Source organism: Streptomyces sp. NPDC058619 (genome assembly GCF_042717785.1).
Taxonomy (GTDB): domain Bacteria; phylum Actinomycetota; class Actinomycetes; order Streptomycetales; family Streptomycetaceae; genus Streptomyces.
In genome coordinates, this window is sequence record NZ_JBHXQN010000014.1 from 1 (window position 1) to 54975 (window position 54975).

At 73.3% G+C, this 54975-nt stretch carries 51 protein-coding genes and 4 pseudogenes; 28 read left to right on the top strand and 27 right to left on the bottom strand.

Going from position 1 to position 54975, the window contains the following annotated elements; genetic code table 11:
- The first annotated feature begins 195 nt into the window (after nucleotides 1–195).
- On the top strand, nucleotides 196–504 hold the full coding sequence (locus ACFWTC_RS16095) for an SCO5918 family protein (protein ID WP_351273901.1): 309 nt from the start codon (nucleotides 196–198) through the stop codon (nucleotides 502–504).
- Between the two features lie 25 nt (nucleotides 505–529).
- Nucleotides 530–910 carry a hypothetical protein gene (locus ACFWTC_RS16100; RefSeq protein ID WP_383931060.1) on the top strand — a complete coding sequence of 127 codons (381 nt, stop codon included), beginning with the start codon at nucleotides 530–532 and terminating at the stop codon, nucleotides 908–910.
- A 64-nt stretch (nucleotides 911–974) separates the two neighbouring features.
- On the opposite strand, the gene ACFWTC_RS16105 is transcribed toward ACFWTC_RS16100, so the two are convergent.
- Nucleotides 975–2069, bottom strand: coding sequence for an alpha/beta hydrolase family protein (locus ACFWTC_RS16105; protein WP_384027668.1), 1095 nt, complete (start codon nucleotides 2067–2069; stop codon nucleotides 975–977).
- Between the two features lie 53 nt (nucleotides 2070–2122).
- On the opposite strand from ACFWTC_RS16105, the gene ACFWTC_RS16110 reads away from it, so the two are divergent.
- From ACFWTC_RS16110 to ACFWTC_RS16120, 3 genes and pseudogenes are all read left to right on the top strand, one after another.
- A complete protein-coding gene (locus ACFWTC_RS16110) occupies nucleotides 2123–2722 on the top strand; it encodes a GNAT family N-acetyltransferase (protein ID WP_383931066.1) in 600 nt (199 codons plus the stop codon).
- 107 nt (nucleotides 2723–2829) lie between these two features.
- On the top strand, nucleotides 2830–3864 hold the full coding sequence (locus ACFWTC_RS16115; RefSeq protein ID WP_384027674.1) for a PaaX family transcriptional regulator C-terminal domain-containing protein: 1035 nt from the start codon (nucleotides 2830–2832) through the stop codon (nucleotides 3862–3864).
- Between the two features lie 27 nt (nucleotides 3865–3891).
- Nucleotides 3892–4773 (top strand): annotated as a pseudogene (locus ACFWTC_RS16120) (SigB/SigF/SigG family RNA polymerase sigma factor); the annotation flags it as partial.
- Between the two features lie 145 nt (nucleotides 4774–4918).
- On the opposite strand, the gene ACFWTC_RS16125 reads toward ACFWTC_RS16120, so the two are convergent.
- Nucleotides 4919–5380 (bottom strand): ATP-binding protein, encoded by a 462-nt coding sequence (locus ACFWTC_RS16125; RefSeq protein ID WP_383931069.1) that lies wholly within the window; start codon nucleotides 5378–5380, stop codon nucleotides 4919–4921.
- 128 nt (nucleotides 5381–5508) lie between these two features.
- Here ACFWTC_RS16125 and ACFWTC_RS16130 point away from each other — a divergent pair, with 128 nt between their 5' ends.
- The 7 genes and pseudogenes from ACFWTC_RS16130 to ACFWTC_RS16160 all read left to right on the top strand — a co-directional run bounded on the left by ACFWTC_RS16130 (nucleotide 5509) and on the right by ACFWTC_RS16160 (nucleotide 10046).
- Nucleotides 5509–5685 carry an SDR family NAD(P)-dependent oxidoreductase gene (locus ACFWTC_RS16130; RefSeq protein ID WP_383931071.1) on the top strand — a complete coding sequence of 59 codons (177 nt, stop codon included), beginning with the start codon at nucleotides 5509–5511 and terminating at the stop codon, nucleotides 5683–5685.
- A 294-nt stretch (nucleotides 5686–5979) separates the two neighbouring features.
- A complete protein-coding gene (locus ACFWTC_RS16135) occupies nucleotides 5980–7329 on the top strand; it encodes an aspartate aminotransferase family protein (protein WP_384027666.1) in 1350 nt (449 codons plus the stop codon).
- A gap of 266 nt (nucleotides 7330–7595) precedes the next feature.
- Nucleotides 7596–8513 carry a factor-independent urate hydroxylase gene (gene pucL, locus ACFWTC_RS16140; RefSeq protein ID WP_383931076.1) on the top strand — a complete coding sequence of 306 codons (918 nt, stop codon included), beginning with the start codon at nucleotides 7596–7598 and terminating at the stop codon, nucleotides 8511–8513.
- A 143-nt stretch (nucleotides 8514–8656) separates the two neighbouring features.
- Nucleotides 8657–8809 (top strand): annotated as a pseudogene (locus ACFWTC_RS16145) (CbtB-domain containing protein); the annotation flags it as partial.
- Nucleotides 8810–8959: 150 nt separating this feature from the next.
- Nucleotides 8960–9196 (top strand): hypothetical protein, encoded by a 237-nt coding sequence (locus ACFWTC_RS16150; RefSeq protein ID WP_383931079.1) that lies wholly within the window; start codon nucleotides 8960–8962, stop codon nucleotides 9194–9196.
- A gap of 258 nt (nucleotides 9197–9454) precedes the next feature.
- Complete coding sequence (locus ACFWTC_RS16155; protein ID WP_383931082.1) at nucleotides 9455–9820, top strand: hypothetical protein; 366 nt, start codon at nucleotides 9455–9457, stop codon at nucleotides 9818–9820.
- A 55-nt stretch (nucleotides 9821–9875) separates the two neighbouring features.
- On the top strand, nucleotides 9876–10046 hold the full coding sequence (locus ACFWTC_RS16160; RefSeq protein WP_383931085.1) for a hypothetical protein: 171 nt from the start codon (nucleotides 9876–9878) through the stop codon (nucleotides 10044–10046).
- Between the two features lie 259 nt (nucleotides 10047–10305).
- Here ACFWTC_RS16160 and ACFWTC_RS16165 read toward each other — a convergent pair.
- The 5 genes and pseudogenes from ACFWTC_RS16165 to ACFWTC_RS16185 form a co-directional block, all read right to left on the bottom strand.
- Nucleotides 10306–10919, bottom strand: a pseudogene (locus ACFWTC_RS16165) (ABC transporter permease); the annotation flags it as partial.
- Nucleotides 10919–11542 (bottom strand): annotated as a pseudogene (locus ACFWTC_RS16170) (ATP-binding cassette domain-containing protein); the annotation flags it as partial. The pseudogenes ACFWTC_RS16165 and ACFWTC_RS16170, both read right to left, overlap by 1 nt.
- Nucleotides 11539–11949: a hypothetical protein gene (locus tag ACFWTC_RS16175; RefSeq protein ID WP_383931088.1), complete on the bottom strand. Its 411-nt coding sequence runs from the start codon at nucleotides 11947–11949 to the stop codon at nucleotides 11539–11541. The gene ACFWTC_RS16175 and the pseudogene ACFWTC_RS16170, both read right to left, overlap by 4 nt.
- A 68-nt stretch (nucleotides 11950–12017) precedes the next feature.
- A complete protein-coding gene (locus ACFWTC_RS16180; protein ID WP_383931090.1) occupies nucleotides 12018–12416 on the bottom strand; it encodes a RidA family protein in 399 nt (132 codons plus the stop codon).
- A 62-nt stretch (nucleotides 12417–12478) separates the two neighbouring features.
- Nucleotides 12479–13006 carry an RrF2 family transcriptional regulator gene (locus tag ACFWTC_RS16185; RefSeq protein WP_383931113.1) on the bottom strand — a complete coding sequence of 176 codons (528 nt, stop codon included), beginning with the start codon at nucleotides 13004–13006 and terminating at the stop codon, nucleotides 12479–12481.
- A 123-nt stretch (nucleotides 13007–13129) separates the two neighbouring features.
- On the opposite strand from ACFWTC_RS16185, the gene ACFWTC_RS16190 reads away from it, so the two are divergent.
- The 4 genes from ACFWTC_RS16190 (at nucleotide 13130) to ACFWTC_RS16205 (ending at nucleotide 18082) form a co-directional block, all read left to right on the top strand.
- Nucleotides 13130–13957: a hypothetical protein gene (locus ACFWTC_RS16190; RefSeq protein ID WP_383931093.1), complete on the top strand. Its 828-nt coding sequence runs from the start codon at nucleotides 13130–13132 to the stop codon at nucleotides 13955–13957.
- 87 nt (nucleotides 13958–14044) lie between these two features.
- Entirely contained in the window at nucleotides 14045–16033 is a 1989-nt protein-coding gene (locus tag ACFWTC_RS16195) for an FUSC family protein (protein WP_384027664.1), read from the top strand.
- Nucleotides 16034–16130: 97 nt separating this feature from the next.
- Complete coding sequence (locus ACFWTC_RS16200; protein WP_383931098.1) at nucleotides 16131–16835, top strand: hypothetical protein; 705 nt, start codon at nucleotides 16131–16133, stop codon at nucleotides 16833–16835.
- The gene (locus ACFWTC_RS16205; RefSeq protein WP_383931101.1) at nucleotides 16823–18082 is read left to right on the top strand and encodes a sensor histidine kinase; all 1260 of its coding nucleotides are present in this window, start codon (nucleotides 16823–16825) and stop codon (nucleotides 18080–18082) included. Before ACFWTC_RS16200 ends, ACFWTC_RS16205 begins: the two co-directional genes overlap by 13 nt.
- 69 nt (nucleotides 18083–18151) lie before the next feature.
- Here the strand turns inward: ACFWTC_RS16205 and ACFWTC_RS16210 are convergent, their stop codons facing one another.
- Nucleotides 18152–20239 carry a PhoX family protein gene (locus tag ACFWTC_RS16210; RefSeq protein ID WP_384027662.1) on the bottom strand — a complete coding sequence of 696 codons (2088 nt, stop codon included), beginning with the start codon at nucleotides 20237–20239 and terminating at the stop codon, nucleotides 18152–18154.
- A 294-nt stretch (nucleotides 20240–20533) separates the two neighbouring features.
- On the opposite strand from ACFWTC_RS16210, the gene ACFWTC_RS16215 reads away from it, so the two are divergent.
- Nucleotides 20534–22267 (top strand): VWA domain-containing protein, encoded by a 1734-nt coding sequence (locus tag ACFWTC_RS16215; protein ID WP_384027660.1) that lies wholly within the window; start codon nucleotides 20534–20536, stop codon nucleotides 22265–22267.
- Nucleotides 22268–22389: 122 nt separating this feature from the next.
- Here ACFWTC_RS16215 and aspS read toward each other — a convergent pair whose 3' ends face one another.
- The gene (gene aspS / locus ACFWTC_RS16220; protein ID WP_384027658.1) at nucleotides 22390–24216 is read right to left on the bottom strand and encodes an aspartate--tRNA ligase; all 1827 of its coding nucleotides are present in this window, start codon (nucleotides 24214–24216) and stop codon (nucleotides 22390–22392) included.
- 137 nt (nucleotides 24217–24353) lie between these two features.
- Here aspS and ACFWTC_RS16225 point away from each other — a divergent pair, with 137 nt between their 5' ends.
- Nucleotides 24354–26567, top strand: a complete 2214-nt coding sequence (locus tag ACFWTC_RS16225; protein ID WP_383929767.1) for a SpoIIE family protein phosphatase — start codon at nucleotides 24354–24356, stop codon at nucleotides 26565–26567.
- A gap of 148 nt (nucleotides 26568–26715) precedes the next feature.
- Here ACFWTC_RS16225 and ACFWTC_RS16230 read toward each other — a convergent pair whose 3' ends face one another.
- Nucleotides 26716–27675, bottom strand: coding sequence for a pirin family protein (locus tag ACFWTC_RS16230; protein WP_383929760.1), 960 nt, complete (start codon nucleotides 27673–27675; stop codon nucleotides 26716–26718).
- Nucleotides 27676–27830: 155 nt separating this feature from the next.
- On the opposite strand from ACFWTC_RS16230, the gene ACFWTC_RS16235 reads away from it, so the two are divergent.
- Nucleotides 27831–28292, top strand: coding sequence for a hypothetical protein (locus tag ACFWTC_RS16235; RefSeq protein WP_383929757.1), 462 nt, complete (start codon nucleotides 27831–27833; stop codon nucleotides 28290–28292).
- A gap of 65 nt (nucleotides 28293–28357) precedes the next feature.
- On the opposite strand, the gene ACFWTC_RS16240 is transcribed toward ACFWTC_RS16235, so the two are convergent.
- The 4 genes from ACFWTC_RS16240 to ACFWTC_RS16255 all read right to left on the bottom strand — a co-directional run bounded on the left by ACFWTC_RS16240 (nucleotide 28358) and on the right by ACFWTC_RS16255 (nucleotide 31437).
- Entirely contained in the window at nucleotides 28358–28723 is a 366-nt protein-coding gene (locus ACFWTC_RS16240) for a hypothetical protein (protein ID WP_383929755.1), read from the bottom strand.
- A 114-nt stretch (nucleotides 28724–28837) separates the two neighbouring features.
- Entirely contained in the window at nucleotides 28838–29797 is a 960-nt protein-coding gene (locus ACFWTC_RS16245) for a helix-turn-helix domain-containing protein (RefSeq protein ID WP_384074220.1), read from the bottom strand.
- 31 nt (nucleotides 29798–29828) lie between these two features.
- A complete protein-coding gene (locus ACFWTC_RS16250; protein WP_351273972.1) occupies nucleotides 29829–30290 on the bottom strand; it encodes an SseB family protein in 462 nt (153 codons plus the stop codon).
- Nucleotides 30291–30504: 214 nt separating this feature from the next.
- On the bottom strand, nucleotides 30505–31437 hold the full coding sequence (locus tag ACFWTC_RS16255; RefSeq protein WP_384074223.1) for a Scr1 family TA system antitoxin-like transcriptional regulator: 933 nt from the start codon (nucleotides 31435–31437) through the stop codon (nucleotides 30505–30507).
- A gap of 56 nt (nucleotides 31438–31493) precedes the next feature.
- Between ACFWTC_RS16255 and ACFWTC_RS16260 the strand changes: the two genes are divergently transcribed.
- The 5 genes from ACFWTC_RS16260 to ACFWTC_RS16280 all read left to right on the top strand — a co-directional run bounded on the left by ACFWTC_RS16260 (nucleotide 31494) and on the right by ACFWTC_RS16280 (nucleotide 36453).
- The gene (locus ACFWTC_RS16260) at nucleotides 31494–31709 is read left to right on the top strand and encodes a hypothetical protein (RefSeq protein WP_383929747.1); all 216 of its coding nucleotides are present in this window, start codon (nucleotides 31494–31496) and stop codon (nucleotides 31707–31709) included.
- A complete protein-coding gene (locus tag ACFWTC_RS16265; RefSeq protein WP_383929745.1) occupies nucleotides 31706–32074 on the top strand; it encodes an ATP-binding protein in 369 nt (122 codons plus the stop codon). Before ACFWTC_RS16260 ends, ACFWTC_RS16265 begins: the two co-directional genes overlap by 4 nt.
- A 237-nt stretch (nucleotides 32075–32311) precedes the next feature.
- The gene (locus ACFWTC_RS16270; protein ID WP_383929764.1) at nucleotides 32312–34138 is read left to right on the top strand and encodes an acyl-CoA dehydrogenase; all 1827 of its coding nucleotides are present in this window, start codon (nucleotides 32312–32314) and stop codon (nucleotides 34136–34138) included.
- A 182-nt stretch (nucleotides 34139–34320) separates the two neighbouring features.
- Nucleotides 34321–35058, top strand: coding sequence for a hypothetical protein (locus ACFWTC_RS16275; protein ID WP_383929742.1), 738 nt, complete (start codon nucleotides 34321–34323; stop codon nucleotides 35056–35058).
- Nucleotides 35059–35160: 102 nt separating this feature from the next.
- On the top strand, nucleotides 35161–36453 hold the full coding sequence (locus tag ACFWTC_RS16280) for a M18 family aminopeptidase (RefSeq protein WP_383929740.1): 1293 nt from the start codon (nucleotides 35161–35163) through the stop codon (nucleotides 36451–36453).
- Between the two features lie 115 nt (nucleotides 36454–36568).
- Here ACFWTC_RS16280 and ACFWTC_RS16285 read toward each other — a convergent pair whose 3' ends face one another.
- The gene (locus ACFWTC_RS16285) at nucleotides 36569–38437 is read right to left on the bottom strand and encodes an NHL domain-containing thioredoxin family protein (protein ID WP_383929737.1); all 1869 of its coding nucleotides are present in this window, start codon (nucleotides 38435–38437) and stop codon (nucleotides 36569–36571) included.
- A gap of 134 nt (nucleotides 38438–38571) precedes the next feature.
- On the opposite strand from ACFWTC_RS16285, the gene ACFWTC_RS16290 reads away from it, so the two are divergent.
- A complete protein-coding gene (locus ACFWTC_RS16290; protein WP_384027656.1) occupies nucleotides 38572–39126 on the top strand; it encodes a Uma2 family endonuclease in 555 nt (184 codons plus the stop codon).
- 17 nt (nucleotides 39127–39143) lie between these two features.
- Here ACFWTC_RS16290 and ACFWTC_RS16295 read toward each other — a convergent pair whose 3' ends face one another.
- The gene (locus ACFWTC_RS16295; protein ID WP_383929732.1) at nucleotides 39144–39665 is read right to left on the bottom strand and encodes a DUF4240 domain-containing protein; all 522 of its coding nucleotides are present in this window, start codon (nucleotides 39663–39665) and stop codon (nucleotides 39144–39146) included.
- Nucleotides 39666–39714: 49 nt separating this feature from the next.
- A complete protein-coding gene (locus tag ACFWTC_RS16300) occupies nucleotides 39715–40515 on the bottom strand; it encodes a hypothetical protein (protein WP_383929729.1) in 801 nt (266 codons plus the stop codon).
- A gap of 32 nt (nucleotides 40516–40547) precedes the next feature.
- Here ACFWTC_RS16300 and ACFWTC_RS16305 point away from each other — a divergent pair, with 32 nt between their 5' ends.
- Nucleotides 40548–41045, top strand: a complete 498-nt coding sequence (locus ACFWTC_RS16305; protein WP_383929726.1) for an LURP-one-related/scramblase family protein — start codon at nucleotides 40548–40550, stop codon at nucleotides 41043–41045.
- A 144-nt stretch (nucleotides 41046–41189) separates the two neighbouring features.
- Here ACFWTC_RS16305 and ACFWTC_RS16310 read toward each other — a convergent pair whose 3' ends face one another.
- Nucleotides 41190–41969: a carbon-nitrogen family hydrolase gene (locus ACFWTC_RS16310; protein ID WP_384027654.1), complete on the bottom strand. Its 780-nt coding sequence runs from the start codon at nucleotides 41967–41969 to the stop codon at nucleotides 41190–41192.
- Nucleotides 41970–42119: 150 nt separating this feature from the next.
- Here ACFWTC_RS16310 and ACFWTC_RS16315 point away from each other — a divergent pair, with 150 nt between their 5' ends.
- Entirely contained in the window at nucleotides 42120–42944 is an 825-nt protein-coding gene (locus tag ACFWTC_RS16315; protein WP_383929720.1) for a maleylpyruvate isomerase family mycothiol-dependent enzyme, read from the top strand.
- A 46-nt stretch (nucleotides 42945–42990) separates the two neighbouring features.
- Here ACFWTC_RS16315 and ACFWTC_RS16320 read toward each other — a convergent pair whose 3' ends face one another.
- Together ACFWTC_RS16320 and ACFWTC_RS16325 are read right to left on the bottom strand one after the other, a co-directional pair.
- Complete coding sequence (locus tag ACFWTC_RS16320) at nucleotides 42991–44343, bottom strand: nitrate/nitrite transporter (RefSeq protein WP_383929717.1); 1353 nt, start codon at nucleotides 44341–44343, stop codon at nucleotides 42991–42993.
- Nucleotides 44344–44354: 11 nt separating this feature from the next.
- Complete coding sequence (locus tag ACFWTC_RS16325) at nucleotides 44355–45005, bottom strand: GntR family transcriptional regulator (protein ID WP_383929714.1); 651 nt, start codon at nucleotides 45003–45005, stop codon at nucleotides 44355–44357.
- Nucleotides 45006–45219: 214 nt separating this feature from the next.
- On the opposite strand from ACFWTC_RS16325, the gene ACFWTC_RS16330 reads away from it, so the two are divergent.
- The gene (locus tag ACFWTC_RS16330) at nucleotides 45220–46410 is read left to right on the top strand and encodes a DUF418 domain-containing protein (RefSeq protein WP_383929711.1); all 1191 of its coding nucleotides are present in this window, start codon (nucleotides 45220–45222) and stop codon (nucleotides 46408–46410) included.
- Here ACFWTC_RS16330 and ACFWTC_RS16335 read toward each other — a convergent pair.
- From ACFWTC_RS16335 to pdhA, 7 genes are all read right to left on the bottom strand, one after another.
- Nucleotides 46394–46717: a hypothetical protein gene (locus ACFWTC_RS16335; RefSeq protein ID WP_383929708.1), complete on the bottom strand. Its 324-nt coding sequence runs from the start codon at nucleotides 46715–46717 to the stop codon at nucleotides 46394–46396. The genes ACFWTC_RS16330 and ACFWTC_RS16335 overlap by 17 nt on opposite strands.
- Nucleotides 46718–46735: 18 nt before the next feature.
- A complete protein-coding gene (locus ACFWTC_RS16340) occupies nucleotides 46736–48619 on the bottom strand; it encodes a C1 family peptidase (RefSeq protein WP_383929705.1) in 1884 nt (627 codons plus the stop codon).
- Nucleotides 48620–49005: 386 nt separating this feature from the next.
- Nucleotides 49006–49770: a hypothetical protein gene (locus ACFWTC_RS16345; RefSeq protein WP_383929702.1), complete on the bottom strand. Its 765-nt coding sequence runs from the start codon at nucleotides 49768–49770 to the stop codon at nucleotides 49006–49008.
- 85 nt (nucleotides 49771–49855) lie between these two features.
- Nucleotides 49856–50809: a GNAT family N-acetyltransferase gene (locus ACFWTC_RS16350; protein ID WP_384027652.1), complete on the bottom strand. Its 954-nt coding sequence runs from the start codon at nucleotides 50807–50809 to the stop codon at nucleotides 49856–49858.
- Nucleotides 50810–51046: 237 nt separating this feature from the next.
- Entirely contained in the window at nucleotides 51047–52453 is a 1407-nt protein-coding gene (locus tag ACFWTC_RS16355; RefSeq protein WP_383916080.1) for a dihydrolipoamide acetyltransferase family protein, read from the bottom strand.
- 31 nt (nucleotides 52454–52484) lie between these two features.
- A complete protein-coding gene (locus ACFWTC_RS16360) occupies nucleotides 52485–53465 on the bottom strand; it encodes an alpha-ketoacid dehydrogenase subunit beta (protein WP_267725136.1) in 981 nt (326 codons plus the stop codon).
- Between the two features lie 5 nt (nucleotides 53466–53470).
- Nucleotides 53471–54679, bottom strand: coding sequence for a pyruvate dehydrogenase (acetyl-transferring) E1 component subunit alpha (pdhA, locus tag ACFWTC_RS16365; RefSeq protein ID WP_383916067.1), 1209 nt, complete (start codon nucleotides 54677–54679; stop codon nucleotides 53471–53473).
- Between the last annotated feature and the right edge of the window lie 296 nt (nucleotides 54680–54975).

The following is a 54975-nucleotide window of genomic DNA, read 5'->3' on the forward strand; positions in this document are numbered from 1 at the left end:
CTCCGGGATCCCGGTCACCATCACCAACCCCGCCTCCGACCGCCCCAAGCGCAGCACCGCCTCCACCCGCGGACGCCGCAGCCGCCCCGCACAGGAGCGCCGGCGCGCGCACGGCATGGCCGCCTGACCGGGCTGCGCCCGCCCTCCGCTTCCGCTCCGTCGTTCCCGCGTACCCCATCCAGTCTGTGAGGCATCATGCGCTTCGTCATCGCCCGATACCCCTTCGACCTCGAGAAGAGCGAGGTCGAGCAGTCGATGAAGGGCATCAAGCCCGAGCCCGTCACGGGAGCGTCCGTGATCATCGGCCGCCGGTCCTACCCGGTCAAGCAGGTCGGTGAGGTCATCACCCGTCAGGACCGCCGCGACTTCACGGCCGCCGAGGTGACGCGGGCCCTGGCCCGCCTCGGCTTCACCTGCCGCGACATCGCCGCGCCGGTCCCGGCGCCCGCGCTCACCCCGCTCCAGGAGGCCTCGGCGCTCCTCGGCTCCTCGACCGGCGTCTGAGAGCCCCTTGCTAGAGTCCGTGCCCATGTCGATCCCTGATGACCTGCTCGTCGATATCGCCACCATGGTCGAGTCGGAGCAAACCAATCAGATGTCCCTCACCGTCGTGGTGAACGGCGCCGTCATCACCGGCCGCCTCGCACCCGAGGGCGTCTGGCGTCAGCGCGTGGCGGAGGTCCTGCGCGACTCCGACCAACTGGGCCCGTTCGCGGACATCTTCAAGTCACCCGATCCGGCCGGCCCACCCGGGCCGGCCGCCGGGGCGGCCCCGTCCCACCTGCACTTCCACGTGGCGCGCATCCTCCAGGGCACCCTGGGCATCCCCGAGACGGGCGGGATGTACCGGATCGCGCTGAGGGACGTCGGCGCCTGGACGGTCGGGGATTTCAGCTACTCCGACAAGTGACGAGAGAAACGCCCCCGGATCTGTTCCGGGGGCGTTTCGTCGTTTACGCGCCGCCCCGCCGCCCCTACCGCTGCTCCTCCAGGAAGCGCCGCTGGTCGTCGAGGAGGCCGGGCGGGAACAGGGCGCGGGGCGCGAACACCGCCGTCAGCGCCAGCCGCCACGGGGAGCCCTCGACCGGCGTGCGGACCAGGGCGTGCGTGGCCCCCGGATAGCGGCGCGCGGTCAGCGTTCCGGGCGCGAGCAGGCCGCGGTAGACGGCCTCGGTCTCGGCGCCGTCCACGTTCAGGTCGTCGGCGCCCGAGATCAGCAGCACCGGCACGGGCGGCATCGCCCGCAGGTCGGCGGTGGCGTCCGCGGTGTGGTTCCGGCTGATGAACGCCCAGCGCTCCGCGGTGAGTTGCGGGTCGGCGTCGGGGCTCGCGCGGTACTCCCCGTACGCCGCCCCGCGCCGCAGGAGCGCGAGCGTGTCCTCCCGGGTACGCAGGGCGCGCGCCGTGCGCTCGGCGTCGGCGCCCCCGGCGCGCAGTCCGGCGCGCAGGTGGTACTCCCCCTGGCGGTGCCAGTTCACGGCGGTGCCGACCGCGATGACGAAGCGCACGCCGGGCGCCGGGGCCCGCGCCACCACCTTGGGCATCACCCACCCGGCCTGGCTGGCGCCCCACAGGCCGATCCGGGCGGGGTCGACCTCCGGGCGGGTGCGGGCCGCCCAGGCGATGGCGTCGAGGGTCTCGCCGGCCCGGTCGTCCATGCTCTGGCCGAGCCAGCCGGCGGGCTTGTCCAGGGACAGCGAGGCGTACCCGGCCCGTGCGAAGGCCTCCCAGTACGGCCGGTAGAACCCCTCGTGGGTGGCGTCGACCTCGCCGTCGCCGTGCACGAGGACGACGAGCGGGAAGGGGCCGGGGCCGCGGCCGGCGGGGGTGGCGAGCACGCCCCGCAGGTCGTTCCCGCCGGCCCGGACGGTGACGCGCTCCTCGCGCAGGCCGTAGTCGTGCTGCCACAGGACGACGCCGGTCAGGAGGACCGCGACGGCGAGGAGGGCGGCGGCGGTGCGGAACAGGGCGGTGCGGAGCCTGCCGCGGGACGGGCGGGGGCCGCTGCCGTCGAGCGGGCCCGGGGTGGTGCGGGGTGGGCGGAGCCGGATCATGAGAAGCCCTCTCATTCGTTCACTAAAAGAACGATCGTAGCGGCAATGAACGTATTATGCTGGCCCGCATGACGACGGATAAGAACATGGAGGCCCGGCGCGGGGTGCCCGAGGGCACCGGCGAGCGCGTCGCCGAGCTGTACTGGGAGGCCTTCGGCGGCAAGCTCGGCGCCGCCCTGGGCCCCGCCGACGCCGGGCGGCGCTTCATCGCCGGGCACCTGCACGCCGACCGGGCGGTGAGCGCGCTGTCCGGCGGGCACCTGGTGGGCGTCGCCGGCTACCACCTCGCGGGCCGCGGCCTGGTCGGCGGTGACGCCGCCGCGGTCAGGGCCGCGTACGGGCAGGTCAGAGGGGTCTGGCGGGTGCTCCTGCTGGCGCTGCTGGAGCGCACCCCGGCCCGCGGCGAGCTCCTCATGGACGGCATCGCCGTCGACCCGGCCGAGCGCGGCCGGGGCATCGGCGGGCTTCTGCTGCGGGAGATCGAGGCGGTGGCCGTGGAGCAGGGGTGCCGGCGGATCCGGCTCGACGTGGTCGCGGAGAACCCCCGGGCGCGGGCACTGTACGAGCGGCACGGGTTCCGCGCGGTCGCGGTGCGCCGCACCCCGTGGCTGCGGGACGTCCTCGGGTTCGGGGCCGTGACGACGATGCACAAGGAGGTGGCGCGGTGAGCGGGACGACGGCGGGCACGGGACCGGCGGCGGCCGGTAGGGGTGGGGCCGGTACGGGTGCGGCCGGTGCGACGGGGCCGGTGCCGGCCGGTGGCGTGCCGACCCGGATGGTCGTACACGCGCTGGTCCGGGAGGACGGGACGGTCGACGGCGGCGAGCTGTACGAGGTGGCCGGCCTGCTCGGGATGACCGACCAGCAGGTGCGGCTGTGCGTGAAGCGGCTGGAGGCGGAGGGACGGTTCGCCGTCGAGGGACGCGGGCGGCGGGCCGTGCTGCGGATGACGGCGGCGGCCGGGGCGGGACCCGGGCTGCCGTCCGTGCCGGAGGTGGAGTTCGTACGGCACGCGTACCGCCAGGACCGCGGGCTGGAGCCGTGGGACGGCACCTGGCACGCCTTCGCCTTCGCCGTACCGGAATCCGCCCGGGCCGCCCGGGACTCCCTGCGGGACGCCCTGACCGGGCTGGGGGCCGCGCCGGTGCAGGGCGGGCTGTACGTCACCCCGAACGCGATCGGCCCGTACGTCCGCGGCCACGCGGCGGAGCTGGGCCTTCCGGAGGCGCTGACCTGCCTGACCACCCGCGACCTGGAGGTGGGCGGCACCGCGGACCCGGTGGCCGTCGCCGCCCGGCTGTGGCCCCTGCCCGGGATCGCGGCCCGCTACGAGCCGCTGCTGCGGCTGTCGGCGGCCCCGGAAGGCCCGGGACGCGCCGGAGGCACGGCGGGCCCGGGAGGGCCCGGAGGACCCGCGCAACCGGCCCCCGCGGGCACCGGGGCCGCCGGAGTACGGCCGGGCGGCGAGCGGTCGCACGACAACGGCACGGACGGGTACCGGGCGGACGGGGATCCGGGGGACGGGCATCGGGCGGACGGTGACCGGGAAGACGGTGGCCGGGCCGACGGTGGCCGGGCGGACCGGGATCGGGCCGGCGGGGCCGCGGCGCTGGCGCGCGCCGTCGCCCTCGCCGCGGCGTTCTCCGCCGCGATGCTCCCCGACCCGCTGCTCCCGCCGGAGCTGCTCCCGCAGCCGTGGCCGGGAGCCGTGGCACGGGCCGCCGCGGCCCGGGCGTGGGACCGGCTGCGGGTGGACGCCCCGGCCGGAGGGCCCCGGCTGTTCCGCCTGTACGCCGAGGCCGCGGGGTGACCCGGGCCGGTCACGGGTAGGGTATGGGTGGGTTCAAGCGGGTATATCCCCTGGGACAGCGCGACGACGCGCCCCGGGCGCCCCCGGGTCACACCGTCGGAGGAGCGCAGCGCCATGCACCGAACAGAACTCACAGACGTCGCCACCCACGAGGCCCGGTCCCTGTCCGTGGCCCTGTTCCAGCGGCTCGCGGGGCTGCAGGAGGGCAGTACGGAGTTCTCGTACGTCCGCAACACCCTCGTGGAGCTCAACCTGAGTCTCGTGAAGTACGCCGCCCGCCGGTTCCGCGGTCGCAGCGAGCCGATGGACGACATCGTCCAGGTCGGCACGATCGGCCTGATCAAGGCGATCAACCGGTTCGACCCGGAGCGCGGCGTGGAGTTCACCTCGTTCGCGATGCCCACGATCAGCGGTGAGATCAAGCGGTTCTTCAGGGACACGAGCTGGGCCGTCAAGGTGCCCCGCCGCCTCCAGGAGCTGCGGATCGACACCGCCAAGGCACACGACGCGCTGGAGCAGGACCTCGGGCGCGAGCCGACCGACGTCGAGCTCGCCGCGCAGCTGCACGTGACGGCCGAGGAGCTCGTGGAGGGACGGAAGGCGGCGCACGCCTACTCCGCGCGCTCGCTGGACGCGCCGGTGCAGGACGACGGCGACCGCGACGCCTACGCCGGCCGGCCCTCCCTCGGCGAGGAGGACGGGGCGTACGACCGGATCGAGTGCCTGGAATCCCTCAAGCCGATCCTGGCAGGCCTCCCGGAACGCGAGCGGACCCTGCTCGCGCTGCGGTTCGGGCAGGAGCTGACGCAGTCCGAGATCGGCGAACGGCTGGGCCTGTCGCAGATGCACGTGTCCCGGCTGCTGAACCGGACCCTGACGCGGCTGCGCACCGGCCTCCTCACCGACGAGGCCGACGAAGCCGGCGAGGCGCCCGGGGACCCGGACCACCGGCCCGCCCGGGACCACGGCTCAGCCCGGGACCACGGCTCAGCCCGGGACCACGACTCCGCAGAGGCGGCGGGCAGGACCGCTGTCCGGGCCGCCGGCCCCGCCGCTACGCCCGGGTCCCCCGCGCAGGAATCTCCAGCCAGACCGTCTTGCCGGGCTGCCCGTCCGCGAACGGCTGCGCACCCCAGTTCCGTACGAGCCGTTCCACCACGATCAGTCCGTGCCCTCCCGGCAGCGACCGGTCGCCGGGCAGCCGCCGGCGGGGAACCTCGGGATTGTCGTCACTGACCTCGATGCGCAGCCGCTCGGCGTTGTGCCGCAGCACCAGCTCGCGCGGGCCGCCGGCGTGCAGGCAGGCGTTGGTCACCACCTCGGACACCAGGAGCAGCACGTCCTCCGCTGATTCCGCGCCGCCCGGCCAGGCCCAGTCGTCCAGCGCCCTGCGGGTGAAGTCACGGCAGCGGCTCACCACCCCGGCCGTGGCGCCGCCCAGAACCAGCCTCCGCGTCTGCTCGGCCACCGGTCCTCCTGTCTCCGCGCCCGTTCCGGCCGCACCTACCCCCGCCACAGTCGGCCAATCCCGAACCCCTGCGCCACTACATCCTCCACAGTTTCACATCTCGGAAAACAAATTCCGGAATGTGGCAATTTACGATCCGTATGGTCGATAGGATCAAGAACTCCCGGAGGAATGCAATGGCCGAGAGTCGCGTCGCCCTGATCACCGGCTCCTCCTCGGGCGTCGGAGCGGCCGTCGCGCGCCGGCTGAGCGCCGAGGGCATCCGCGTCGTCATCGACTCGGCCCGCAGCGAAACGCCGGAGAAGCCCTGGCAGCGGAGCTGCCGGGGGCTGTCTACGTACAGGGTGGCGTAGCCGGCGCGGCGGACGCGCGGCGGGTCGTGCAAAGCGCCGCCGACGCCTACGGACGGCTCGACATCCTGGGTCGACAATGCGGGGGTGACGCGGTTCATCCCGCTGGACGACCTGGAGGCAGCCGACGCCGGCGTCTGGCGGGGAGATCTTCGACGTCGACGTCGTCGGTGCCTGGCAGATGATCGCCGCCGCTACCCCGCACCTGCGCCCGGGGGCTCCTCGCCCGCGCCACCGCACGGCCGCGTCCGCCGACGGTGACCCGGGGTCCACATCCTGGACAACTACCCTCGTTTCATGAACCCAGAAGCCGACGCCCTCGCCGCCGTGAAAGAAGCCGACCGGAAGCACGTCTTCCATTCCTGGTCGGCTCAGGAGCTCATCGACCCGCTCGCCGTCGCGGGGGCCGAGGGCTCCTACTTCTGGGACTACCAGGGCAACCGTTTCCTCGACTTCTCCAGCGCCCTCGTCTACACCAACATCGGCTACCAGCACCCCAAGGTCACCGCCGCCATCGCCGAACAGGCGGCCAAGCTCTGCACCGTGGCGCCCGGCTTCGCCGTCGACGTGCGCTCCGAGGCGGCCCGCCTGATCGCCGAGCGCACGCCGGGCGACCTCGACAAGATCTTCTTCACCAACGCCGGCGCCGAGGCCGTCGAGAACGCCGTCCGCATGGCCCGGGTGCACACCGGCCGCCCCAAGGTGCTGTCCGCGTACCGCTCCTACCACGGCGCCACCTCGACCGCGATCAACCTGACCGGTGACGCCCGCCGCTTCGGCAACGACAGCGCGACCGCCGGCGTCGTGCACTTCTGGGGCCCCTTCGCCTACCGTTCGCCGTTCTACGCGGCGGACCCGGCCGAGGAGTGCGAGCGGGCCCTGCGCCACCTGGAGGACACCATCGTCTTCGAGGGCCCGCAGTCCATCGCCGCGATCATCCTGGAGACCGTCGGCGGCGCCCCCGGCGTCCTGGTGCACCCCGACGGCTACCTGGCCGGCGTGCGCGCGCTCTGCGACCGCTTCGGCATCGTGTTCGTCCTCGACGAGATCATGGTCGGCTTCGGGCGGACCGGAAAGTGGTTCGCCTCCGAGCACTGGGGCGTCACCCCCGACCTCCTCTGCTTCGCCAAGGGCGTCAGCAGCGGATACGTGCCGCTCGGCGGCGTCGCCATCTCCGCCGCCATCGCCGAGACCTTCGCCCGCCGCCCCTACCCGGGCGGGCTGACGTACTCCGGGCACGTCCTGGCCTGCGCGGCCGCCGTCGCCACCATCAACGTCATGGAGGAGGAGGGCACGGTCGAGCAGTCCGCCCGCACCGGCGCCGAGCTCCTCGGCCCCGGCCTGCGCGCACTCGCCGAGCGGCACCCGTCGGTCGGCGAGGTCCGGGGGCTGGGCACCTTCTGGGCGCTGGAACTCGTACGGGACAGGCAGACGCGCGAGCCGCTGGTCCCCTACAACGCGGCCGGGGCCGACAACGCGCCCATGGCCGCTTTCGCGGCCGCCTGCAAGAAGGGCGGGCTCTGGCCGCTCACCGCCGGGAACCGCATCCACGTCGCACCGCCCTGCAACATCTCGCCCGAGGACGTGGCGAAGGGGCTGGCCATCCTCGACGAGGCCCTCACCGTGGCGGATGCGCACACCGCCTGACCTGGTCTTCTGTGGGGTCGCCCAATCCGTGGGCGCTGGTGTTCGGAGGATCCGTGCCGTGGCCGGGACACCCTGCGCGTGCTGCAATCCGTGCAGGCCCCGTCGTCGAAAGCGGGGCCGAAGCACCTACGGACCGGGATGCACGTCAGTCCCGGGGCGGCCCTTCGGGGCCGAACGGCGGGGAGCGGGCCGAGACCGCTGGACGCCGGGCGTACGGGATCCAGACGACCGGACTCCGTGTTCCCGAGTACCCGAAGGAAGACAGCATGAGCAAGCACGTCCTGGCGCAGAACCAGTACGGCAAGGCCGAGAACCGCATCGTCAAGGTCACCCGCAAGGGCAGCGACGGTTCCTGGCACGAGATCCGCGACCTCAACGTCTCGGTCGCGCTCCGCGGCGAGTTCCGCGACGTCCACCTCACCGGCGACAACGCCAACTGCCTGCCGACCGACACCACCAAGAACACGGTGTACGCCTTCGGCAAGGAGCACGGCATCGCCTCCCCCGAGGCCTTCGGCATCCTGCTCGCCAAGCACTTCGTCTCCTCCCAGCAGCCGATCCGCGAGGCGCAGATCCGCATCGAGGAGTTCGCCTGGGAGCGCATCCCGGTGCCGACCCGCAAGGAGCAGCACTCCTTCGCCCTCAAGGGCACCGAGGTGCGCACCGCGCAGGTCACCTACAGCGAGACGACCGGTCTCCAGGTCATCTCGGGCCTGAAGGACCTGACCGTGATGAACTCGACGAACTCCGAGTTCCACGGTTACATCAAGGACAAGTACACGACGCTGCAGGAGGCGTACGACCGCATCCTGGCGACCAAGGTGACCGCCCGCTGGGCGCACTCGGCGCTGGCCGCCGACGACGCCGCGTACGACTGGGACCAGTCCTACAAGAAGGTCCGCAAGAACCTGCTCGAAGCCTTCGCGGAGACCTACTCGTACTCCCTGCAGCAGACCCTGAACCAGATGGCCGAGCGCGTGCTCGACAGCTGCCCCAAGGTCAACGAGGTCCGCCTCAACCTCCCCAACAAGCACCACTTCCTCGTCGACCTGGAGCCCTTCGGCCTCAAGAACGACAACGAGGTCTACTTCGCCGCGGACCGGATGTACGGCCTCATCGAGGGCACCGTCCACCGCGACGGCGTGCAGCCGGTGATCGCCACGTCCGACTGGATCGTCGCGTAGCGCACCGGCTTCCGTTCAGCCCGGCCCGGACCGCCCCGCGGGGTCCGGGCCGCCCCGCGTCCGGGCGGGCCATGCCCGCTCCTGGCCCAGCAGCAGGTTCCAGCGGCCCGCCCGGCCCGTCAGCGTCGTGACCGAATCCGGGCGCACGTCGAGCCGCCCCGTGGGCGGCCTTCGTCGGCGTCCTCACGCTCGTCCTGCTGTACTTCGTCGGCATCGAGCAGGGTGCCACCGCGGTGTTCCGGGGCGAGACCATCCACGAGTGGCTGCACGACGGCCGCCACCTGCTGGGCTTCCCGTTCCGACTCGCCTCGCTGGCCATCCAGACCGCCCTGTGGGCGACTTTCGGCCTGGCCTTCGGATATCTAGCCGAAGGGGCCCTTGCGTCGGCTGCCGCACCCAAGAAGGCTGTGCAGCCGACCAGTTGACGATGAGGGGACCCGCAGCACATGCCGACGGCGATACGGGAGTGGCGGGGCTGGACGGGCGCCGCACCGTTCTGGCTGAACTCGCTCCTACTGCTCCTGGCCCCCTTCACCGCCGTCACGCTGTTCGGTCAGATCGGCGTCATCGCGGCCCTCGCCGCCTTGGGCGGCCTGGCCCGCCACCTCTGGTACGGCGACTACGGCCACCCGGCCATGCACCTCGCCGCCGCGCTGATGGGCGCCGCCCTCATCGTCGTGTGACCTCCGGGCTCTCGGCGGAGTGCCTCGACGGCTACCTTTCGATCCGCAGGGAGGTGGCCGCCACCGGCCGGACGGCCGCCCGGTGCGGCCCGTGGCCCGGCCGTACGCGCGTCTCACCCGTCCGGGCGCGCGCCCCCGGCCGCCGCCCGGCGCCCGGCGTGACGGACTGTGCGCCGTGGGGGGTGACTTCCTCCGCCGGTCGGGGGCTTCTCGGGCCCCGCACGGGAGCCGCCCGGCGTGTCGGGGCACACCCCTCGCATGATCGGGAGGCGGAGCGCGCGGACAGCCCCTGCCGGGGCCCTGACCAGGGTCCTGACGGTGGTCTGCGTCGTGCTGCTGTGCGTGTTCGGCGCCGGTCCGGCCGCCGCGACGGCCGCCGAGGCCCGCCCCGCGCCCTCCGCGCCCGCGGAGCCCGTCGAGGGATCGTCCGACCCGGCCGCCGAGCCCGAGGTGCGGGTGGCCGTACGGACGGTGACGCGCGGGGCCCCGGGCGTACGGCGGCTGCCGGCGGCGGTGTTTCACGTGAAACATCCCGACCCGGGGCCGGCCGGCGGGCCCGCGCGGGCTGCGGCCGAACCGGTGGTCTCCCCGCGGGCGGTACGGGGTGTGGTCCTGCGCTGCTGAGCGGGCCGAGCAGCAGCGCACCCCACACCCCCCTCGAACACCGTGAGGTTCCGCCATGCCCATCGACCCGTACGCCGCTCTGAACGCCATGCTCCGCGCCGAGGCCGCCCGCTTCACCCCGCCGGCCCGCAAGGCCGAGCCCGCCGCCCCGCCGACGGCGGCGGCCGCGTCCGTCGAGCCCGAGAACGAACCGAAGCGGACCGCACCCGCGGACTCGGCCGCGTAGGCGCGCCCGCCGGGGCCCACCGGCTCCGGCCTCGACCGGAGCCCCCGCTCCGGCTCCGGCCCCGGCTCCGGCCCCGGCTCCGGACGTGCGACAGCGCCGGTTCCCGCACCCCCCGGCAGCGGAGAGTGGTCACGTGAGGTTCGACCACGGGGCGCGGGAACCGGCGCCACTGCCCGTGTGGGCCGCGCGGCCCTCCGGCCGCCTCGGTCGCAGGTACCGGACCGGCCCGGCCGGAAGTACGGCCCGGCCGGAGGGACGGCTACTTGCGGTTGTACAGGCACATCGTGACGGGACCGAAGACCAGGACCAGCAGTCCGGCCCACCCCAGCGACCAGGCGATCGCGGTGGCCGGCCACTCCCCCGCCATCAGCCCGCGCACGGCGGTGGTCAGGTGGGTCACCGGGCTGTTGTTCACGAAGACCTGGAGCAGCCGGGCATGGTCTTCGGGTCCACGAAGATGTTGCTGAGGAAGGTGAGCGGGAAGAGCACCATCATGCTCACGCCCATGACGGACTTCTCGCTGCGCAGCAGCAGCCCGAACATGGTCCACACCCACGAGAAGGCGAACGCGAAGACGATCAGCAGCGCCACCCCGGCGAGGACCCCCACGACACCGCCCTCCGGGCGGAAGCCGATGAGCAGGCCGACGGCCAGCATGACGGCCGAGGCGATGGCGTAGCGCAGCATGTCGCCCAGCAGGTAGCCGACCATCGTCGAGGGCCGCCAGATGGGGAGCGTGCGGAAGCGGTCGAAGACGCCCTTCTCGATGTCGGTGTTGACGGAGACGCCCGTGTACATCGTGATCATCACGATCGACATGACGAGGACGCCGGGCAGCAGGGTCTGGATGTACGTCTCCGGGGAACCGGCCAGGCCAGTTGGTCGGCCTCGTCGAGGTACTGGGTGGTGAGCAGGACGGTGGCGCCCTGGGCGACGACGGCGCGCACGATCTCCCAGACCTGGTTGCGGCTGCGCGGGTCGAGGCCGGTCGTGGGCTCGTCCAGGAAGAGCAGGTCGGGGGTGTTGAGGATGGACGCGGCGATGTCGATGCGCCGCCGCATGCCGCCGGAGTGCTGCTTGACCTGGCGGCCGGCCGCGGCGGACAGCCCGAAGGCGTCGAGCAGTTCGGCGGCGCGCCCGCGGGAGGCGGGCCTGGAGTGCCCGAACAGCCGGGCGAGCAGCACCAGGTTCTCGGTGCCGGTGAGGTCCTCGTCGACGGAGGCGTACTGGCCGGTGAGGCTGACCCGGCTGCGGACCGCGTCGGCGTCGCGGGTGACGTCGCGGCCGAAGACGCGGGCCTCCCCGCCGTCCGGGCGCAGCAGGGTGGCCAGCATCTTCACCACGGTGGTCTTGCCCGCGCCGTTGGGGCCGAGCAGGCCGTAGACGGTCCCCTGGGGGACCTTGAGGTCGACCCCGTCGACGGCCCGGTTGTCACCGAAGACCTTGACGAGGCCGGTGGTCTCGATCGCATGGCCGGAGGAACGCGTGGGCCTCAGTCCTCGTGGGTGTAGTACCGGTAGAACGCCACCATTCCCACGCCCGCCCCGACGGCGAGGCCGATGGCGGTGGAGCGGAGCACGCTGGCGTCGGTGAGGCTGTGCAGGTACCCGACGGCGATGCCGAGGAACGCCCCGTACGCGGCGGCGTGGACCTCGCGCCCCATCCGGGAGCCGATCCGGGCGAGGGCGAACATGATGCCCGCGAAGATCGCGCCGCACAGGATTCCGTAGAGGACGTTGCCCGCGTTGACCGGGCCCATCTGGCGCTCGATGAAGGCGGCCCAGACGCCGTAGACGAGTCCGGCGAGCAGGGGGCGTGCGATGGCGCTCCGGCTCGTGTGGTGGGTTGTGTCCGCCGTCCGGCGGTGCTGCCGCCCGGGGGCGGTGGGTGCCGCATGTGCCATGACGGGGCTCCTCTCTCCCATCATCCAGGGCACACCCGCCGCCGCCGACCGGCAACTGGATCACGCGGTCAGGAGCCGCGCACCGCCACCGCGTCGACCTCGAAGAGCATGTCCGGCAGGGCGAGGGCGGCGACGCCGATCAGGGTCTGGGCGGGCAGTTCGGTGCCCCAGGTGGCGTGCAGTTCCTTGAGGAGCACCTCCAGTTTCCCCTCGTCGTGTCCGACGACGTACGTGCCGATGCGCACGACGTCGCAGGGGCCGAGGCCGACCGCCGCGAGGGCGGTGCGGAGGTTGGCGAAGGCCCGGGCGGCCTGCTCGGCGAAGTCTCCGGAGACGACGTGCCCGCTCTCGTCGGAGCCGTACTGCCCGGCTATGAAGACCTGTTCGCCGGGGGCGGAGACGACGTGGCTGTAGCCGTAACCGGTCGGGGTGTGGAGTCCTGCCGGGTTGGTGATGCTGCGCGTCATTTCTGGCTCCCTGGTTCCGTTGCCGTACGTGGGATACGACTGCTGCGGGGTCCGGCGGCCCCCTAGGCCGGCAGGGGCGCCGCGAGCCACGCGCGGAGCCGGCCGGGGGCCTCGGGAGCCTGGCGTTCGGCCTGCTGCCGGATCCCGTCGAGGTCCTGGGCCGCGAGGGCCTGCCGCCAGGCCAGATCGGCCCGGGTCATGGCGTGCGCGATGGCGCAGGCGGCCGCCGGGGCGGGCGGGACGGCCCGCGGATCCCCGGTGTCGGCCCCGGTGTCCGCCCCGGCCGGAGCGCCCCCGGGGCCCCGGCGGCGGATCTCCGCGCACCGGAAGGCCTCCTCGGGCCCCTCGACGGCGGCGACCACGTCCATGAGCGAGATCTCGGCGAGTGGGCGGGCCAGCCGGAAGCCGCCCCGGGGCCCCGGCGAGGAGGTGAGGATCCCCGCCCGTGCCAGCGCCTGGAGCTGCTTGTTGAGGTACGCGGCGGGCAGGTCGTGCCACGCGGCCAGCCGGGCGGCCGAAACGGCCCGCTCGGGCCCGCTCCAGGCCAGGTTGACGCAGCTGTGCAGCGCCCACTCGACGCCTTCGCTCATCTTCATATCCTGGATATTAAATATCCAGAACAAGGAAGGCAAGGACCACCCCGCGCCCCCGCCCGCCACCCGACCGCAGCAACACCGCTCGCGCCGCGGGCCCGGCCCGCATTCCCTGGTGACGTGCGCACCATCCTGTCGGCGGTACTGATCGTGCTCGTGGCGCTCCTCGTCCCCGCGAGCGCCGTCGCGTACTGGGCCGACCGCGACCTGGGCGACGCCGACCGCTACACCGCGGCCATGTCCCCGCTCGCCACGGACCCGGCCGTCCAGAACGTCGTCGTCACCCAGGCCACCCGCGCCCTCGCCGGCCAGATCGACGCCGGCCCGTTCCAGGGCGGGGTGGACGTCCTGCTCGGCGAGGCCCTGCGCTCCTTCGCCGGCACCCCCGCCTACCGGACCGCCTGGGACGCCGCGAACCGCGCCGCGCACGCCGCGTTCCTGGAGGCGCTCACCACCGGCGACGGGAACGCCGTCTCCATCGACCTCGCCCCCGTCATCGCCGAGGTCAAGGGCGAGCTGGTCGACGACGGCGTGCCCTTCGCCGACCGCATCCCGGTGACCCGCGTCTCCGTGGAGGTCATGGAGTACGACAACCTCGGCGCGCTCCGGAAGGTGTTCCGCATGCTCCAGATCGCCGGCGTCTGGCTCCCCGTCCTGACCCTGGTGCTGGCCGGCGCCGCCATCGCCGTCGCCGTCCGCCGGCGGCGCGCGGTGATCGCGACCGGCCTGGGGCTCGCGGCCGGCGCCGGACTGCTGTGGCTCGCGGTCGAGGTGGGCCGCCGTCTCACCCTCGACGACCTGCCGGCCGACATCGACCGGCCCGCCGCGGGGGCGGTCTACGACGCCCTCACCGCCTTCCTGCGCACCACCGCCTGGGCGGTGCTGGCGGTCGGGCTCGCCGCCGCCCTGGCCGCCTGGCTGGCAGGCCGGCTGCGCCGGACCCCATAAGCTCGGAAGGTACGGGTACCAACGTATGCATTACGGCGCAGAAGCGCCCAGAAGAATCGATTCGCGAGCGGCAGCACGAAAGCGGGAATGAGCACCGAACGCACCGGACGGATAGCGTCCCGGACCTCCCGGAACCATCCCCTGGCCCCACCCTCCTGGCTGCTCAACGGACTGCGGCCGAGCAGCGCCCCGATCCCCTGGGCCGCCGTGCTGCGCGCTGCCGTCGCCCTCGCCGCACCGCTCGCCGTCGGTTTCGCGCTCGACCAGCCCGAGTACGGCGCGCTCGTCTCCATGGGCGCCCTCTCCGGCGTCATCGGCGACACCGCCGACGCCTACCGGATGCGCGTCCTCAACATCGCCGTCCCCCAGCTCTTCGGCGCCGTCGGCGTCGCCCTGGGCACCCTCGTCTTCGGGCACGGCTGGCTCGCCGTCGGCGTCCTCACCCTGATCGCCCTCGTCTCCGGGATGATCTCCTCCATCGGCACGGTCGCCTCCGTGTCCGGACTGCTGCTCCTGCTCAACGCCGTCATCGGCGCCGGCCTCCCGCTGCCCAGCCCGTGGTGGACGGCGCCGCTGCTGATGGCCGCGGGCGGGCTGTTCGTCCTCGCGCTGAGCCTCCTGGGCTGGCCCCTGCGCGGCCGCCAGCCGGAGCGCGCCGCCGTCGCCGCCACCTACCGGGCCCTGGCCGACAGCCTGGAGTCCTCGGGCGACGCCGCGTACGAGGAGCACCGCCTCCGGGTCACCCACGCCCTCAACCAGGCCTACGACCTCGTCCTGGGCCGGCGGGCCCGGGTCCACGGCCGCAGCCCCTCCCTGGTGCGGATGCTGGCCCAGCTCAACGTCGTCATCCCGCTCGTGGAGGCCGCGCCCGCCGTGCACCTGCGCGGCCACCCGCTGCCGCCCGAGGTCCCGGAGGCCGTACGGGAGCTGGCGGCCGCCGTCGAGGCGGGCCGCACCGGCACCCCCGACCTCGATCTGCCCGCACCGCACGGCCAGGCCGAGCGGGCCCTCGACGCCGCCCTGCGTCACGCGGCGACCATCGTGCTGCTCGCCGAACCGGACCCGTACAACGTCGACGACCGCCTCGGCCGGCCCGCCGCCCTGCGGGTGCGCGCCCGCCGGGCGGTCCGCGACATGATGTTCTCCCGGGCCTCCTGGCGGTACGGGCTGCGGCTGGCCCTGTGCATCGGGCTCGCGCAGTGCCTGGTCTCGCTGATCGAGGTCGAGCGGTCCTACTGGGTGGCCCTCACCGTCACCTTCGTCCTCAAGCCCGACTTCGGCTCGGTCTTCTCCCGGGCCGTGCTGCGGGCCCTGGGCACCGCGGCCGGCCTCGTCGTCGCCGCCGCCGTGCTCGCCGAGGTGCCGCGCGGCTGGTGGGCCGTGCCGGTGATGATGGTGCTGGCCGCGCTGATCCCCGCCTTCTCCGCCAAGGGGTACGCCTTCCAGACCGCCGCGATCACCCCGGTGATCCTGCTGCTCTCCGATCAGCTCAACCACCAGGGCTTCGACCTGATCCGCCCCCGGCTGCTGGACAGCCTGATCGGCTGCGCCATCACCCTCGTCGCCGGGTACCTGCTGTGGCCCGAGAGCTGGCGCACCCGGATCGGGGACCGGCTCGCCGACACCGTGGACGACGCCGCCCGGTACGTCGAGCGGGCCTTCGCGCCCCTCCCCGACCCGTCCGCGCTGCCCGCCGCCCGGACGGGTCGGCTCCAGGCCCGGCGGCGCATCTACCGGGACCTGTCGGGCGTGCGCAGCGAGTTCCAGCGGGCCCTGACCGAACCCCCGCCGATCGGGGCGCGGGCCGCCGCCTGGTGGCCGCTGGTCGTCGCCGTCGAGCGGATCGTCGACGCGACCACCGCCGCGCGGGTCCGGGTCGACCACGGGGCCGGGGCCCCCGCGGCGGACGAGGTCGAGCAGGTGACGCGGCAGCTGCGCTCCCTGGCCGACGGAGTCCGCCGCGGCACCGTGCCCGTACGGGTCGACGCCGGCCCCGGGGGCGACCCGTCGGGCGTCCTGGCCCCGGTCCACCATGAGGTCGCGGCGGCCCGCGCGCTCGCCCACCCGCCCACCTGACCGGCGGCGGCGAGCACCGCCCGCCGGGCCCCGGCCCCCGCTACCCGAACGGACCCGCGGGCGGGCCGCAGAGCGGGCCCCGGGGGAGCATGCGTACATGCACCGCGCCCCGGCCGTGATCGTCCTCGCCGCCGCCCTGGCGGCCGCGTCCGGGTGCGCCGACGCGGACGGGCTGCAGAACGACGGCGACCTCGGGACCGTCCGCTCCCCGCTGACCCTCTGGAAGGACATCCGTCCCTCCCCGCCGGGCCCGGGCGCCGCACCGGGGACGGCCGCCGTCGTCCCGGGGCTGCCCAAGGTGCCCGCCCTGACCATGCGCGGCGTGGACCCGCTGACCGTCGTACGGGCCGACATCACCTCCGCCACCGCCCAGGACGGCGGCACGGGCCGCCTCGTCGACCCGCGCGCCGCCCAGCGGCTCGCGCTGTGCACCGGCGCCGCCGACGCCGACTGCCCGGTGCGCCCCGGCGTCCTGCACGACCTGACGGGCAACGGCCGCGAGGAGCTGATCACCGCCGTCGACCTCGACGGCCGGGTCAGCGAGCTGCGCGTCTACACCGTCCGGGACGACGGCTCCATCGCCCGCATCCTGTCCCGTACGGCGGTCCTGGAGGGCGTCGAGGTGGCCGCCGAGCACCTCGCGGTCCGCGAGCCCACCTCGAACCCGGACTACGTCTCGGTCTCCGACTACGTGTGGGACCCCGACGCCGGGATCATGAACCTGTCCCAGCTCACGCTCGACGAGTGCCCCGCCATCACCGGCACCCCGCTGCAGGCCGACGGCTCGCGATGCGCGCGCTGAGCAGCCTGCGCTGGAAGATCGCCCTGACCACCACCATGGTGTGCTGCATGGTCGCCGCCGCGCTGGGGGTCCTGGTGCACAACGTCGTCGCCCGGCAGATCGTCGGCGAGGTCCGCAAGGACGCCGACCGGGACCTGGACCACGCCATCGGCCACTACCAGTACGGCACCGCCCACGGGGACGTGAACGCCGCCCTGGACCCGCCGTCGCTGCCGCGGCCGCTGCGCGAGGTGGTCGCCCGCGGGGAGACCGGGAGCATGGTCGGGGAGCGCGCCGGCCGGCCCGTCATGTGGGCCGCCGCGCCCGCCGACGACAAGGCCCTCGCCGTATGGGTCCCGTACGAGGAGACCCGCGAGCGGCTGCGCGACATCGACACCGCGATCCTCGCCTCCTCGGCCCTCGCGGCCGGGGTGGTGGCGCTGGCCGGCCTGTTCCTCGCGAACCGGATCAGCCGCCGGCTCGCGACGACCGCCGCCGTGGCCCGCCGCATCAGCGCCGGGGACCTGGACGCCCGGGTGGGCCTCCAGGCCGACGGCGACGGCCCGCGCTCCGGCCGCGCCCAGGACGAGGTGGGGGACGTCGCGCAGGCGCTGGACTCGATGGCCGGGTCGCTCCAGGAGCGGCTGGAGGCGGAGAAGCGCTTCACCGCCGACGTCGCGCACGAGCTGCGCACCCCGCTCACGGGCTCGCTGGCCGCGGCGTCGCTGCTGCCCGACGGCCGCCCCAAGGAGATGATCGTCGACCGGCTCAGGGCCCTCCACCTGCTCACCGAGGACCTGCTGGAGATCTCCCGGCTGGACTCGGGCGTCGAGCGGGCCGACCTCGGCCGGGTGGACCTCGGACGGGCGGTGGAACGGGCCGTCGCCGGGACCCGGCTGACCGTCTCCGTACGGATCGTCCGCGACACCATCGTCCTGACCGACCGGCGGCGGCTCGACCGGATCCTGGCCAATCTGCTGGTCAACGCGCACAAGCACGGGCAGCCGCCGGTGGAGGTGACCGTGGACGGGCCGGTGGTGGTGATCCGCGACCACGGGGCCGGGTACCCGCCCGAGCTCATCGAGCAGGGTCCGCAGCGGTTCCGCACCGGGGACCCCGGACGCGGCCGCGGCCACGGGCTGGGCCTGACGATCGCGGCCGGCCAGGCCGCGGTGCTGGACGTCTCGGTGGATTTCTCCAACGCGCCCGGCGGGGGCGCGCTGACCACCCTCACGCTTCCCGTAGGGCCGCTGGCGGACGGCGGTTGAACGGCCCGTGGGCCGTGTTTCACGTGAAACACGGCCCACGGGCCGGGTAGGTCCGGTCAACCCGCCCGGTCACACACCGATGTTGCGGCCGTCCTTGCGCCACACGGAGACGACCGCCGGACGGACGATCTTGCCGGGCCCGTCGGGCCACACCGACTGCGGCTTCTCGACGGACGCGCCGTCGATCTCGCCCGGGTGCTGGACGGCGACCAGGACGCGCTTGTCCTGGATGATCGGGCCGCAGGTCTCGGCGCCGCGCGGGACGGTGAGGAACTGCTTCAGCTCACCGCGGCGGTCACCGGCGGTCGCGACGCCGAACAGGCCGTCGTGGGAGCCGAGCTGGTTGCCGTCGGTGGAGATCCACAGGTTGCCGTGCGGGTCGAACGCCACGTTGTCCGGGCAGGAGATCGGGCTGACCTTGTTCTTAGGGAAGCCCGCGAAGTAGGTGGCCGGGTCGTTCGGGTCGCCGGCCACGAGGAACAGCCGCCAGGCGAATCCGTCGCCCGCCGGGTCGTCGAAGTTCTCGGCGAGCTCCAGGATCTGGCCGTGCTTGTTCGCGTTGCGCGGGTTGGACTCCGTCGCGCCTTCCTTGCCGGGCTTGCCGCGGTCGGCGTTGTTGGTCAGCGCGATGTACACGCGGCCGGTGCGCGGGGAGGGCTCGACGTCCTCGGGGCGGTCCATCTTGGTGGCGCCCATCTTGTCGGCGGCCAGGCGCGTGAAGACGTACACCTCCTCGGCGGTCATGCCCTCGACGTGCGAGACGTTGCCGGTGGCCAGCTTGATCCACACGCCGGAGCCGTCGAACTCGCCGTCGGCAGGGAGCTTGCCCGAGCCGTCGAACTGCTCGGCCGGGGAGTCCCCGGAGAGCTTGGCGACGTAGAGGGTGCCCTCGTCGAGGAGCGTGAGGTTGTGCTCCTTCGCCGCGCGGCTGTTGCCCTTCTTCATCTGCTTGCTGGAGACGAACTTGTAGAAGTAGTCGAAGCGCTCGTCGTCGCCCATGTAGACGACGGGGCGGCCGTCCTCGGTCAGGCGGGGCTGCGCGGCCTCGTGCTTGAAGCGGCCCAGCGCGGTGCGCTTGCGCGGGGTGGACTTCGGGTCGTACGGGTCGAGCTCGACGACCCAGCCGTGGCGGTGCGACTCGTTGGGCTCCTGCGCCGTGTCGAAGCGCTTGTCGAACCGCTCCCACTTGCGCTCGGTGGCGCCGGCGGTCACGCCGTAGCGCTTCAGGCGGGCGGCCTGGACGGGGTCGGTGACCTGGCCGGCGTTGGCGAAGTACTGGTTGAAGTTCTCCTCGCCGTGGAGGGTGGTCCCCCACGGGGTGGTGCCGCCCGCGCAGTTGTTGAGGGTGCCGAGCACCTTCGTGCCGGTGGCGTCCGCGGAGGTCTTCAGCAGGGCGCCGCCCGCGGCCGGGCCGGTCATCCGGAACTCACTGGTGGCGGTCAGACGGCGGTTGAGCTGGTGGCGCGCGACCGCGGTCAGCTTGCCGCTGCGGTGGTCCTCCTGGACGACGACCACGGACAGGCCGTGCGCGGCCCAGGCGATCTCGACCTGCTCGCGGGTCGGGTTGGCCGGGTCGTAGCCCTTGAACATGAGGATCTCGTCCGTGTACTCGTGATTGGCCACGAGCAGCTGCTGACGCTCGTAGTCGCCGCCGAGCGGAAGGAGGCTCAGGAAGTCGTTGTTGTAGCCGAACTGCCCCGCCTGCGCCGCCGCGGTCTGCTGGTCCGCGTTGAAGCCCGGCGCGCCCTTCACGATCGGCTCGCCCCAGCGGATCACCACATTCTGCTCGTAGCCCTCGGGGACGGTGACCTTGTCGGCGGTGTTCGGCGCGACGGACGTGAAGCGCAGCCCGCGGGCGGCCTCGCCGGGCCGGCCGGCGCCCTTGGCGGCGTCGGCGGTGGGCGTCGCGTTGGCGCTCTGGCCGCCACCGGCACCGAGGGTGACGGCCGAGCCGGCGGCGGTGGCGACCGTGACGACGGCGGCCGAGCGCAGCATCGAGCGGCGGGAGTAGGCGCGGGCTATGACATCACCGGCGTACTCGTTGTCGCTGGTGTTCGGCACCTCGTGGAAGCATGCGTCACCGCAGCGGTAGCGGCAGGTGAGAGCGGAACGGCCGCTCCCATGCGGGTTGCCGATGAGCGGCAGAAGCTTGCGCACGAGTGTCCTCCGAGGCTGCGTGGGCGCCGACAACGTGTCGGAATCAATCCAGCCGTGACGCTAGGCGCGGGGTGCGCCGATGCGGCGGCGGCAGGATGAACGGACGGTGAACCCGGCGCGGCGGAGAGGCAGTTCGGGGCCGGGGCGGGAACCTCACGGGAGCCGGACGCCACGAAAGGCGCCCCTGCCGAAGTTCCAGCCGGGCGGCCGATAACCTTACGTGTCCACTCTGGGCAGGGATCATCCGCGCAGCACGGACATATGACTCACGCACTCATGCGAAAGGCCTGGCCCATGGGTATTCGGAGCTTGTTGCGCAAGGTGTTCGGACGGTCTACGGAGCCGGTTCCGGAAACGTCGGACGCCACTTCCCCGGCCTTCCCGAGCCAGGCGGAACGCACCCCCCTGGACGCGGCGGCCGAACTGGTGGCGGCGTCCTTCGACAACCCCACCGTTCCCCCGCAATCCGCCCCCCGCGACCGCGAACCGGGCACCCTCCTCACGGCGACGACCCCGGACCCCACGGTTCCGGAGGCCCGCCGACCTGCGCCGTCCGCGGCGCAGCCGAACCCCGCGGCTTCCCCCGCGGGCCCCGCCGAAACGCCGGTGGCACCCGCCGCGGAGCCGGTGGCGGCCGAGACCCCCGCGCCGGAGGCGGACACCGCCGCTGACGCTGCCGCTGACGTTTCCCCGAAGCCGGAAGCGGAGCCGGAGCCCGTGGCGGCCGCTGTCGCGCCGGAAGCCCCGGCCGCCGAGGCCACCACCCCGGAGCCCCAGGAGGCCGCCCAGGCCGCACCCCAGGCCCGGGACGGGGCCACCGCGCCGGAAGCCGACACCGCTGCCGCGCCGGAAGCAGCAGCGGAAGCGGAAGCGGAGCCGGTGGCCGCGGCCGCTGAGCCCGTCGCCGCCGAGCCCGTCGTGGCCGAGCCGGTAGCGGCCGAGCCCGTCGCCGCCGCGGCCCCCGCCCCGGAGGTGGACGCCACCCCCGAGCCGACCCCCGCCCCGGAAGCGGAAGCGGAGCCCGTCGCCGCCCCCGTGGCGGCCGAGCCGGAGCCCATCGCCGTCCCCGTGGCGGCCGAGCCGGAGCCCGAGCCGGAGCCCGTCACCGTGGCAGCCCAGACGGAGCCCGTCGCCGTCGCTCCCGAGCCGGTCGTCGCCCCCGAGCCCGTCGCCGTTCCCGAACCGGCGGCCGAGCCCGTACCCGTGGCTGCCCAGCCGGAAACCGAGCCCGAGCCCGTCGCCGTGCCCGCGCCGAAGCCCGTCGCCACGCCGAAGCCCGTCGCCGCGCCCGAGCCCGTCGCCGTCCAGGCGGAGCCGGTGGCGCCGGAAGTCCTGGACGTCGTCGCGGCCGCCGTGCCGGGGCTGGCGGGTTCCGCCCACGCGGCGGCCGCCGTACGCCGCCGGGCCCCCGGGGTCGCCGGTGCGTACAAGGCCGCCGCGCAGGTGCTCCGCGGCAAGGGCCGGGCGGGCGCCCGCGCCAAGGTCTACCTCGTCCTCGACCGGTCCGGCTCCATGCGCCCGTTCTACAAGGACGGCAGCCCCCAGCACCTCGCCGACCACGCCCTCGCGCTCGCCGCCCACCTGGACGACGAGGCCACGGTCCACACCGTGTTCTTCTCCACGGAGGTGGACGGCACCGCCGACCTCACCCTCGACGGGCACCGCGCCAGCTGGGTCGAGGCCCGGCACGCCGCGCTCGGCCGGATGGGCCGCACCAACTACCACGTGGCCGTCGAGGCCGTCGTCGAGCACTACCAGAAGGCGGGCGGCGAGGGCCCGGCCCTCGTCCTCTTCCAGATCGACGGCGCCCCCGACAACCGTCAGCCGGCCCGGCTGGCCCTCGCCGAGGCGGCCGTCACCGCACCCGGCGTGCACTGGCAGTTCGTCGCCTTCGGCGAGCACGAGTCCAAGGCGTTCGACTTCGTGCGCAAGCTGGACGCGGGCAACGCCGGCTTCTTCCACGCAGGCCCGGCCCCCGCCGACCTCCCCTCGGCCACCCTCCTCAAGGGCCTCCTGAACCGCTTCTAGCCCCACCGACGGACCAGGACGGAAAGACAGAAGGGCGGCGCCCCCTCCACCCGGAGGGGGCGCCGCCCTTCTGTCCTACGCGGCCCGGCCGGGCTCGTACGCGGCCCGGCCGGTCCGACGGGTCAGCCGCGCGGCGACCCGGCGTCCGGGGTCACGGCGTCGGAGACCGGCCGCTCCGCGGCGGCCTTCGTCTCGACCGGCCCCCGCAGCGCGATGTTCAGCTCGCGCAGGCGGGCCTCCTCCAGCACCGTCGGCGCGCCCATCATCAGGTCCTGGGCGTTGCCGTTGAGCGGGAAGGCGATGGTCTCGCGGATGTTCGGCTCGTCGGCCAGCAGCATCACGATGCGGTCCACGCCCGGGGCGATGCCGCCGTGCGGCGGGGCGCCGAGGCGGAACGCGCGGAGCATGCCGGCGAACTCGCGCTCGACGGTCTCGGCCTCGTACCCGGCGATCTCGAAGGCCTTCAGCATGACCTCGGGCTCGTGGTTGCGGATCGCGCCGGAGGACAGCTCGATGCCGTTGCAGACGATGTCGTACTGCCACGCCAGGATGTCGAGCGGGTCCTTCTCCTCCAGGTCCTTCATGCCGCCCTGCGGCATGGAGAAGGGGTTGTGGGAGAAGTCGATCTTGCCGGTCTCCTCGTCCTTCTCGTACATCGGGAAGTCGACGATCCAGCAGAAGCGGAAGACGTTCTCCTCGAACTGGCCTGCACGCTTGGCCGCCTCGACGCGGACGCCCGACATGATCTTGGAGACCTCGTCGAACTCGCCGGCGCCGAAGAACACCGCGTGGCCGGCCGCGAGGCCCAGCCGGTCGGTGAGGACCTTGACGTTCTCCTCGGTGAGGAACTTGGCGATCGGGCCGGTCAGCGCACCGTCCTCGCCCACGCGGACCCAGGCCAGGCCCTTGGCGCCCAGCGAGATCGCGTACTCGCCGAGGCCGTCGAAGAACTTGCGCGGCTGCCCGGCGGTGTCCGGGACGGCCAGCGCGCGCACGTGCTTGCCGGCGAACGCCTTGAACTCCGAGCCCGCGAACACGTCGGTGATGTCGACGAGCTCCAGCTTGGCGCGCAGGTCGGGCTTGTCGTTGCCGTACTTCAGCATCGACTCGCGGAACGGGATCCGCGGGAACGGGGAGGTGACCTCGCGGCCCTTGCCGAACTCCGTGAAGATCTCGGTCATCAGGCGCTCGATCGGCTGGAAGACGTCCTCCTGCTCGACGAAGGACATCTCCACGTCGAGCTGGTAGAACTCGCCCGGCGAGCGGTCGGCGCGGGCGTCCTCGTCGCGGAAGCAGGGCGCGATCTGGAAGTACCGGTCGAAGCCGGAGATCATCAGCAGCTGCTTGAACTGCTGCGGGGCCTGCGGCAGGGCGTAGAACCTGCCCGGGTTCAGGCGGGACGGGACGACGAAGTCACGGGCGCCCTCGGGGGAGGTCGCGGTGAGGATCGGGGTCGCCATCTCGTTGAAGCCGAGGGCCACCATCTTCGAGCGGATCGACGCGATGACGGCCGAGCGCAGCATGATGTTGCGGTGCATGCGCTCGCGCCGCAGGTCGAGGAAGCGGTACTCCAGGCGCCGCTCCTCGTTCACGCCGTCTTCGGTGTTGATCGTGAAGGGCAGCGGGGCGGACGCACCGAGCACCTCGACGTCGGAGACCTCGATCTCGATGTCGCCGGTGGGCAGCTCGGGGTTGACGTTGTCCGCGCCGCGCGAGACGACCTTGCCGTCGATGCGGACGACCGTCTCCTTGGAGACGCTGCTCAGCGCCTCGTTGGCCGCGGTGCCGGGGCGGGCGACGAGCTGCGTGATGCCGTAGTGGTCACGCAGATCGATGAAGAGGATGCCGCCCAGGTCTCGACGATTGTGCAGCCAGCCGCTCAGCCGGACGTCGGAGGCGACGTCGGAGGCACGGAGCTCGCCGCACGTGTGGGACCTGTACCGATGCATCAGTCATCCAGTTCTACGGGATACCAGGGTGGATTCAACCGTCCCAAGGTTACCGTCCGGGCGGGACCCCGCGCGGGCCCGCCCGGACGGGGTGGGCGAACAGGCACGTCAGGGGGATGACCTGTAAAGATGACCGGGTGCGCACCGAGGACGTCCTGGCCGCCATCGCGACCGGTCTGTGGAGATGGGACAACGCCTCCGGGACGGTCACGCTCGACGGCGAGGCCGCCCGGCTCCTCGGGCTGCCCGCCGAGCCGGTCGTCCTGCCGGAGGTCGCCGTACGGTCCCGGTTCCACCCGGTGGACTGGAACGAGATCAACGGCATCGTGAGCCTGGCCGTCGCCGAGAACACCCTCGCCGAGGCCCGGCTGCGGATCATGGACGAGGACGGCCGGGTCCTGCGGACGGTGCGCAGCCGCTCCAAGGCGCTGGAGAGCCGGGCCGAGGGCGGCCGCGTCGACTACGAGCTGATCGGCACCATCCAGGAGATCGCCGAGCCGCAGCCGGGCACGACGGCCGCCCACACCCCGATCACCGGGGACTGGCGGCGCTCCCGCGAGGCCTTCCTGCTGGACGCGGGGCGGGCGCTCGCGGAGGCCCGGTCCACGTCCGAGGTGCTGCGGGTCGCGGCCTCGCTGTCGATGCCGGGCTTCAGCCCGGACGGGCTGGCCGTGTTCGGCGTGGACGGCGACCGGCTGTCGGTGATCGGGCACCACGGGCACGGTCCCGGCGACGAGGGCCCGTTCACGGAGATGCGGCTGGACACGGACTACCCGGCCGCCGAGGTCGTCCGTACGGGCCGGGCGATCTACCTCCCCACCCCGGACGACTACAAACGGCGCTTCCCGGCCACCTGGCCGCTCGCCCAGCGCTTCGACCGCACCTCCTGGGCCTTCCTTCCGCTGATCGTGGCCGGGCGGACCATGGGCGCCTGGATGGCCGCCTTCAAGCACCCGGTGTTCTTCTCCCCCGACGAGCGCTCGGTCCTGACGACCGTGGCCCGGATGCTGGCCCAGGCCCTCCAGCGCGCCGGGGTGGCCGAATCCGAGCGGGAGCTCACCACGGGCCTCCAGCGGTCGATGATGCCGCAGCTCGGCCCGGACATCCCGGGCATGACCATCGCCGCCCGGTACGTCCCCACCGGCGGCGGGCTCCAGGTCGGCGGCGACTGGTACGACATGATCCCGCTGCCCTCGGGACGGTTCGCGCTGGTCATCGGGGACGTCCAGGGCCACGACGTCCGCGCGGCCGGCCTGATGGGCCAGCTGCGGATCGCCGTACGGGCGTACGCCTCCGAGGGCCACCGGCCCGACGCGGTGCTCTCCCGGGCCTCCCGCTTCCTCGCCGGGCTGTGCTCCTCCCAGGGACCCGACTCCGACGCGGAGCCCTACGACGACGCCGACTTCCAGAGCCCCCGCTTCGCCACCTGCCTGTACGTGGAGTGCGACCCGAAGACCGGCATGCTGGAGGTGGCCCGCGCCGGCCACCCCGATCCCGTGGTCCGGATGACCGACGGCACCGTCCTGATGCGCCCCACGGCGGGCGGGCTGCCGCTCGGGATCGTGCCCGACGCCGACTACCCCACCACCCGGTTCGCCCTGGAGCCCGGCGAGACGATGATGCTCTGCACCGACGGGCTCATCGAGACCGGCGGGCACGACCTGGACACCGGCTGGGCGCGGCTGCGGGCGGTCCTGGAGTCCGACCCGTGGCCGTCCGCGGGCCCCGGGAGCGCGGGCGAGGAGCCGGGCGGTCCCGAGGCCGGGCACCTGGAGAAGCTCGCCGACCTGCTGGTCCAGGCCGTGCACGGCCCGTCCTCGCACCACACGACGGGTCCGCTCGCCGACCGCCGCGAGGACGACATAGCCGTGGTGCTGCTGTGCCGCGAGAGCGAGGACTGCGGCTGCGGCACGACGGCGGCGCACCCGGTCCGGCCGTCCCGCCGCACGATGCTGACCGTGGCCCAGGCCGAGCCGGAGCGGATCTCGGGCGCCCGCCGGCAGGTCCGGGAGCTGCTGCACGACTGGGCGGACCCCGACCAGGTGGACTCCGCGGTGCTGATGGTCTCCGAGATGGTGACGAACGTACTCGTGCACACGGACGGCGACGCGCTGCTCGTGGCGGAAGCGGCGGGCGAGCTGGGTGCGCGGCGGCTGCGCATCGAGGTCGCGGACGCCAGCGACGAGCTGCCGCACAAGCGGCGGCCGGGCGAGATGGCGTCCAGCGGCCGCGGGGTGCTGCTGATGGAGATGCTCGCCGACACCTGGGGCGTGGACCCGCGGGGCGAGGGCAAGTCGATCTGGTTCGAGCTGTACGAGCGGTCCAAGCCGGACCCCGACGCGCTGGACTGACCCCGGCGCCCCGCGCGGCTCCCGGGCGCCCGCACGCCGACGGGCCCGGTACGCCGGTGGGGCGTCCGGGCCCGTCGTGCGGGACCGCGGGTACTGCGGGTACTGCGGGTACTGCGGGTACTGCGGGTACTGCGGCGGACCGGGGTGGCTACCGCGTGCGCTCCGTGGTCGGAACGGTGCCCAGCCGGCCGGCCTGGAAGTCGTCGAAGGCCTGCTGGAGCTCGTGCTTGCTGTTCATGACGAACGGCCCGTAGTGCGCCATCGGCTCCCGGATCGGGCGCCCGCCGAGGATAACGACCTCCAGGTCCGGGGCGTTGGAGTCCTGGGACTCGTCCGCCCGCACCGTGAGGGAGCTGCCCTCGCCGAAGACCGCGGTCTGCCCGATCGTGATCGGCCGGCGGTCCTCGCCCACCGATCCGCGCCCGGCCATGACGTAGGCCAGCGCGTTGAAGTCCTCGCGCCACGGCAGGGTGATCTGCGCACCCGGCGTGACGGTCGCGTGGATCATCGTGATCGGGGTGTGGGTGATGCCGGGGCCCTCGTGGCCGTCCAGCTCGCCGGCGATCACGCGGAGCAGGGAACCGCCGTCCGGGGTGGACAGGAGCTGGACCTGGCCACCGCCGATGTCCTGGTAGCGCGGGGGCATCATCTTGTCGGAGGCCGGAAGGTTCACCCACAGCTGGAGGCCGTGGAAGAGCCCGCCGGACACGACGAGGGACTCCGGCGGGGCCTCGATGTGCAGGAGGCCGGACCCGGCGGTCATCCACTGCGTGTCGCCGCCGTTGATGACTCCGCCGCCGCCGTTGCTGTCCTGGTGGACGAAGGTTCCGTCGATCAGGTACGTGACGGTCTCGAAGCCGCGGTGCGGGTGCCAGGGCGTGCCCTTCGGCTCGCCCGGCGCGTACTCCACCTCGCCCATCTGGTCCATCATGATGAACGGGTCGAGGTACTGGTAGTTGATACCGGCGAACGCGCGGCGTACCGGGAACCCCTCACCCTCGAACCCGCCCGGGGCCGTGGTCACGGCCAGCACCTTGCGCGCGACGGCGGCCTGGGGCTCGGCCACTCGCGGAAGGGTCAACGGGTTCTCAACAGTCACTGCGGGCATGGTCAGGACCTCCTTGTGCGTCGAGTTTAGTTGAAACTCGAACTTTCTGCCACACTCGACTGAACCGCACCCCCGCGTGGTTCATTCCCGGCCGATCGCGGGGCCTCCGTACGGTGCATGACAACCGCTTCCCGCACCGGCGCGTCTGTCCCGGCATGGAGATCCACACGCACCCCACCGCCGGCAGCCCCACCACGTCCGATCCCGCCGCTGCCGACCCCGGCCCCTCCGGCCCAGCCCGGTGGAGCCCGCCGGCGGCGCTGCGCGCCCTCGGCTGGGCCTGCGTCGTCACCGCCGTCGCCGTGGGCGCCGGGTACGCCGCCTCGCGCTGGGGGGCGAGCATGCCGCTCAAGCCGCTGCCCGGCTCGCTCTGGCCCTACCTCGGCGCGTGGGGCGCCTTCTGCTTCGCCGCGCACCTGCTGCTGCGCTGGGCGACGGCCGGCACCGACTTCGAGGGCGGCGGCCAGCTGATCGCCCTGCCCGTCTTCGCGGGCATCCGCCTCTCCCTGCTGCACCGTCCCGACCTGGGGCTGCTGTACGCGTACGGCGCCGCGGCCCTGGCCCTCGCCGCGGTGGCGGCGGCCCTGTGGCGCCGGCGCCGCCGCCGCACCTCCTGAAGGCGCCGAAGCGGGCCGGGGAAGGATCCCCGGCCCGCTTCGGCCCTGTTCCGCCGCGGCTGCCGCTACGGCGTGACGACGATGGAGTTGTACGGCGTCAGGTCGACGTCCCTGGCGACGCCGGGGCCGAACAGCCAGTCGCACCGGTCGCCGTTCGAGCCCTTGCAGAGCCAGACCTTCCAGCCGTCGGTCTGGTTGTTGAAGACCGTGTGCACGCCGTTCTGGTTGTAGAGCCGGTGGGTCCCGCGGGCCCAGTACGAGTTGCTCACCCCACCGCTCCAGTTGGCGCCGCGGTAGATGCACACGGCGCCGCTCGCGCATCCATTGGTGGCGGCCTGCGCCGGTGACGCCGCCAGGACCCCCGTGCCCAGCGCCATCACCCCCGTGGCGGCCAGTGCGGCGAACTTCGTGCGGAACGACGTACGCGTCATTGCCTTCTCCCCTGCTCGATGCCGCGGGGCCCCGTGATGTCCCCCGCAGCACCGATGGTCGGCAGCCGCGGCCGCGGGCGCGATCCTTTCGGCGGTGCCCGAAACCTCGGGGCGTCAGCCGCCGCTGTGCAGGAGGTCCACGCCCAGGCCGGTCGCCGAGTGCAGGACCGCCTTGCCGTCCCGCTCCGTCGTGATCAGCCCGGCGGCCCGCAGGGTGCGGGTGTGCTCCGAGACCGAGGGCAGGCTGATGTCGAGGTCCCGGGCCAGCTCGCTCGTCGTGCGCTGCTCGACCAGCAGCTGGAGGACGGCCGCCCGGGTCCGCCCCAGCAGCGCGTCGAGCGCCCCCTCGGCGGCGCCCGGGCCGACCAGCGGCAGGGGCGTCAGCGCCGCGTACATCAGCAGGGGACGCCCGGCCGGGCCCTCGGCGAGCAGCGGCCGGCCGGTCCAGAACGGCGAGGGCATCAGCAGCAGGCCGCGCCCGTCGAGGCGGACCTCGTAGGCCGGCGCGACCCCGACCTCGAAGACCGTGCCCGACCAGCCGGCCGCCGGGTGCGTACTGGCCAGGCACGCCTTGATGCCGTGCGCGGCCAGCAGCCGGGTCCGCCAGGCCACGTCCGCCCGGAAGGACTGCCGGATGCGCGTCCAGTGCGGGGCGACGACCACCTCGTACGCGGCCGTGATCGCATCGTCGAGCGCCCGCCACGCCTCGCGGTCCTGGCCCCACAGCGCGCGCAGCCAGGAGGCACTGCCCGGGGCCCGCGCGGCGGCGCGGTCCAGTCCCTCGGCGGTGAGCAGCGGACCCGCCTCCCGTACTGCGGCCCGCCCCTCCTCCAGGCTGCGCGCGAACGGCTCGACGAACTGCGGGTTCTGGCCGTCCGGCCGCAACAGGTCCAGCAGCGGCCCGGCCGTGCGGGGCAGGTCCCGGCCGACCCGGGCGCGCCAGCGACCGAAGACGGCGGACTCGTCCGTGCGCTGGCAGGCGACCACGGCCATGGCCAGCTCCACCAGTGGCAGCGGCTCGCTCGCGAAGGTGACGTTGAACAGGTCCTCGGCCGTGAAGTGCACCCTCAGCATCGTCCGCCCCCCGCCGGGTCGTCCCTGGCTGCTAGCCGTACATGCGGCGCATCGCGAAGTCGACCATCTGCTCCACGGCCTTCGCGTCGAAGACCATGCGGTGGTCGCCCTCCATGTCGAGGACGAAGCCGTAGCCGGTCGGCAGCAGGTCGATCACCTCGGCGCCGGTGATCACGAAGTACTTGGACTCCTTGCCGGCGTACCGGCGCAGCTCCTTGAGCGTGGTGAACATCGGGATGACCGGCTGCTGCGTGTTGTGCAGCGCCAGGAAACCTGGGGTGTCACCGCGCGGGCAGTAGACCTTCGAGGTGGCGAAGATCTGCTGGAAGTCCTCGGCGGCGAGCTGCCCGGTCGTGAAGGCGCGCACCGCGTCGGCGATCGACGGCGGCGAGGGCTCGGGGTACAGCGGCGGCTGCTGCGCGTAGCCCTGCTGGGGCGGGGGCTGCGCGTAGCCCTGCTGCTGGGCGCCCGGAGTCTGGTCGTAGCCGTACATGCGGCCCACCCTACCGAGCCCCCGCCGCCGTACCGGCCGGTACCGGCCAGCGCGGCCGAAGCCGCCCTCAGCCGCCGAGCCGACCGGCCTTGACGGCCCGCACGAACGGAGCCCCCGCGGCAGCCCCGGTGAACACGGCGGGCCGCCCGCACCCGTCCGCGCCCCACCCCGTAGCCGTGCCCGGGGCCCCGCCAAGGCTGCGGGTGGGAACGTCCTACACGGCGAGCCGGGAAGAGAACTGGGGCGGCTTCCTTCCGTTCCGGAAGTCCTCCGCAGCCGATTCGATCAGCCGCAGGGACAGTTCGGGCGGCAGCGCCGCAGCCCGAAGGCGGTCATAGGCACCGCGGCACTGCTTCACCGTCCCCTGGTCCTCGACCACTTGGCCGGTGTACATGCCTTCCGTGTACATCAGTGGAGGAGCGCCGCTGAACTCCATCAGCCACGTCGTCTCGCTCATGAAGGGGTGCGCCCCCGCGTCGGAAGGCAGGATCTGCGGCACGAACCGACGGCGCCGGGCCACCGCCGCGACGTGGGCGAGCTGCTCGGCCATGTCGCCGTACCCGAGGATGGGTTGTTGAATGACCGACTCGTGCAGGACGATCCACGAGACGGGTCCCGCGGCGTCTTCCATGACCCACGCCCGCTCCCTGCGCGTCCTGATCCGCTCGTTCAGCACGTCCTGCGTCACCTGTGGATGCGCCGCGTAGACCACAGCCTCGATATAGGGCTCCAGTTGCAGGGGTCCCGGGATGAGCATCGGCGCCCATTCGACGATGTCTGCCGCGCGGGACTCCATCTCCAGGACTTCGGCGAAGTAGTGCCCGTGGACGTGCCGGCGAGCTTTCCTTGCGTCCGCGCAACAGCGTGCGAAGAATCCGTCCGTCTTCAGCACCCTGTCCACGTGCTGCGCAAGATCCGCGGGCATGCGCCGCCTACCCCGCTCGATCTCGCTCAGGAAGCTCACGGAGTAGTAGCAGCCGTGCACGACCTGCTCCAGCGTGAGACCGGTCCTCTCCCGCTGCCACCGCAGTTCTTTCCCGTAGAACTCGGGGACTCCTGCCGCCCCGTCGATCTCCTTGGGTGCGGGCACCGCCCACCCCTTCCACACCTCGCGCAGACGAACGCCAACGCTTCCCACGGTACGCACCGCGACGCCACCCTGTGCAGGAACCGTCACACTCCGCACAGGAACGGAACGCCCCCATGAGCAACCCCACCGGCGACCGCGTAGCGATCGCGGCCCTCACCGAACTCCGCGGCGCGCTCGCCGCGCACGGGATCACCCTGCCCTCCCTCGACCTGCACCTCCCGTCCTACGCCGGGAGCCACCCCACCCCGCCGCTGATCGCCCTCGGCAGCTGCAACCCGACCACCGCGCTGCGGATCGCCTCCGTGCTGAACCGGGCTCCCGGACGGTGAGGCCGTTCCACGCCTCCGCGCTCGCGCTGCCGCAGGAGCTGGCCGGGCTGCGGCGGGCCGTACGGGCCCACGTCGGCGGGCCCTGCGACGACCTCCAGCTGTGCGTCAGCGAGCTGGTCGGCAACGTCGTCCTGCACGTCGGCGAGGGCACCCCCGTGACCCTCGCCGTCACCCGCACGGCCGAGGGCCGCACCCGCCTGGAGGTCGGCGACCCCGACCCCCGGCTGTGGCCCGTCCTGCGCCGGGCCCTGGACGGCGACGAGGGCGGCCGCGGCCTGGCCGTGCTCGACGCCGTCGCCGCCCGCTGGGGCGTGCGGCCCGCCCCGGCCGGCAAGACCGTGTGGGCCGAGCTGCACCACCCGTAAGGCGGCGCGCGGCGTCGGCGGGGGCCTCGTACCGGTCCTGCGCGCCCAGCCGCCAGAAGTTCGTATGCAGTCCCCTTCCGGGGCCTGGACTTCCGGCGGCGCCACGGTTCTCCTGGCTTGATGCTGGTCACAGTCAGCGGGTAAGGGTTGTTCTTATTACCGGTGGGTAGCATGATGAGGTTACCGATTGGTATGTACGAGGAACCCGTCTCACCGAGCCTTAACGGAGCCGTCGCCATGGGGCACTACAAGTCGAATCTCCGCGACATCGAGTTCAACCTCTTCGAGGTGCTCGGCCGCGACAAGCTGTACGGCACCGGCCCGTTCGGCGAGATGGACACCGACACCGCCAAGACCATCCTCAGCGAGATGACCAAGCTCTCCGAGAACGAGCTGGCCGCCTCCTTCGAGGACGCCGACCGCAACCCGCCGGTCTTCGACCCGACCACGAACACCGCGCCCGTCCCGGCGTCCTTCAAGAAGAGCTACAAGGCCTTCATGGACTCCGAGTACTGGCGCCTGGGCCTGCCCGAGGAGATCGGCGGCACCACCTCGCCCCGCTCCCTGATCTGGGCGTTCGCCGAGACGATCCTCGGCGCGAACCCGGCCGTGTGGATGTACTCCTCCGGCCCGGCCTTCGCCGGCATCCTCTACGAAGAGGGCAACGAGGCGCAGAAGAAGGTCGCCGAGATCGCCGTCGAGAAGCGCTGGGGCTCCACCATGGTCCTCACCGAGCCGGACGCCGGCTCGGACGTCGGCGCCGGCCGCACCAAGGCCGTCGAGCAGGCGGACGGCTCCTGGCACATCGAGGGCGTCAAGCGCTTCATCACCTCGGGCGAGCACGACATGGAGGAGAACATCCTCCACTACGTCCTCGCGCGCCCCGAGGGCCACGGCCCCGGCACCAAGGGCCTGTCCCTCTTCCTCGTCCCGAAGTTCCACTTCGACTGGGAGACCGGCGAGCTGGGCGAGCGCAACGGCGTCTACGCCACGAACGTCGAGCACAAGATGGGCCTCAAGGCGTCCAACACGTGCGAGATGACCTTCGGCGACCAGCACCCCGCCAAGGGCTGGCTGATCGGTGACAAGCACGACGGCATCCGCCAGATGTTCATGATCATCGAGTTCGCCCGGATGATGGTCGGCACGAAGGCCATCGCCACCCTCTCCACCGGCTACCTCAGCGCGCTGGAGTACGCCAAGGAGCGCGTGCAGGGTCCGGACCTGGCCAACTTCATGGACAAGACCGCGCCCAAGGTCACCATCACGCACCACCCCGACGTGCGCCGCTCGCTCATGACGCAGAAGGCGTACGCCGAGGGCATGCGCGCCCTCGTGCTCTACACCGCCTCCGTCCAGGACGAGATCCAGCTCAAGCAGGCCAACGGCGAGGACGCCTCCGCCGAGATCGGCCTCAACGACCTGCTCCTGCCGATCGTCAAGGGCTACGGCTCGGAGAAGTCCTACGAGCAGCTCGCCCAGTCCCTGCAGACCTTCGGCGGCTCCGGCTACCTGCAGGAGTACCCGATCGAGCAGTACATCCGCGACGCCAAGATCGACACCCTCTACGAGGGCACCACGGCCATCCAGGGCCAGGACTTCTTCTTCCGGAAGATAGTCCGCGACCAGGGCGCCTCCCTGAACGTCCTCTCCGAGACGATCAAGAAGTTCCTGGCCGAGGCCGTCGGCGGCGAGGAGCTGGCCGGCGCCCGCGACGCGCTCGCCCAGGCCGCCGTCGACCTGGAGGCCATCGTCGGCGCGATGATCGTCGACCTCACCGCCACCGGCGAGGACGTCAAGAACATCTACAAGGTCGGCCAGAACACCACCCGCCTGCTGATGGCCTCCGGCGACGTCGTCGTCGGATACCTGCTGCTCAAGGGCGCGGCCGTGGCCGCCGAGAAGCTGCCCACGGCCTCCGCCAAGGACGTGCCGTTCTACACCGGCAAGATCGCCGCCGCGAAGTTCTTCGCCGCGCAGGTCCTGCCGGGCGTCTCGGTCCAGCGCCGGCTGGCCGAGGTCGTCGACAACTCCCTCATGGAGCTCGACGAGGCCGCCTTCTAGGCAGCCCTTCCAGGCAGCCACCACACGTACGCGGTGTACGCACAGCGGCCGGGTCCCCCCACCGGGGGCCCGGCCGCTGGTGTACTCCCGGGCACCCGCCCGGGGCGCGCCGGCCCGCGCGGGACCGGCTTCCGGGGCACCGGCTTTCCCCGTTGTCGGTCGTTCATGGGACGCTCGTAGACATGAGTCCACAGGATCAGCACGGCAGCAGGGGGTACTCCGTCCCCACCGGGCGGCCGTACGCCCTCAAGGAGCTGCAGGCGAGCCTGGGCAGCCTCGGCGACCACCTGCGCGAGCTGTACGACGGCGCGCACCCCGCCGAGTACGACGGGATCGCCGACGCCCTGTACGTGGCCTTCCAGACCGCCGCCGGGCTGGCACCCGCCAAGAGCTACACCGGCTGCTCCGAGCACCCCAACGGCGCCCTCGACCCCGAGGCGCCCGACGGCTGGGGCCGCTGCCTCATCTGCAACGACCGGCGCCGCCTCGGGCTGCGCGGCCGCGGCGGCCGCCCCGGAGGCCCGACCCCGCCCGCCGGGGAACAGCGGCGCCTGGGCTATCCCGTGCCGGACCCCCCGTACACCCTCACGGCGCTGCGCACCTGCCTGCGCACCGTCGAGGACCAGCGCTTCCACCTCGGCCTCTCCTCACCGGCCGAGGACTTCGTCCGCATCGCCGACGACCTGCACCGGGCCTTCATCGTCGCGCGCGAGCTGTCCCGCCCCCGCAACGCCTCGGGCTGCTCCGAGCACCCCGGGGCCCCCATCGACCCCGACGCACCGCCCGGCGAGGCCTGTATCTTCTGCGCCGGACGCAAGAGACGCGCGCAGCGCTCCGCGCAGACCCCGGAGATGCTCCCGCGCATCCGCCGGGGCGAGCGCAGGCAACTGCAGCGCAGATTCGAGCGCCCGCCGGGCTGAGAACCGAAGGGACCGCAGATCACACACCCCGCGGCCCCCGACCTCTCGGCTATCAGCCGCAGTCCGGCCATGGCGAACACGACCGTCGTTAAGGTGAACCACATGAGCTCTCCCGCCCGCTTCGACCGCGGCCACACCGACGATCTGATGACCTTTTTGACGGCCAGTCCGTCGCCGTACCACGCCGTGGCCAATGCGGCCGAGCGGCTGGAAAAGGCAGGCTTCAGGCAGTTGTCGGAAACGGACGCCTGGGATGCGAGCACCGGGGGCAAGTTCGTGCTCCGCGGCGGCGCGCTCATCGCCTGGTACGTCCCGGAGGGCGCGTCCGCGCACACCCCGTTCCGGATCGTCGGCGCGCACACCGACTCCCCCAACCTGCGGGTCAAGCCACTGCCCGACACCGGCTCGCAGGGCTGGCGGCAGATCGCCGTCGAGATCTACGGCGGCACGCTGCTCAACACCTGGCTGGACCGGGACCTCGGCCTGGCCGGCCGGCTGACCCTGCGGGACGGCACCGAGCGCCTGGTGAACGTGGACCGCGCGCTGCTGCGCGTCCCCCAACTCGCCGTACACCTGGACCGGTCGGTGAACACCGACGGTCTGAAGCTGGACAAGCAGCGGCACATGCAGCCGATCTGGGGACTCGGCGAGGTCCAGGAGGGCGACCTCATCGGCTTCCTGGAGGAGGAAGAGGGCCTGCCGCAGGGCTCGGTGGCGGGCTGGGACCTGATGGTCCACTCGATCGAGCCGCCCTCGTACCTCGGCCGCGACCGCGAACTGCTGGCCGGGCCGCGCATGGACAACCTGCTGTCCGTGCACGCGGGCGTCGCCGCGCTGGCCGCCGTCTCCACCTCGGAGGCGCTCGACCACATCCCGGTGCTGGCGGCCTTCGATCACGAGGAGAACGGCTCGCAGTCGGACACGGGCGCCGACGGCCCCCTGCTGGGAAACGTGCTGGAACGTTCAGTCTTCTCCCGCGGCGGCTCCTACGAGGACCGCGCGCGGGCCTTCGCCGGCACCATCTGCCTCTCCTCGGACACCGGGCACGCCGTGCACCCCAACTACGCGGAGCGGCACGACCCGTCGCACCACCCGCGCGCCAACGGCGGCCCGATCCTCAAGGTCAACGTCAACCAGCGGTACGCGACGGACGGCAGCGGGCGCGCGGTGTTCGCGAGCGCCTGCGAGCGGGCCGGCGTGCCGTGGCAGGCGTTCGTCTCCAACAACTCCATGCCGTGCGGCACGACGATCGGCCCGATCACGGCCGCCCGGCACGGCATCCAGACGGTGGACATCGGCGTCGCGATCCTCTCGATGCACAGCGCCCGCGAACTGTGCGGCGCGGACGACCCGTTCCTCCTGGCGAACGCCCTGGTGGCCTTCCTGGAGGGCTGAGGTCCCCCGCCCCTCCTCACGTATGACGGAACCCCGACCGGACGCCGAGTCCGCGCCGGGGTTCCGTCGTACGGGCCCTCGGTCCGCCTACCCGTCGTACGGGCCCTCGGCCCGCCTACGCGTCGTCGTCCATGCCGGCGAGGACGAGCGGGAGACGGGCCGCCCCGCCGGGGACGACCGTCACCGGCACGCCCCAGTCCTGCTGGTGGACGTGGCAGGCCGGGTACTCGTTGGCCGGGTCGTCGTCGCAGGACGCCGCCATCGCGGACACGTGCAGGACGCCCTCGGTGACCTGCGGGTTCAGCTCCAGCTCCCGGAACAGGTCCGTCCCGGCCCCGTCGCCGCCCGCCAGCAGCTCGGGCGGGGTCGAGGAGACCAGCAGGCGGGTGGACGGCCCGTAGCGGGTGTCGAGCTTCTGCCCGGCCGGGGCCTGGAAGACCACGTCGAGGCGGAGCGTGCCGGGGGCCACCTCGGTCGCGGCCCGCTGCGTGCGGTGCGCGACGGCGTCGACCCGTACGGCCTCCTCCGGGAGCCGCAGCCGGGTCAGCCGGTGCCGGGCCGACTCGACGACCACGATGTCCCCGCCGACGAGGACGGCGTCGCTCGGCTCGCGCAGATCGGTCGCCAGGGTGGTGACCTCGCCGGAGGCGGGGTCGTAGCGGCGCAGCGCGTGGTTGTACGTGTCGCAGACCGCGACCGAGCCGTCGGGCAGGGCGGTCACACCCAGCGGGTGCTGGAGCAGCGCCTGGGCGCAGGCGCCGTCCCGGTGCCCGAAGTCGAACAGCCCGGTTCCGACGGCGGTGGTGACGGCGTACCCGCCCCCGGGGCCGTCAGCGCCGTCGCCGTCGGCGGGGTGGACGTACCGCAGGGCGCTGGTCTCGGAGTCGGCGACCCACAGCCGGTCCCCGGCGGCCGCGAGCCCGGACGGCTGCGCGAACCACGCCTCGGCGGCCGGCCCGTCGTGCAGGCCCTCGTTGGTCGTGCCGGCCGCGACCCCGACCGTCCCGGTCTCGGGGTCCCAGGTCCACAGCTGGTGGACGCCGGCCATGGCGATCCACACCCGGCCGCGCCACCAGGCGACGTCCCACGGCGAGGACAGGTCCACGTCCAGGGCCGGCCCGGAGGTCGGCGAACCCTGCCACCACTGGCGTCCGGTCCCGGCGACGGTCTCCACGGCCCCCGTGGCGGGGTCGAAGCGGCGCAGCGCGTGGTTGACGGTGTCGGCGACGACGACGGTCCCGTCGGGCAGCAGCGCCAGCCCCTGCGGCTCGCTGAAGGCGTCGGGGCCGAACCCGCGCTCGCCGCTGCCGATGCGGCGTACGACGCGCTCCCCGTCGGCGGCCAGCTCGACCAGCTGGTGCCGCGTCGAGTCGGACACCAGGAAGTTCCCGGAGGGCAGCAGCAGCGCCTTCCCGGGGAACCTCAGGTCGCTCGCCACCGGCTCGGGCGCCACGTACGGCCCGTCCCCGCGCCGCAGCGTCCCCTTGGCGTCGTGCTCGGCCTCCAGCTCCTCGACGAGCCGCGCGATGGCGTGCGCGTGCCCCTCACCGGCGTGCTGGGCGACGACGTACCCCTCGGGGTCGATCACGACGAGCGTGGGCCAGGCCCGCACGGCGTACTGCTTCCAGGTGGCGAGCTCGGGGTCGTCGAGCACGGGGTGGTGCACCTCGTACCGCTCGACGGCGTCGACGACGGCGGCGTGCTCCGCCTCGTGCACGAACTTCGGCGAGTGCACGCCGATGATCACGACGGTGTCGCGGTGCTTCTCCTCCAGCTCACGGAGCTCGTCGAGGACGTGGAGGCAGTTGATGCAGCAGAATGTCCAGAAATCTACAACAACGCACTTACCTCGCAGGTCGGCGAGGGTGAGCTCTTTGCCTCCGGTGTTGAGCCAGCCGCCCTTGCCGATCAGCTCAGGGGCACGGACACGGGCACGGCGGCGGGGCGCGGGCGCAGGGGTGGGCGCCGGGGCAGCATCGTTCATTCTTCAAGCTTGCCATCCGGGTATGAACACCGGATCACGCGCGTACGGCGACGCCGACTCCACCCGCAGGGGTGACGACGCGCGGCCGCGCCCCGTGCGAGCCTGGCGGCAGGCAGCGAAGGAGGGAGCGGACCATGACCGCCGCGCACGACTACAGCGAGGGCATCGATCCCGAGCGTGCCCTGAAGTACGTCATCCAGCACTTCCTCGGGGACCGGACCGAGATCGTTGAAGGAGTCATCTCTCACGTGACGCCGAGTTGGGACCACGAGAACGCGGCCGAGGAGATCCGTGACCAGATCAGGCCGCGCGTCAAGGAGCTGGACTGCGTCACCGGGTCGGGCAACCTCGATCTGCCCGATTCGCCGAACTGGTACGTCCCGGATCTCGCCGTGGCGCCGAAGGAACTGGCCAAGGGAGGCGGGGCGCTGGTCCCCGACCAGACCCTGCTCATCGTCGAGATCACCTCCCAGTCCAACGCCGAGACCGACCGCGTCGTCAAGCGCAAGCGGTACGCCGAGTACGGGGCCCCGCTGTACCTCCTGGTCGACCGGACGGACAAAACCGTCACGCTGTTCGCCGGCCCCGGGCGGCTCGGGTACACCAAGGTCGACGGGCCGCACCCGTTCGGGACGGCCGTACGGCTGCCCGAGCCGTTCGGGATCGAGCTGGACACCAGCGGGCTCTGAGCCCGCGCGGGCGCGGGCTAGTCGAAGAGGGCGCTCAGGTGGGGGAGGCGGGCGGCGGTCTGCGGGGTGTCGCCGAAGTCGAAGTCCCAGGCCGGGTCCAGCGGCGGGTAGGCGATCGTGAACGAGTCCGCCGGGAGTTCGCGGCCGGTCGCGGACGCGTACGCGGTCCAGGCGATCGTGAGGGCCCGCTCGTCCCACAGGTCAAAGCCCTTCCGGGCCGCCTCGCGGACCGCCGGGAGGTCGGCCAGGGAGTCCGGGTCCGCCAGGGCCGCGGTGAAGGCGGCCTCGCCCTGGGTGAGGAGCCAGCCGCGGAAGTGGTCGAAGCCGTCGTCCGAGCAGCCGCCGTTGATGACGTACGCCGCGGCCCAGAGCGGGCTGCGGTAGGAGTCCGCCAGGAGGTCCCACAGCACCTGCTGGGCGGCCGCGATCTCCGTCTCCGGGAAGGCCGCGAGGAGCTGCGACGTACGCGCCGCGACCTCGTCCGGGCCGGCCTCCGCGCGGGCCGTGTCGATCAGCTTCCAGAACGTCTGCTTGTCCATGGGGTGAGCCTCGCAGCCGGGTCTGACATCGGACCCCGCCGGCCGGACGTCAGGCGCCGAAGGTGTGGAGGGAGCGGGCGAAGGCCTCGACGAAGGAGTCCCGGACCGGTTCGGGGAGCAGGTCGAGCGAGAGGTACGGGTTCAGGTCCTCCAGCTCCACCAGCAGCAGTTCGCCCGACGGCGCCCGGCAGGCGTCCACCCGCTGGATACCGTGGTCGAGGGTGTTCCAGGCGATGAACGCACGGGCGAAGTCCAGGTCCGCCGCGGTCGGTTCGTAGGGCGTCAGCTCCCAGCGGCGGGCCGTGTCGGGGGCGTACAGGGCGTACTGGAAGGCGTCGTCGACGAAGTAGAAGGACACCTCGTACGCGAAGTCGATGCGCGGCTGGATGAGGATCTCGCCCGCCGGGCCCTGCGGGGCCGCGGTGAAGGTGAGGCCGATGGAGTCGGCGCCCTGTTTGGGCTTCACCGCGTACTCGGCCACCCGGGGCAGCTCGCAGACGCGCGCGGGATCGTCGACCGTCGGGATGACGGGGTAGCCGGCGGCCGTCAGGTCGAGGAGGTACTGCTTGCCGGCCATGTCGCCGCTGCCGGTGAGCGGGTTGTAGACGGGCGTCCCGGCGGCGAGCGCGGCGGACCGGAAGGCGTCGTAGGCCTCCTGGTAGTGCAGGACCGGTCCGCTGTTGCGGACGACGACCGCGTCGAAGCCGGCCATCAGGGCGCGGGCGTCCCCCGGATGGCACAGGGCCACGTCGAAGTGGGCCCGCAGCCGGGAGGTGAGGAATATGTCCTCGTCGCAGTAGCGGCGGCCGCGCGCCGGGTACGCCAGGTCGGTCACGTAGAGCAGAGGCATGACAGCAACCTATCGCGGGCACGGATCAACGCATGAAATACCTCGTACGGGACAAATTGCTGGCCCTCGGCGACGACTACTGGATCGAGGACGAGGACGGCCGCCACGCCTTCCTCGTCGACGGGAAGGCGCTGCGGGTCAAGGACAAGCTGGAGCTCAAGGACCCGGACGGGCAGATCCTGATCACCCTGCGGGAGAAGCTGTTCTCCTTCCGCGACGCGATGACCCTGGAGCGGGACGAGGAACGGCTCGCGGTGATCCGCAGGAAGCGGTTCTCCCTGCTGCGCAACCACTTCCGCGTGACCCTGGTCGAGGGCACGGAGCTGGACGTCAGCGGGCGGATCCTGGACCGGGAGTTCAAGGTCGAGTACGACGGGGAGCTGCTCGCGCTGATCTCGCGGCAGTGGTACCGGGTGCGCGAGACCTACGCGGTCAACGTGATCCGGGAGGACGCGGACGCGGCGCTGCTGATCGCGGTGGCGGTGTGCGTGATCCGCATGGCGGAGAAGGAGCGGGAGGACGACCTCTGACGGGGGTGGACCCGCGCCGCGGCCCGTCCGGCCCGGGGTGGATGCGGCCGGAGGACACCCGCCCGGCCGGGCGGGCGCAGGCCGCCGCCGCCCCCGGGGCGATGCCCCCGGCGGGACGGGCGACGCCCCCGGCCCCCACGCGCGTCAGTGGTTCAGGCGGCGGTCCTTCAGGGCCGGGAACTGGGCGCGGGTCTCCACCACCTTCGCCGGGTCCAGGTCCACCGTCAGCACGTCCTCGCCCGGCCCCGCCTCCGCCAGGACCTCGCCCCAGGGGTCCACCACCAGGCTGTGTCCGGCCTGCTCGACCCCCGCGTGCGTACCGGCGAGGCCGCAGGCCAGTACGTACGCCTGGTCCTCCACGGCCCGGGCCCGGCTGAGCAGGGTCCAGTGCGAGCGGCGGCGCGCCGGCCAGCCCGCCGCGACGACCAGCGTCGTCGCCCCGGCGTCGACCAGGCCGCGGAACAGCTCCGGGAAGCGCAGGTCGTAGCAGGTGGCGATGCCGAGGGTCTGCTCCGGCAGGACCACCGTGGTCAGGGAGTCGCCCGGCGACATGAGCACGGCCTCGCCCTGGTCGAAGCCGAACCGGTGGATCTTGCGGTACGTGGCGGCCAGCTCGCCCGCCGGGGAGATCACGAGGGCGGTGTTGTAGAGCGAGCCGTCGCCCGCCCGCTCCACGATCGAGCCCGCGTGGAGCCACGCTCCGGCGTCGCCCGCCGCCTTGGACATGGCCTCGAAGGTCGGGCCGTCCAGCGGCTCGGCCTCCGTCTCGAACTGTTCGTAGGCGAAGGCCCCCACGGTCCACAGTTCGGGCAGCACGACGAGGTCGGAACCCGCCTGCTCCCGTACGAGGTCGGCCACCCGGGACCGCCGGGAAGTCACCGACTCACCGTCGTTCACCGCGATTTGGATCAGCGAGGCGCGCACACTACCACCGTCCTGGCATTCAAGCCGTCAACTCGGGCCTACGATCGTCACACGAAAGCACTGCCGGGGTGCTCACCGGCAGCGTAGTTTTGGAAACCAAGCCCACAGCTTCCAAAAACGCGCCATTGAACAGCACCGCGAGGGGTCCCGTTGACCGTCCATCCCAGCCTTCAGCCCTATGCCGACGCGTGGACGCATTCCATCGAGGCGATATCCGAGCTGGTCCTCCCGCTGCCGGAGGGCGAGTGGAACCGGGCGACCCCGTGCCCCGGCTGGTCGGTCCGTGACGTGGTGTCACACATCATCGGCATCGAGTGCGAGCAGCTCGGGGACCCGCGGCCGATCCACACCGTGGCGCGGGACCTGCGGCACGTGGTCGACGAGTTCACCCGGTACATGGAGGTGCAGGTCGACGTACGGCGCCACCACACCGCGCCGGAGATGACCTCGGAGCTGGAGTACACGGTCATCCGGCGCATGCGCCAGCTGCGGAACGAGAAGCGGGATCCGGCCACGATGGTGCGGGGGCCGCTCGGGGAGCAGGTGACCCTGGAGGAGGCGCTGCGGATGCGTGCCTTCGACGTGTGGGTCCACGAGCAGGACCTCCGCCAGGCGCTGGGCCGGCCCGGGAACTGGGACGCGCCGGGCGCGTTCGTCGCGCGGGACATGCTCCTGGCCGGGCTGCCGAAGGTCGTCGCGAAGAAGGCCGGCGCGCCGGCGAACTCGGCCGTGGTGCTCGACGTGCACGGTCCGCTGGAGTTCATGCGGACGGTACGGGTCGACGCGCAGGGCCGGGGCACGCTCGACAAGGCGCCCTCGCTGGGCCCGGCCGTGACGCTGACCCTGGACTGGGAGACGTACGTACGGCTGGCGGCGGGCCGGGTGCGGGCGCACACGGTCGCCGACCGGGTGAAGGTGGAGGGCGACGCGGAGCTGGCGAACGCGATCCTGACGCGGTTCGCCGTCACCCCGTAGCCGCCGCCCCGGCCGTACGGACACCCCGTAGCCGCCGCCGCGGCCGTCACCCCGTGGCCGGCGCGGGTTGCGGAGCCGCGGCGGGGCCGGCCGGGGCCGGCACCGGTGTGCGCAGCTCCCGTTCGCGGGCCAGCGCGCGGCCGCGTAGCCGGAGGATCCGGCTGACGCCCAGCGCCTCCAGGACGAACACGGTCGAGAAGGCGATGCGGTAGTTGTCGCCGGTGGCGTCCAGCAGGACGCCCACCACCAGCAGGGTGGTCATCGTCGCGAGGAAGCCGCCCATGTTCGTGATGCCGGAGGCGGTGCCCTGGCGTTCCGCCGGGTTGGCCGGGCGCGCGAAGTCGAAGCCGATCATCGAGGCCGGCCCGCAGGTGCCCAGCACCAGGCAGAGCGTGACGAGCAGCCACATCGGCGCCCGGTCGCCGGGGTAGACGAGGACGGCGGCCCACAGCGAGGCGGTCAGCCCGACCGTGCCGAGGGCGAGCGGGAGCCGCGCGGACTGGCGGCGGCCGACGAGCTGCCCGTAGACCAGCCCGAGCGCCATGTGCGAGACGACGACGAGCGTCAGCAGCCCGCCCGCGGTGGTGCGCGACAGCCCCTGCGCCTCCACGAGGAACGGCATGCCCCACAGCAGCAGGAACACCATGGCCGGGAACTGCGTGGTGAAGTGCACCCACAGGCCGAGCCGGGTGCCGGGCTCCCGCCAGGACGAGGTGATCTGGTGGCGCACGAACTCCCCGGAGGCCCCCGCGCCCTTCCCCGGCTCCCGCTCCCGTTGGCGCTCCCGCGGCGGCGGCCCGTACCCCTCCGGGTGGTCCCGCAGGAACAGCACCAGCGGGACCAGGACGACCAGCCCCGCCCCCGCACTGCCCGCGAACGCCGCGACCCAGCCGACGCCGTGCAGTACGGGCGCCAGCACCAGCGTGGAGACCAGGTTGCCCGCCATGCCGACGAGCCCGGCGAGCTGCGCCATCAGCGGCGCGCGCCGGGCCGGGAACCACCGGGTGCCCAGCCGCAGTACGGAGATGAAGGTCATGGCGTCGCCGCAGCCCAGCAGGGCGCGGGCGGCGAGGGCCATCCCGTACGAGGGGGACAGCGCGAAGCCGAGCTGTCCGGCGGTGAACAGGACGGCGCCGAGCGTCAGCACCTTCTTGGTGCCGAGCCGGTCCACCATCAGGCCGACGGGTATCTGCATGCCCGCGTAGACCAGCAGCTGGAGGAGGGAGAAGGCGGACAGCGCCGAGGCGTTGACGTGGAAGCGGTCGGCGGCGTCGAGTCCGGCCACGCCCAGGCTGGTACGGAAGATCACCGCGACGAAGTACACGGCGACGCCGATGGACCAGACGGCGACGGCCCTGCGCCCGCCCGGGGGGTCCTTCACGGCCGGCCCGGTGCTCATCGGCCCGGTGCTCATCGGCCCGGCCCCCGGACCAGTGCCTCGACCCGGCCGATGTGGCCGCGGACCGCCGCGGCGGCCGCCTCCGCGTCCCCGGACCGCAGCGCGTCGAGGATCTCGGCGTGCTCGGCCAGGGTGCGCTCGACCCGGTCCGGGTGGGCGTGCAGCAGGGCCACGCCCATCCGCAGCTGCCGGTCGCGGAGCTGGTCGTAGAGGCGGCACAGGATCCGGTTGCCGGCGCTGCGCACGATCTCGGCGTGGAAGCCCCGGTCGGCGGCCATCAGCGCGGGGAGGTCCCCCGAGGCCGCGTGCCGGCGGTGCTCCTCCAGCAGCGCCGCGAGCCGGTCCAGCAGCCCGGGGGGCGCGGGCACGGCCCGGCGTACGGTGAACTCCTCGACCAGCAGCCGGGTTTCGAGCACGTCGGTGATCTCCTGCACGGAGACCGGCAGGACCAGGGCGCCCTTCTTCGGGTACAGCTGCAGCAGCCCCTCGGTCTCCAAGCGCAGCAGGGCCTCGCGGACCGGCGTGCGGGAAACCCCCACGGCGTCGGCGAGTTCGCCCTCGGTGAGGAGGGTGCCGCCTTCGTAGCGCCGGTCGAGCACGCCCTCCTTGACGTGCCGGTAGACACGGTCGGCGGCGGTCACGGTACTGCTGGCGGCTGGCATGCGCACAGCATAGATACAACAGGGGTGCAAGCCGGCGCCCGGTCCAGGATGCGGACCGGCCGAGGGTCGCCGGGCCGGCCCAGGGTCAACCCCGACGGGGCGCGCAAGGAGACCCGGAAGGGGCCGGAAAAGGGGCTCGCTGCACCGAAGGGTGTAGTGCGGCGTCGTCCGCCCGCACGACGTGCGCGGCCGCTCCCGCCGGGACGCTGGAGCCATGGCCGACATCCTGCTCACCCCCGCCGTGGCCGCGAAGGCGAGCCGCCGCCTGCCCCTCCTCGACGTGCTGCGCGGCGCCGCCGTCCTCGGCACGCTCATGACCAACGTGTGGATCTTCGCCTCGCCCGGCTCGGAGTGGGCAGTCCTCCAGGGCGGCCTCGGCGCGGGCGACCCGCTCGCCGACCCCTCCGCCGCCACCATCGCCGAGACCGTCTTCCGGGCCGTCGCGGACGGCAAGTTCCTGGCCCTGCTGACGGTCCTCTTCGGCGTGGGCCTGGCCGTCCAGTACGACTCCGCGGCCCGCCGCGGACAGCCCTGGCCCGGCCCGTACTGGCGGCGCGCCGCCTTCCTCTTCGCCGAGGGCACCGTCCACTTCCTGCTCGTCTTCGCCTGGGACGTGCTGATGGGGTACGCGGTCACCGCGCTCCTCGTCGCCCGGCTCCTCGCCCGCTCCGAGACGGTCCGCCGCCGGGTCATGTGGGCGGCCGGCGGGGTGCACCTGGCCCTGATCTCCCTGCTCACGCTCGCCCTGGCGGCGGACGGGTCCGAGGGAGCCCCCGAGGGCCCGGACCCGGACGCCGTCGCCCTGTACGCGCAACGAGGCTGGGGCGACCAGATCGCCTTCCGCGCGCAGAACCTCGCCGCCCTGCGCATCGAGCCCGTCATCACCTTCGGGCTGCTGGTCTTCCTCTTCCTCCTCGGCGTACGGCTTTACCGCGCGGGCGCCTTCGCCGACACCGCCGCCGGCCGCCGCGTCCGGGGCCGGATGGCCGCCTGGGGGCTCGGGCTGGGGCTGCCGCTGACCGCCGCGACCACCCTCGGCGGCGAGGACTTCTTCCTCCTGGGCCGCTACGCGGTCGCCCCGCTGGTCGCCGTCGGCTACATCGGCCTGATCGGCACCGCCCTCGACCGCCTGTGGATCCCCCGCCCGCTGACCGGCGCCCTCTCCGCCGTCGGCCGCACCGCCCTGTCCTGCTACGTCGCGCAGAACGTGCTCTGCGTCCTGCTCTGCTACGGGATCGGCCTGGGCCTCGCCGAACGGTTCGCCGGGCACGGCCCCTGGTGGGTGATGGGCCTGTGGGCGGCCGTGGGCCTGGTCCTGGCCGCCGGGTCGTGGCTGTGGCTGCGCCGGTTCGAGCGGGGCCCCCTCGAAGCCGTGCAGCACCGGGTGCTCAGTGCCCGGCGCTGACCTCCACGTCCAGCACGAACTCGTCGTACGGGGCCTCCTGCGGGTAGGCCGGCCGCACCTGCGCGAAGCGGATGCGGGCCCGGCCGCCGGGCGGGCGGCCCCGTACGACGTACGACCGCTCCACCGCGGCGCCGGGGGCGGGCGGGGCGGGGACCGGCAGGCCGGTGACAGCGACGCCCTCCGCGACCGCCACCGCGTCGGCGTCGCCCGTGACCTGCCAGGTCCACACGTACCCGCGCGCCCCGCGCCCGGTGAGCCGCAGCTCGTACGCCTCCCCGGGGTCCAGCGCGATGCTCCGTACCTCCACCGGGCTCCTTCCCGCGCCTCAGACGGGGCCGATGACGGCCCCCTCGTGCCAGCCGGCGCCGTCGCGCCAGTAGTGCTGGAGCAGGCGGTCGGTGCGCAGGGCGACGACTTCCAGGTTGAACCCGAAACTGCCCTGGAGCATCCCGGTGACCGCGAGCACGTCGTGCCCGAAGACCGCGCTGCGGCTCCAGGCCGAGCCGGAGGCGTTGCCGCGCCACCAGTGCTCCACGCGCCCGCCGGCGACGGCCACGCACAGCTCGTAGTTCCCGGCGGTGTCCTCGTCGGCGGCCCCGTACTGGCCCTCGATCAGGCAGGGCGCCGAGACGGCCGCGGCGCCGAAGACCTCCCCGGGCCGCCAGGCGAAGCCGTTCGCGTCGTCCCGCCACCACAGCTGCATCCGGCCGTCGGTCCGGGCGGCGACCAGGTCGAGGCGCCGGGAGCGGGTCTGGACCAGGGCGGGGCCGTGGTGGGCGATGCCGGAGGCGAAGCGACCGCCGTCGTTCCACGACCAGGGGGCCCCGTTGATGCGCCACCAGTGGTTCAGCCGGCCGTCGGCGGTGCGGACCACGGCCTCGAAGTTGCCCGGCTTGCCGTAGTCGCTCTGGATGAACCCGGGGGTGGCGCCGAGCGCCGCGTCCCCCGGGCCGAAGGCGCCGCCGTCGCGCCAGACGCGGGCGGACTGCTCGAAGTACCAGTGGCGCAGCCGGCCGCCCGTGGTCACGTGCAGGGACTCCATGTTGCGGTTGTAGGTGCTGCCGGTGAAGGCGGGCTGCCCGGAGGCGTCGTGCGCGAAGGCGTCGGCGCTGGTCCAGGCGAACGGCGCGTCGCCCTCGCGCCACCAGTGCTGGAGGCGGCCGCCGGTCGTGGTGGCGAGGAGCTCGAAGTTGCGGTGGGCACGGCCGTTGCCGCTCTCGTAGACGTTGCCGGCGTGCAGGCGGCGCTTGCTCCACGGGTCGACGTTGGTGCCGCGCAGGCCGCACTTGGCCCAGTGGTCGATGTTGACCTCGCCGTAGGCGATCCGGCCGTAGCCGCCGACGTGGTAGCCCGTGCCCCAGGAGTTCTTGAACAGCCAGCAGCCGGCCGCGTCGTCGTAGCCGACGATCAACACGCAGTGTCCACCAGCCAGTTGTCCGGCCGTGTGGTGGTAGACGCCGGAGCCGAGGGCGAAGAAGTCGTCGTACACGTCGAAGCAGGCCGTCAGCGGGCCCACCGTGTCCAGCCAGACCTTCTGCTGCTCCACGTCGCCGAGCCGGACGTAGTCGGTGATCCGTACGGTCCTCCCCGACCGGTCCCAGCTCGGCGTGTACTCGGCCCGCCAGGCGTCGCGGCGGGCGGCGGGCAGGCCCGGGGGCGGGGTGCTGTACGGCCAGCAGTCCGGGTCGGCGAGACCGCCGTTGGCCTTGACCCAGTCCAGGGCCGTCTCGGGGTTGCTGCCCTGCCCGCACGTGAACTTGAGCCCGTCGTGCACGTCCCCCTCGGAGCGCTCGGCCCAGACACAGTGCTCGATCCGGGCCATGGACTCCACCAGCCCCGCCGCGCCGAAGGCCCAGCAGGAGCCGCAGGGGTTCTGGTCCTTCACCTTGCTGATCCAGGGCCACCCCCAGCGCCCGCGCCAGTCCACGGCCGCGGGCCGGGCCGCGGCGGCCGCCGCCCCGGGCAGCAGGCCGTGCGCGGCGCGCCGCCGGGTGAGGTGCGGATTGCCGCTCTCCCGTCCGACCAGCGCGCGGAGGTCGACCGTGCCCGCGTCCTCGGCGGTCGTCAGGTTCACCCCCGGCTCCAGGCCGAGCGCGGGCCGCGGCAGCGGCTCCGCGTCGGCCAGGTGCTCCAGGACCGACCACCGCGCCCCGTACGCCGTGAGCCGCGCCCGCAGCTCCCCCACCGTCTGCACGGTCTCCTCCGGCATAGCGGCCCCCCAGCTGCAACCGTTTGATGCGAGACACGGGAGCGTCCCCCGACCGGAGAGGGGCGTCAAGGGGGTCCGAGCGGTCGCGCGGAGGCACGGGGGGCGTGCCGCTCCGGCTCCGCCGGGGGCCGGGGGACGGGGTGGCGCCGCCGCGGTTCCGCTACCGGGCGGGCGGCGCGGGGTCCGGCTCAGTCACCGCCGCCGCCCCCACCGCCGCAGGAGTGGCCACCGTCGCCCGGGTGGCCGGCGCGGTCCCCCCGCGAGGAGGGCCGTCTCGTACATGTCCACCGTGTCCACGCCGAGTTGATGTCCGCCGCCCGCCCCGGCCGAACCACGGGGACCCGTATTCAGAGGCAGACCTGAGGTTCCGTCAGGCGGCCATTGGCTCACGGCAGTCGGGGTCGTACCGCGGCCCACTCGTCCACCGCCTCGGCCAGCGGGTCGGAGTCCGTGAGGTGCGGTCGGACCAGGACCAGCCAGGGGAGCAGGTTCTTGATGCGGCGCAGGTGCAGGATCCGCGCGCGCGGGAGGTCCCGCCAGGCGCGGGCCTCCGCGGCGGCCGCCCGCGGGGTCAGGTCGATCAGCGCCAGCAGCTCCCGGCACAGGGCCGCCGGGTCGCCGCCGCGTCCCGGGCCGAACTCCCGGATCAGGTAGCCCCGTACGGCCGCCAGCTCGGCCCCCCGGACCAGCGCGTCGGCGCCTTCGGCCCGCGCGCAGCGGTCGGCGGCGGCCAGCGCCACCCGGCCCCAGCGCAGCCGGATCCCGTCCGGCGCCCGCTCGTCCCGCATCCGTCCCGCGGCCAGGGTGTGCAGGGACCGGGGCCGGGGCTCGTCGCCCAGCGGCGGGCCGGTGGCCAGCCACTCCTCCAGCACCTCCAGCGAGTGGCCGTCCGGCGGCACCGCCGTCAGCACCTGGCCCCGGCTGAGCAGGGCCACCACGGCGCCCGTGAGGTGGACCCTCGCGATGTGTCCGGCGTCGAAGGAGGCGACGGTCCGCCCGTACCGCTCGATGCGGCGCAGGCCCAGCCGCAGCTCCCCCGCCGCGTACACCTGTCCGGCGCGCGCCACCCCGCCCACGCACCGGACCACGCACACGCCGCCCGTGACGTCGGCCTCCTCGACGGAGTACACCTGCAATTCGGCTATCGGCACGCCGGGAGGGTACCGCCTCGGGGTACGGAAATCCCCTACGGAGCCGGGATCCCCGGCGCCCGGCACGAACGCGCCGCTCCCCGCCTCACCCGGCCGGGTCTTCGAGGACGAGGCGGATCTCCGTCACCTCGTACCCGGCCCGGTCGAAGGCCGCCGCCATCGGCACGTTGACGGTGTCGGTGGTCGCCGTGACGCGGTCGGCGCCCGCGGCCGCGTGGAAGCGGGTGATCTCGGCGAGGACCTCGTCGATCAGCCCCTTCCCGCGCTGCTCCGGTACGACGCCCAGGTAGCCGACGTTGCGGTGGTACGGGGTCGCGGACGGGACGGCCAGGCCCGCGAGGGTGCCGTCGGGCAGGTGCGCCAGGCGCCACCAGGACCGCTCGCCCGGGCAGTCGAGGTAGAACGCCATGTCCTCGCGGGCCAGTTCCCCGGCGTCCTTGGCGAGCAGCTCGGTGCGGGTGGCCAGGTCCAGGCTGCCCCGGGAGAGCCGGGTGAAGGCGTCCAGGAACTCCTCGTCGGTGCCGTCGCGGAAGACGAGCCGGCCGGTGGGCGGGGCGGTGCCGGCCGCCGGGGTCCACTCGTAGCGCAGCCGCTCGATCTCCCGGGTCAGCCCGGTTGCGTACGCGGCCTCCCGGCGCCAGGCGACCGCCGCGGCGGCGGCCGGGTCGGTTCGCCAGCCCCGGGGCAGCGAGAGGTGGTAGCCGGGGCGGTTGCCGAACGCGGCGTGGCCGGCCTCCAGCAGTCCGGCGGCCACGGCGGCCGGGTCGGGGACGCCGGCCCCGACCTGGAGGCAGTCGAGCGCGACCGGTCGCTCGCTGTCGGCGCGGCCCCACCACAGGGCGCGCCCGAGGACGCGGCCGTCCCCGTCCTCGGCGAACCAGGTCCACTCGGGGCGCATCCGGTGCGCGGCGAACTCCTCCCGGACCTTCCCGGCGGTCAGCGCGGTGACGGGACCGTCGGCCGGCCAGGACGCGGCGCGGTCCAGGTCTGCGGGGTGGGCGGGGTCTGCGGGGTCTGCCTTGGCGGCGCGGAAGAACATCCGGCGATGATCACACGGGCCGTTCCCGCAGGCCAGGGGTTTACAGCGGCCCGCTGGGGCCCGGCGGAAGGCCCCGGCGAGAGGCCCGCCCGGCCCTGACCCGCCGGGCCCGCCGGGCCCGCCTGACCCGCCCGGCCCGCCCGTCGCGCGGGTACGGGCCCCGCGCCGGCCCGTACCCACACGTATGGCCGGCCTCCAGGAGCGGAAACCGGCCATGCGTGCGTACCGACTGCGGTGCTACGCCCAGGTGACGAGGCGGCGCGGGTGTTCCAGGACCGCCGCGATGTCGGCCAGGAAGCGGGAGCCGAGCTCGCCGTCGATCAGACGGTGGTCGAACGACAGCGCCAGCGTGGTGACCTGGCGGGGCTTCACCTTGCCCTTGTGGACCCACGGCTGGAGCTTGATCGCACCGACCGCGAGGATCGCGGACTCGCCGGGGTTGATGATCGGCGTACCGGTGTCGACGCCGAAGACACCCACGTTGGTGATGGTGAAGGTGCCCTGCTGCATGTCCGCCGGGGAGGTCTTGCCGTCACGGGCCGTGGCGACCAGCGAGGACAGGGACTCCGACAGCTCGCCGAGGGTCTGGGCGTGGGCGTCCTTGATGTTCGGGACGATCAGCCCCCGGGGGGTGGCCGCCGCGATGCCCAGGTTGACGTAGTGCTTGAGCACGATCTCCTGGGACCCCTCGTCCCAGGACGCGTTGACGTCCGGGTTGCGGCGGATCGCCACCAGGACGGCCTTGGCGATGAGGAGCAGCGGGTTGACGCGCAGCCCCGCCAGGTCCGGATCGGCCTTGAGCTCCTGGACCAGCTTCATCGTGCGGGTCACGTCGAGCGTGATGAACTCGGTGACGTGCGGCGCGGTGAACGCGGAGCCGACCATGGCCTGGGCGGTGACCTTGCGGACGCCCTTGACCGGGATACGGGTCTCCCGCGCCCCCGGCACGACCGCCACGGCGGCGGCCGGGACGGAGGCCCCGGCGGCGGCCGGAGCGACGGCCAAAGCCGCGGCCGGGGCGGGTGCCACGGCCTGCGGGGCGATCGCCGCGGCGGCCGCCGCGTGGACGTCCTCCCGGGTCACGACCCCGCCGTCCCCGGTGGGCACCACGAAGGACAGGTCGATGCCGAGGTCCTTGGCGAGCTTGCGCACCGGCGGCTTGGCCAGGGGCCGTTCCGCGGCGGCGCAGGCGCTGCCGTTGCCGTTCGTCTGCGCCGGGACGGCCGCCGCGGGCGCCGCCGGAGCGGGGGCCGCCGCCGTGCCGTTCTGCGCGGTCGTGCCCGCCGGGGCCTTGCGCGGGCGGCGCTTGGTGGAGGCGGTGGAGACCCCGTACCCGACCAGCACGGGCTGGCGGGCGGCGGGGGCCGGCTCCTCGGCGGCGGCCGGGGCCGCCTCCTGGACCGGGGCCTCCGAGGCGGCGCCCGGGGCGGTCTGCACGGAGATGATCACCTGGCCGACGTCGACCGTGGTGCCCTCCTCGAAGAGCAGGGCGTGCACGACACCGTCGAACGGGATCGGCAGCTCCACGGCGGCCTTGGCCGTCTCCACCTCGCAGACGACCTGGCCGTCGGTGACCGTGTCACCCGGCTGGACGTACCACTTGAGGATCTCGGCCTCGGTGAGGCCCTCGCCCACATCGGGCATCTTGAATTCGCGGATCGTCACAGGGCTCTCCTCAGTACGCCAGCGAGCGGTCGACGGCGTCGAGCACCCTGTCCAGGCCGGGCAGGTACTCGTCCTCCAGGCGGGCCGGCGGGTACGGCGCGTGGAAGCCGCCGACGCGCAGGACCGGGGCCTCCAGGTGGTAGAAGCACCGCTCCGTGATGCGGGCGGCGATCTCCGAGCCCACGCCGAGGAACACCGGCGCCTCGTGGACGACCACGAGCCGGCGGGTCTTCTCCACCGACGCCTGGATGCCGTCGAAGTCCACCGGGGACATCGAGCGCAGGTCCACGACCTCGACCGACTTGCCCTCCTCGGCGGCGGCCGCGGCGGCCTCCAGGCAGACCTTCACCATCGGGCCGTAGGCCGCCAGGGTGATGTCCGAGCCCTCGCGGGCCACCCGGGAGGCGTGCAGCGCCTCCGGGATCGCCTCGACGTCGACCTCGCCCTTGTCCCAGTAGCGCCGCTTCGGCTCGAAGAAGATCACCGGGTCGTTGCTGAGGATCGCCTGCTGGAGCATCCAGTAGGCGTCCGAGGCGTTGCTCGGCGAGACCACCTTCAGGCCGGGGACGTGCGCGAACAGCGCCTCCGGGGACTCCGAGTGGTGCTCGACCGCGCCGATGCCGCCCGCGTACGGGATGCGGATGACGACCGGCATCTTGATCTTGCCCAGGGCGCGCGCGTGCATCTTCGCGAGCTGCGTGACGATCTGGTCGTACGCGGGGAACACGAAACCGTCGAACTGGATCTCCACGACGGGCCGGTAGCCGCGCAGCGCGAGCCCGATCGCCGTGCCGACGATGCCCGACTCGGCGAGCGGGGTGTCGATGACCCGCTCCTCGCCGAAGTCCTTCTGCAGTCCGTCGGTGATCCGGAAGACGCCGCCGAGCTTGCCGACGTCCTCTCCCATGATGAGGACCTTCGGGTCCGTTTCCAGGGCCTTGCGCAGCGACTCGTTGAGCGCCTTCGCGAGCGACATCTTCTCGATGGCCATGGCGGTCACTCCCCACCCTCGAAGGACGCGAGGTAGGCGGCGAACTGCGCGCGCTCCTCGTCGACGAGCGCGTGCCCGTCCGCGTAGACGTTCTCGAAGATCGCCATGGTGTCCGGGTCGGGCATGGCCCGCACCGCCTCGCGCACGCGCTTGCCCAGCGCCTCGCTCTCGACCTCCAGCTCGGCGAAGAACGCCTCGTCGGCGCCGCCGGAGGCCAGCAGGTGGGTCTTCAGGCGCAGGATCGGGTCCTTCGCCTCCCAGGCCGCCGTCTCCTCGTCCCGCCGGTACTTCGTCGGGTCGTCGGACGTCGTGTGCGCGCCCATCCGGTACGTGAACGCCTCGACCAGCGTCGGGCCCTCGCCGCGGCGCGCGCGGTCCAGGGCCCAGCGGGTCACGGCCAGACAGGCCAGCACGTCGTTGCCGTCGACACGGACGCCCGGGAAGCCGAAGCCCTGGGCGCGCTGGTAGAGCGGTACGCGCATCTGGCGCTCGGTGGGCTCGGAGATCGCCCACTGGTTGTTCTGGCAGAAGAACACCACGGGGGAGTTGTAGACGGCCGAGAACGTGAACGCCTCGGCGACGTCTCCCTGGCTGGACGCGCCGTCGCCGAAGTAGGCGATGACCGCCGAGTCGGCGCCGTCCTTGGCCACGCCCATCGCGTAACCGGTCGCGTGCAGCGTCTGCGAACCGATGACGATCGTGTACAGGTGGAAGTTGTTGATCGTCGGGTCCCAGCCGCCGTGGTTCACACCGCGGAACATGCCGAGCAGGTTGGTCGGGTCGACCCCGCGGCACCAGGCCACGCCGTGTTCCCGGTAGGTCGGGAAGACGTAGTCCTCGTCGTTCAGCGCCCGCGCGGAGCCGATCTGCGCGGCCTCCTGGCCGAGGAGCGAGGCCCACAGGCCCAGCTCGCCCTGGCGCTGCAGCGCGGTGGCCTCGCCGTCGAAGCGACGGGTGAGGACCATGTCGCGGTAGAGCCCGCGCAGGTCCTCGGTGGTGATGTCGGCGACGAAGGGCGCGAATTCCGCCAGCTCGGCGCTGCTCGTGGCGTCGACCCGGTCCCCCTCGGGCGTCAGCAGCTGTACGAGCTGAGGTACGGCGTCCTGCGTCTGTGCGGTGGCAGCGGCGGTCTTGCGGGCGCTTGCCGCGCCTGCCGCCCGCTTGGTGCCACTGCTGCGTCGCGGCTTGCGCGCGGCAGTGCTCTCCACGGTCACGTGTGCTCCTCCGTCGGTCCGGCACCCGGGTTCTCCGGGGTCCAGTGCGGCTCACCTGCGTCCCGACCCGCGCACGGGGTGGGTGCGCGTCCGGTACGGGATTCAGGCGTGACAGGTGCCCCGGCGAGTGCCCTGCGCAATGCACGTTACCCAGTACGCCGCATAACTGCGAAACCCCGTTTGACCTGCGTTTTTGCTTGGATTTCCAAGTAAATCCGCGGAACCGGGAACACGTACTGGTCACAGCCTTGCAGGGGGCCGGAACAACGGCACGTTATCCCGGGTAACCCCGGCAG

Excerpts from the sequence above, each read along its gene's own strand:
- ACFWTC_RS16095 (WP_351273901.1), top strand. The coding sequence starts at position 196 with ATGCGCTTCGTCATCGCCCGATACCCCTTCGACCTCGAGAAGAGCGAG.
- ACFWTC_RS16100 (WP_383931060.1), top strand. The coding sequence starts at position 530 with ATGTCGATCCCTGATGACCTGCTCGTCGATATCGCCACCATGGTCGAG.
- ACFWTC_RS16105 (WP_384027668.1), bottom strand. The coding sequence starts at position 2,069 with ATGAGAGGGCTTCTCATGATCCGGCTCCGCCCACCCCGCACCACCCCG.
- ACFWTC_RS16110 (WP_383931066.1), top strand. The coding sequence starts at position 2,123 with ATGACGACGGATAAGAACATGGAGGCCCGGCGCGGGGTGCCCGAGGGC.
- ACFWTC_RS16115 (WP_384027674.1), top strand. The coding sequence starts at position 2,830 with ATGGTCGTACACGCGCTGGTCCGGGAGGACGGGACGGTCGACGGCGGC.
- ACFWTC_RS16130 (WP_383931071.1), top strand. The coding sequence starts at position 5,509 with ATGGCCGAGAGTCGCGTCGCCCTGATCACCGGCTCCTCCTCGGGCGTC.
- ACFWTC_RS16135 (WP_384027666.1), top strand. The coding sequence starts at position 5,980 with ATGAACCCAGAAGCCGACGCCCTCGCCGCCGTGAAAGAAGCCGACCGG.
- pucL (WP_383931076.1), top strand. The coding sequence starts at position 7,596 with ATGAGCAAGCACGTCCTGGCGCAGAACCAGTACGGCAAGGCCGAGAAC.
- ACFWTC_RS16150 (WP_383931079.1), top strand. The coding sequence starts at position 8,960 with ATGCCGACGGCGATACGGGAGTGGCGGGGCTGGACGGGCGCCGCACCG.
- ACFWTC_RS16155 (WP_383931082.1), top strand. The coding sequence starts at position 9,455 with ATGATCGGGAGGCGGAGCGCGCGGACAGCCCCTGCCGGGGCCCTGACC.
- ACFWTC_RS16160 (WP_383931085.1), top strand. The coding sequence starts at position 9,876 with ATGCCCATCGACCCGTACGCCGCTCTGAACGCCATGCTCCGCGCCGAG.
- ACFWTC_RS16175 (WP_383931088.1), bottom strand. The coding sequence starts at position 11,949 with ATGGCACATGCGGCACCCACCGCCCCCGGGCGGCAGCACCGCCGGACG.
- ACFWTC_RS16180 (WP_383931090.1), bottom strand. The coding sequence starts at position 12,416 with ATGACGCGCAGCATCACCAACCCGGCAGGACTCCACACCCCGACCGGT.
- ACFWTC_RS16185 (WP_383931113.1), bottom strand. The coding sequence starts at position 13,006 with ATGAGCGAAGGCGTCGAGTGGGCGCTGCACAGCTGCGTCAACCTGGCC.
- ACFWTC_RS16195 (WP_384027664.1), top strand. The coding sequence starts at position 14,045 with ATGAGCACCGAACGCACCGGACGGATAGCGTCCCGGACCTCCCGGAAC.
- ACFWTC_RS16200 (WP_383931098.1), top strand. The coding sequence starts at position 16,131 with ATGCACCGCGCCCCGGCCGTGATCGTCCTCGCCGCCGCCCTGGCGGCC.
- ACFWTC_RS16205 (WP_383931101.1), top strand. The coding sequence starts at position 16,823 with ATGCGCGCGCTGAGCAGCCTGCGCTGGAAGATCGCCCTGACCACCACC.
- ACFWTC_RS16215 (WP_384027660.1), top strand. The coding sequence starts at position 20,534 with ATGGGTATTCGGAGCTTGTTGCGCAAGGTGTTCGGACGGTCTACGGAG.
- aspS (WP_384027658.1), bottom strand. The coding sequence starts at position 24,216 with ATGCATCGGTACAGGTCCCACACGTGCGGCGAGCTCCGTGCCTCCGAC.
- ACFWTC_RS16230 (WP_383929760.1), bottom strand. The coding sequence starts at position 27,675 with ATGCCCGCAGTGACTGTTGAGAACCCGTTGACCCTTCCGCGAGTGGCC.
- ACFWTC_RS16235 (WP_383929757.1), top strand. The coding sequence starts at position 27,831 with ATGGAGATCCACACGCACCCCACCGCCGGCAGCCCCACCACGTCCGAT.
- ACFWTC_RS16240 (WP_383929755.1), bottom strand. The coding sequence starts at position 28,723 with ATGACGCGTACGTCGTTCCGCACGAAGTTCGCCGCACTGGCCGCCACG.
- ACFWTC_RS16245 (WP_384074220.1), bottom strand. The coding sequence starts at position 29,797 with ATGCTGAGGGTGCACTTCACGGCCGAGGACCTGTTCAACGTCACCTTC.
- ACFWTC_RS16250 (WP_351273972.1), bottom strand. The coding sequence starts at position 30,290 with ATGTACGGCTACGACCAGACTCCGGGCGCCCAGCAGCAGGGCTACGCG.
- ACFWTC_RS16260 (WP_383929747.1), top strand. The coding sequence starts at position 31,494 with ATGAGCAACCCCACCGGCGACCGCGTAGCGATCGCGGCCCTCACCGAA.
- ACFWTC_RS16270 (WP_383929764.1), top strand. The coding sequence starts at position 32,312 with ATGGGGCACTACAAGTCGAATCTCCGCGACATCGAGTTCAACCTCTTC.
- ACFWTC_RS16275 (WP_383929742.1), top strand. The coding sequence starts at position 34,321 with ATGAGTCCACAGGATCAGCACGGCAGCAGGGGGTACTCCGTCCCCACC.
- ACFWTC_RS16280 (WP_383929740.1), top strand. The coding sequence starts at position 35,161 with ATGAGCTCTCCCGCCCGCTTCGACCGCGGCCACACCGACGATCTGATG.
- ACFWTC_RS16285 (WP_383929737.1), bottom strand. The coding sequence starts at position 38,437 with ATGAACGATGCTGCCCCGGCGCCCACCCCTGCGCCCGCGCCCCGCCGC.
- ACFWTC_RS16290 (WP_384027656.1), top strand. The coding sequence starts at position 38,572 with ATGACCGCCGCGCACGACTACAGCGAGGGCATCGATCCCGAGCGTGCC.
- ACFWTC_RS16295 (WP_383929732.1), bottom strand. The coding sequence starts at position 39,665 with ATGGACAAGCAGACGTTCTGGAAGCTGATCGACACGGCCCGCGCGGAG.
- ACFWTC_RS16300 (WP_383929729.1), bottom strand. The coding sequence starts at position 40,515 with ATGCCTCTGCTCTACGTGACCGACCTGGCGTACCCGGCGCGCGGCCGC.
- ACFWTC_RS16305 (WP_383929726.1), top strand. The coding sequence starts at position 40,548 with ATGAAATACCTCGTACGGGACAAATTGCTGGCCCTCGGCGACGACTAC.
- ACFWTC_RS16320 (WP_383929717.1), bottom strand. The coding sequence starts at position 44,343 with ATGAGCACCGGGCCGGCCGTGAAGGACCCCCCGGGCGGGCGCAGGGCC.
- ACFWTC_RS16325 (WP_383929714.1), bottom strand. The coding sequence starts at position 45,005 with ATGCCAGCCGCCAGCAGTACCGTGACCGCCGCCGACCGTGTCTACCGG.
- ACFWTC_RS16330 (WP_383929711.1), top strand. The coding sequence starts at position 45,220 with ATGGCCGACATCCTGCTCACCCCCGCCGTGGCCGCGAAGGCGAGCCGC.
- ACFWTC_RS16340 (WP_383929705.1), bottom strand. The coding sequence starts at position 48,619 with ATGCCGGAGGAGACCGTGCAGACGGTGGGGGAGCTGCGGGCGCGGCTC.
- ACFWTC_RS16350 (WP_384027652.1), bottom strand. The coding sequence starts at position 50,809 with ATGTTCTTCCGCGCCGCCAAGGCAGACCCCGCAGACCCCGCCCACCCC.
- ACFWTC_RS16355 (WP_383916080.1), bottom strand. The coding sequence starts at position 52,453 with ATGCCCGATGTGGGCGAGGGCCTCACCGAGGCCGAGATCCTCAAGTGG.
- ACFWTC_RS16360 (WP_267725136.1), bottom strand. The coding sequence starts at position 53,465 with ATGGCCATCGAGAAGATGTCGCTCGCGAAGGCGCTCAACGAGTCGCTG.